The 45,220-nt window shown below is 45.3% G+C and carries 44 protein-coding genes (1 of these 44 cut by a window edge); 24 read left to right on the top strand and 20 right to left on the bottom strand.

The annotated features are described in order from the left end of the window. Window positions 1-58 precede the first annotated feature (58 nt). The 3 genes from QUB33_RS00990 to QUB33_RS00980 are packed head-to-tail and all read right to left on the bottom strand — an operon-like array spanning window position 59 to window position 1,574. Window positions 59-526, bottom strand: a complete 468-nt coding sequence (locus tag QUB33_RS00990; protein WP_333346259.1) for a transaldolase family protein — start codon at window positions 524-526, stop codon at window positions 59-61. A 10-nt stretch (window positions 527-536) separates the two neighbouring features. Further along, on the bottom strand, window positions 537-725 hold the full coding sequence (locus QUB33_RS00985; RefSeq protein ID WP_333346082.1) for a hypothetical protein: 189 nt from the start codon (window positions 723-725) through the stop codon (window positions 537-539). 6 nt (window positions 726-731) lie between these two features. Then, on the bottom strand, window positions 732-1,574 hold the full coding sequence (locus QUB33_RS00980; RefSeq protein WP_333346079.1) for a hypothetical protein: 843 nt from the start codon (window positions 1,572-1,574) through the stop codon (window positions 732-734). Window positions 1,575-1,957: 383 nt separating this feature from the next. Between QUB33_RS00980 and QUB33_RS00975 the strand changes: the two genes are divergently transcribed. The 3 genes from QUB33_RS00975 to QUB33_RS00965 are packed head-to-tail and all read left to right on the top strand — an operon-like array spanning window position 1,958 to window position 3,972. Beyond that, the gene (locus QUB33_RS00975; RefSeq protein WP_333346076.1) at window positions 1,958-2,638 is read left to right on the top strand and encodes an ADP-ribosylation factor-like protein; all 681 of its coding nucleotides are present in this window, start codon (window positions 1,958-1,960) and stop codon (window positions 2,636-2,638) included. Then, window positions 2,635-3,180, top strand: a complete 546-nt coding sequence (locus QUB33_RS00970) for a hypothetical protein (protein WP_333346073.1) — start codon at window positions 2,635-2,637, stop codon at window positions 3,178-3,180. Before QUB33_RS00975 ends, QUB33_RS00970 begins: the two co-directional genes overlap by 4 nt. A gap of 42 nt (window positions 3,181-3,222) precedes the next feature. Further along, a complete protein-coding gene (locus QUB33_RS00965; RefSeq protein ID WP_333346070.1) occupies window positions 3,223-3,972 on the top strand; it encodes a hypothetical protein in 750 nt (249 codons plus the stop codon). A gap of 323 nt (window positions 3,973-4,295) precedes the next feature. Here the strand turns inward: QUB33_RS00965 and QUB33_RS00960 are convergent, their stop codons facing one another. Both QUB33_RS00960 and QUB33_RS00955 read right to left on the bottom strand, forming a co-directional pair. Continuing rightward, window positions 4,296-4,895, bottom strand: a complete 600-nt coding sequence (locus tag QUB33_RS00960; protein ID WP_333346067.1) for a class I SAM-dependent methyltransferase — start codon at window positions 4,893-4,895, stop codon at window positions 4,296-4,298. Window positions 4,896-5,078: 183 nt separating this feature from the next. Further along, a complete protein-coding gene (locus QUB33_RS00955; protein WP_333346064.1) occupies window positions 5,079-5,756 on the bottom strand; it encodes a DUF2834 domain-containing protein in 678 nt (225 codons plus the stop codon). Window positions 5,757-6,008: 252 nt separating this feature from the next. Between QUB33_RS00955 and QUB33_RS00950 the strand changes: the two genes are divergently transcribed. From QUB33_RS00950 to QUB33_RS00940, 3 genes are all read left to right on the top strand, one after another. Then, the gene (locus tag QUB33_RS00950; protein WP_333346061.1) at window positions 6,009-7,172 is read left to right on the top strand and encodes a baeRF3 domain-containing protein; all 1,164 of its coding nucleotides are present in this window, start codon (window positions 6,009-6,011) and stop codon (window positions 7,170-7,172) included. Window positions 7,173-7,190: 18 nt separating this feature from the next. Next, window positions 7,191-7,883: an SRPBCC family protein gene (locus tag QUB33_RS00945; protein WP_333346058.1), complete on the top strand. Its 693-nt coding sequence runs from the start codon at window positions 7,191-7,193 to the stop codon at window positions 7,881-7,883. Between the two features lie 309 nt (window positions 7,884-8,192). Continuing rightward, window positions 8,193-8,567 carry a signal peptidase I gene (locus QUB33_RS00940; RefSeq protein ID WP_333346054.1) on the top strand — a complete coding sequence of 125 codons (375 nt, stop codon included), beginning with the start codon at window positions 8,193-8,195 and terminating at the stop codon, window positions 8,565-8,567. On the opposite strand, the gene galK is transcribed toward QUB33_RS00940, so the two are convergent. Further along, complete coding sequence (gene galK / locus QUB33_RS00935; protein ID WP_333346051.1) at window positions 8,557-9,636, bottom strand: galactokinase; 1,080 nt, start codon at window positions 9,634-9,636, stop codon at window positions 8,557-8,559. The two genes, QUB33_RS00940 and galK, sit on opposite strands and share 11 nt — an antisense overlap. A gap of 277 nt (window positions 9,637-9,913) precedes the next feature. On the opposite strand from galK, the gene rsmA reads away from it, so the two are divergent. Beyond that, a complete protein-coding gene (rsmA, locus tag QUB33_RS00930; RefSeq protein WP_333346048.1) occupies window positions 9,914-10,753 on the top strand; it encodes a 16S rRNA (adenine(1518)-N(6)/adenine(1519)-N(6))-dimethyltransferase RsmA in 840 nt (279 codons plus the stop codon). Between the two features lie 309 nt (window positions 10,754-11,062). Beyond that, window positions 11,063-12,581, top strand: a protein-coding gene (locus QUB33_RS00925) for an IS5 family transposase (protein WP_333346045.1) whose coding sequence is annotated in 2 segments (ribosomal slippage) — window positions 11,063-11,386 and window positions 11,388-12,581 — 1,518 coding nt in all. Because the reading frame shifts where the segments join, the coding sequence is not laid out codon by codon here. A 66-nt stretch (window positions 12,582-12,647) separates the two neighbouring features. Here QUB33_RS00925 and QUB33_RS00920 read toward each other — a convergent pair. After that, complete coding sequence (locus QUB33_RS00920) at window positions 12,648-14,201, bottom strand: ATP-binding protein (RefSeq protein WP_333346042.1); 1,554 nt, start codon at window positions 14,199-14,201, stop codon at window positions 12,648-12,650. A 90-nt stretch (window positions 14,202-14,291) separates the two neighbouring features. Here QUB33_RS00920 and ispE point away from each other — a divergent pair, with 90 nt between their 5' ends. From ispE to QUB33_RS00900, 4 genes are all read left to right on the top strand, one after another. After that, window positions 14,292-15,269, top strand: a complete 978-nt coding sequence (ispE, locus tag QUB33_RS00915) for a 4-(cytidine 5'-diphospho)-2-C-methyl-D-erythritol kinase (RefSeq protein WP_333346040.1) — start codon at window positions 14,292-14,294, stop codon at window positions 15,267-15,269. 183 nt (window positions 15,270-15,452) lie between these two features. Beyond that, complete coding sequence (locus QUB33_RS00910) at window positions 15,453-15,806, top strand: DUF3082 domain-containing protein (protein ID WP_333188503.1); 354 nt, start codon at window positions 15,453-15,455, stop codon at window positions 15,804-15,806. Window positions 15,807-15,881: 75 nt separating this feature from the next. Continuing rightward, window positions 15,882-16,499 carry a DUF488 domain-containing protein gene (locus QUB33_RS00905; RefSeq protein ID WP_333346037.1) on the top strand — a complete coding sequence of 206 codons (618 nt, stop codon included), beginning with the start codon at window positions 15,882-15,884 and terminating at the stop codon, window positions 16,497-16,499. A 293-nt stretch (window positions 16,500-16,792) separates the two neighbouring features. Continuing rightward, window positions 16,793-17,551, top strand: coding sequence for a hypothetical protein (locus QUB33_RS00900; RefSeq protein WP_333346034.1), 759 nt, complete (start codon window positions 16,793-16,795; stop codon window positions 17,549-17,551). Between the two features lie 110 nt (window positions 17,552-17,661). On the opposite strand, the gene QUB33_RS00895 is transcribed toward QUB33_RS00900, so the two are convergent. Beyond that, window positions 17,662-17,877, bottom strand: a complete 216-nt coding sequence (locus tag QUB33_RS00895; protein WP_333346031.1) for a hypothetical protein — start codon at window positions 17,875-17,877, stop codon at window positions 17,662-17,664. A 70-nt stretch (window positions 17,878-17,947) separates the two neighbouring features. Here QUB33_RS00895 and metH point away from each other — a divergent pair, with 70 nt between their 5' ends. Continuing rightward, entirely contained in the window at window positions 17,948-21,562 is a 3,615-nt protein-coding gene (metH, locus tag QUB33_RS00890) for a methionine synthase (RefSeq protein ID WP_333346028.1), read from the top strand. Between the two features lie 199 nt (window positions 21,563-21,761). On the opposite strand, the gene pstB is transcribed toward metH, so the two are convergent. From pstB to QUB33_RS00850, 8 genes are all read right to left on the bottom strand, one after another. Continuing rightward, window positions 21,762-22,568, bottom strand: a complete 807-nt coding sequence (pstB, locus tag QUB33_RS00885) for a phosphate ABC transporter ATP-binding protein PstB (RefSeq protein WP_333346025.1) — start codon at window positions 22,566-22,568, stop codon at window positions 21,762-21,764. A 37-nt stretch (window positions 22,569-22,605) separates the two neighbouring features. After that, window positions 22,606-23,502 (bottom strand): phosphate ABC transporter permease PstA, encoded by an 897-nt coding sequence (gene pstA / locus QUB33_RS00880; RefSeq protein ID WP_333346022.1) that lies wholly within the window; start codon window positions 23,500-23,502, stop codon window positions 22,606-22,608. Between the two features lie 5 nt (window positions 23,503-23,507). Beyond that, window positions 23,508-24,452 (bottom strand): phosphate ABC transporter permease subunit PstC, encoded by a 945-nt coding sequence (pstC, locus tag QUB33_RS00875; protein WP_333346020.1) that lies wholly within the window; start codon window positions 24,450-24,452, stop codon window positions 23,508-23,510. A gap of 18 nt (window positions 24,453-24,470) precedes the next feature. Further along, window positions 24,471-25,460, bottom strand: a complete 990-nt coding sequence (locus QUB33_RS00870; RefSeq protein ID WP_333346017.1) for a PstS family phosphate ABC transporter substrate-binding protein — start codon at window positions 25,458-25,460, stop codon at window positions 24,471-24,473. 87 nt (window positions 25,461-25,547) lie between these two features. After that, entirely contained in the window at window positions 25,548-26,831 is a 1,284-nt protein-coding gene (iscB, locus tag QUB33_RS00865) for an RNA-guided endonuclease IscB (RefSeq protein ID WP_333346014.1), read from the bottom strand. A 289-nt stretch (window positions 26,832-27,120) separates the two neighbouring features. Then, window positions 27,121-28,278 carry a sulfate ABC transporter substrate-binding protein gene (locus QUB33_RS00860; protein ID WP_333346012.1) on the bottom strand — a complete coding sequence of 386 codons (1,158 nt, stop codon included), beginning with the start codon at window positions 28,276-28,278 and terminating at the stop codon, window positions 27,121-27,123. A 352-nt stretch (window positions 28,279-28,630) separates the two neighbouring features. Beyond that, entirely contained in the window at window positions 28,631-28,837 is a 207-nt protein-coding gene (locus tag QUB33_RS00855; protein ID WP_333346009.1) for a transposase, read from the bottom strand. A 211-nt stretch (window positions 28,838-29,048) separates the two neighbouring features. Further along, entirely contained in the window at window positions 29,049-29,672 is a 624-nt protein-coding gene (locus QUB33_RS00850) for a hypothetical protein (protein ID WP_333283122.1), read from the bottom strand. Between the two features lie 62 nt (window positions 29,673-29,734). Here QUB33_RS00850 and QUB33_RS00845 point away from each other — a divergent pair, with 62 nt between their 5' ends. Next, window positions 29,735-29,866 carry a hypothetical protein gene (locus QUB33_RS00845; RefSeq protein WP_333346006.1) on the top strand — a complete coding sequence of 44 codons (132 nt, stop codon included), beginning with the start codon at window positions 29,735-29,737 and terminating at the stop codon, window positions 29,864-29,866. Window positions 29,867-29,941: 75 nt separating this feature from the next. On the opposite strand, the gene QUB33_RS00840 is transcribed toward QUB33_RS00845, so the two are convergent. Continuing rightward, window positions 29,942-30,268, bottom strand: a complete 327-nt coding sequence (locus tag QUB33_RS00840; RefSeq protein WP_333346002.1) for a YbjQ family protein — start codon at window positions 30,266-30,268, stop codon at window positions 29,942-29,944. A 150-nt stretch (window positions 30,269-30,418) separates the two neighbouring features. Between QUB33_RS00840 and QUB33_RS00835 the strand changes: the two genes are divergently transcribed. Then, window positions 30,419-31,519 carry a tetratricopeptide repeat protein gene (locus QUB33_RS00835; RefSeq protein WP_333345999.1) on the top strand — a complete coding sequence of 367 codons (1,101 nt, stop codon included), beginning with the start codon at window positions 30,419-30,421 and terminating at the stop codon, window positions 31,517-31,519. Window positions 31,520-31,596: 77 nt separating this feature from the next. Here QUB33_RS00835 and QUB33_RS00830 read toward each other — a convergent pair whose 3' ends face one another. Next, window positions 31,597-31,929 (bottom strand): hypothetical protein, encoded by a 333-nt coding sequence (locus tag QUB33_RS00830; protein WP_333345996.1) that lies wholly within the window; start codon window positions 31,927-31,929, stop codon window positions 31,597-31,599. 26 nt (window positions 31,930-31,955) lie between these two features. On the opposite strand from QUB33_RS00830, the gene crtO reads away from it, so the two are divergent. Continuing rightward, on the top strand, window positions 31,956-33,653 hold the full coding sequence (gene crtO / locus QUB33_RS00825) for a beta-carotene ketolase CrtO (protein WP_333345993.1): 1,698 nt from the start codon (window positions 31,956-31,958) through the stop codon (window positions 33,651-33,653). A gap of 140 nt (window positions 33,654-33,793) precedes the next feature. On the opposite strand, the gene QUB33_RS00820 is transcribed toward crtO, so the two are convergent. Beyond that, window positions 33,794-33,922 carry a hypothetical protein gene (locus QUB33_RS00820; protein WP_333345990.1) on the bottom strand — a complete coding sequence of 43 codons (129 nt, stop codon included), beginning with the start codon at window positions 33,920-33,922 and terminating at the stop codon, window positions 33,794-33,796. Window positions 33,923-34,211: 289 nt separating this feature from the next. On the opposite strand from QUB33_RS00820, the gene QUB33_RS00815 reads away from it, so the two are divergent. The 4 genes from QUB33_RS00815 (at window position 34,212) to QUB33_RS00800 (ending at window position 38,753) form a co-directional block, all read left to right on the top strand. Beyond that, complete coding sequence (locus tag QUB33_RS00815) at window positions 34,212-35,312, top strand: saccharopine dehydrogenase NADP-binding domain-containing protein (protein ID WP_333345987.1); 1,101 nt, start codon at window positions 34,212-34,214, stop codon at window positions 35,310-35,312. Between the two features lie 387 nt (window positions 35,313-35,699). After that, window positions 35,700-36,053 carry a hypothetical protein gene (locus QUB33_RS00810; RefSeq protein WP_333345984.1) on the top strand — a complete coding sequence of 118 codons (354 nt, stop codon included), beginning with the start codon at window positions 35,700-35,702 and terminating at the stop codon, window positions 36,051-36,053. Window positions 36,054-36,347: 294 nt separating this feature from the next. Beyond that, window positions 36,348-36,869, top strand: a complete 522-nt coding sequence (locus QUB33_RS00805) for a hypothetical protein (RefSeq protein ID WP_333345981.1) — start codon at window positions 36,348-36,350, stop codon at window positions 36,867-36,869. A 558-nt stretch (window positions 36,870-37,427) separates the two neighbouring features. Further along, complete coding sequence (locus QUB33_RS00800; RefSeq protein ID WP_333346255.1) at window positions 37,428-38,753, top strand: hypothetical protein; 1,326 nt, start codon at window positions 37,428-37,430, stop codon at window positions 38,751-38,753. A gap of 358 nt (window positions 38,754-39,111) precedes the next feature. Here QUB33_RS00800 and QUB33_RS00795 read toward each other — a convergent pair whose 3' ends face one another. After that, window positions 39,112-39,432, bottom strand: coding sequence for a hypothetical protein (locus QUB33_RS00795; RefSeq protein ID WP_333039230.1), 321 nt, complete (start codon window positions 39,430-39,432; stop codon window positions 39,112-39,114). Window positions 39,433-39,544: 112 nt separating this feature from the next. Here QUB33_RS00795 and QUB33_RS00790 point away from each other — a divergent pair, with 112 nt between their 5' ends. The 4 genes from QUB33_RS00790 to QUB33_RS00775 form a co-directional block, all read left to right on the top strand. Beyond that, window positions 39,545-40,438, top strand: coding sequence for an ion channel (locus QUB33_RS00790; protein WP_333345978.1), 894 nt, complete (start codon window positions 39,545-39,547; stop codon window positions 40,436-40,438). Between the two features lie 59 nt (window positions 40,439-40,497). After that, the gene (locus QUB33_RS00785; protein WP_333345975.1) at window positions 40,498-40,845 is read left to right on the top strand and encodes a DUF433 domain-containing protein; all 348 of its coding nucleotides are present in this window, start codon (window positions 40,498-40,500) and stop codon (window positions 40,843-40,845) included. Window positions 40,846-41,038: 193 nt separating this feature from the next. Next, entirely contained in the window at window positions 41,039-42,214 is a 1,176-nt protein-coding gene (locus QUB33_RS00780; RefSeq protein ID WP_333283093.1) for an exonuclease SbcCD subunit D, read from the top strand. Window positions 42,215-42,466: 252 nt separating this feature from the next. After that, window positions 42,467-45,220: the 5' portion of an SMC family ATPase gene (locus QUB33_RS00775; protein ID WP_333345971.1), read on the top strand. The gene runs 288 nt beyond the window's last position; the window shows 2,754 of its 3,042 coding nt (coding positions 1-2,754); the start codon lies at window positions 42,467-42,469; its stop codon lies off the right edge, out of view.

Raw genomic sequence — 45,220 nt, 5'->3', positions numbered from 1 at the left:
AAGTGGATGAATAACTGCATCTAAACGACCAATGGAGAAGCTGGTAAAACAAGCAATCTCACTCACAGATTCTTCTTATTTTCTCTAGAAGTGGATGAATAACTGCATCTAAACGACCAATGGAGAAGCTGGTAAAACAAGCAATCTCACTCACAGATTCTTCTTGCTGAATGAGGCTTTCTAGTCCTCGGAGATAAGCATCCCCTACTTGCTCGTAGGTTGTCTGAGAAAACACGAACGCTGCATTGACGTTAATACGATCGCAAATTAGTTCTGCAATCACCGGCAGCAGGATTTGAGCGGCTGGGATTCTGAGCATTAAATTACACCAGCCGACCGAATGCCAAAGGATTGGAGCTTCAGCGATCGCACTTTGGGCCTGCAATAGCGAGTGAGGAGGGAGATCGACTTGAACATAACCATATCGACCGCGAGTCTGAGAATAGGTTTGTTTCAGCAAGTCGGCTGCTAATTGTAGGTCTTGTCTGATTAAATAATCGTATTTATGCCCAGCGGATCGCTCGATATTTGGTTGGCTAGTGTACTGAAGTCGATCGCGTATTTCTTCGCTTCAATTGCAGCTTGCAAGCTTTGAAAGTTTGACAGCACCCCTCGTAGTCCATCGTCATCAATCTACGGCTGCAACTTAGTGTTGGTAATCCAACTTCGCTCAAAATCATCCAGCCTAACCGATTGTCCCCGTCGCCGCAGCGCCACAAATTCATATGATTTTAGGGAATGGGATATAGCCATTTGCGAAAGATTTGTGTTAAGCGCGGCATGATCAAATAGGTGAGCAATATAACAGTGAGGCCTGTGATCATCAGAGATGTGAGCAAGGCAGGAAGCCCTGATAGTAGCGGTACCAGCAAACGATTGAGAATAGAAATCGTACAAAACACTCCCAACCATGTAACTAACGCCATTTTGTAGCGAGGGGGTGGAGCCTTCATCGATTTATTGGGCAGCGTAAACCAGGTTTCCAATCCGGTCAGGGTTTGAATATCTTCTGGCCTTTCAATCAAGGGCTGCAATCGCTCAATCCACTCTCGCCGAACATCAGATTCTAGCCAGGCCTTGAGATTGTCGTAGCAATCGAACTTGAGAATGACCACATACTCAGGATGAGCGTGATGCTGGGGTCGAATAGTGCTGACACCCAGATGTCCCTTGAATTTTCGTGCATCTGCGGCGATGCCATGAAACCATGCTTCGTAACCTTCGTCGCGCCCCGGTTTCACTACATGAGAGATCACAGCGGTGACTAGATAGTTGTCTTCACTGGTATTGGTCGCCAACGGTTCTTCCAACATAGAATTTAGAGAATTAAGTGAGAGAAAAGTTTTATTCAGAACAACTATCCTAGAGACACCAAATTGCTCGGCAATTTTCGCCAGCAATTCTTGAAACAGAAGGGAGATTAACGAATGGGATAGCCAAGGTTGGGCATGAGAGGAAATGACTAAGAAGTCAATATCTTTGACTCGTAGTCGCAATCCTTTTGTTAATCGCATTCCCCTACCATAGAGTAAGCTGGTTACTAAGTCCTCGACCCCTTCAATATTACTTAACATTATTTTAACTTCTTGATCGGTTAAAACAACAGGTAAACGTCTCGTCCTTCTTGCTCGTTCGATATTGTCAATATTAGGGAGTAAGAAGGGGTTGACCTTTATCCGTAGTTTGCGGTATTATCATCTTATAAACGACTAAACGACATTGTACGGCAACTGCGATACTACAAGTTAGCGGGCTCTATTTAAAGTCCTTGCGATCGTCCTTCACAGTAGCCTGTTAGCCCGAAAGCTCCCAAGAGATTGTCTGTTAAGGCAGTAGCGAAGGGTGATCGCCCTAGGAACAATGCCCAAGAGGTTAAGATTGTTGGGATTTTAAGGTTACTTTGAGGGTTCGATTGCTGAGGGTATACTGAGAAAAAATTTATTTGAGGCTAACGTCTATGCCTTTGCCTTTTATCCCGATAGTTATAGCTCTTGCAGTAGGCGGGGTCGCTGGTGGAGCTGTTGTCGCCAACTTGGAAAACATCACATATGCACTCAAAGGTAAAAAGATTGCCGTTCTGGGTGCAAGGGCAGTTGGTAAAACTACTCTCCTAACATATATGGAAAAAGGTATTTTGATTGAGAGGTATAAGCAAACTCTCGATAAGCAAGAAATAGAGAGAACACGCATCAAACTTGGTGATTTAGATATTCTACTTAAAAAAACCGATGACGTTTCAGGTGATAAGGCTGCATATGGCGTATGGAAAAAGCTCTTTGACGAAGCTGACTTGGTTTTGTATGTTGTTAGAACGGATCTGCTACTAAAGCATGATTCAAGGGCAGAGGAACGTGCCGAAGATGATATGAGGCAGGTTCAGGGTTGGATCAACGAATGTAACTCAAAAAAACAATTTTTTATTGTTGGAAATCATTGGAACTCTGATCCTGACTTCAAAAATCTTACCCCCGATCAGATAGGTAATTATGTGGATCGCTTCAGGGCACTTCCAGTTGTGAAAAAAATGACTCAGCTTGCTGGAGGAGCGGCTACAGTAAAAGTTGCACTGGGGAGTTTAGCAACTGAAAAAGATTCAGACACTCTAATTGGACTTATTTTTCGGCAGGTTGAGAAATGACAGATTTATACTTCTGGGCGCAGAGCCTTGACAATCAAGCTCCTGATTTAATTTTCAAGAATGAAGAAGAGTTATCTGATGATGAGTCACGGCAAAAGCTTGTCTCAGAAATTTATGAAATTCCTAAAAGTAATATTGAGGTTTTGCCTGCTGATGCACCCGTTACTATTCGTTATAGCTATCCAAAGTTCGTAATAGAAGCTATTCCCACTGAAAAAGATACAATTAAGCGCCGTGCTCCTATCGTTATTTATGGAGAGTTACCGGATGATTTTTCAGAATATGGGGTTAAGGATGTGTATAATCGCATCGCGAGTGTTGTCTCAGACAAATTGAATAGAACTTTAGATGACAGCGCATTAGAAGCTATTCAAAATGGGTTATCTGAAATCTTAAAGAATAAAAACAGAAGATTCGCGATTCAACCTTTTCAGTCTAATCAAAAAGTTTCGTCGGTTAATAAACGGGCTCAAGATTTTGTACTAACTTTTAATATATGGAGACAACTATTGGGACAATTTTTTAATAAGATTAGAGGCTAAATTCCTTTTCAAAAACTATATTACAGAAATCGAGAAACAAATATGGCACTTGATGAAGTTCCACCTAAAAAGCGCAAAGCTATTCTAGTCATCTCACCCCATGAATTAGCCCGACTGGAATACACACCGGGAGGAAGCAACCTTCTTCTGAGTGAGCAAGTCTATCTTTTGGTTGCTTCAGATGTGACTACTGACGATATAGAAAAGAAATTAGATAGTAGTGGGATTCGAGAGCCAGGAACTTTACTAATTCAAAATCCTTATGACACATCTGATTACGTCATTTTTAATCAAGCCTCTTCAACTTTTGCACTAACTAAATATCTTCATTTCACTACTTTGTGTGGATTACTTGGTGCGCGAGAGGTCACGGTAGAACAAATCGAAGTCCAGACTTCAGCGGGTAAGCAAATATTTAAGGGTTCCATAGACAGTCCATATGCTGAGGGAAGCATTGATGCCGTGAACAAAACCTTTGAGGAAATACGTAATAAGATTAAGTTGCAAAGTAAATTTGGCGGTGGCGAACCAAATTTAGAAGAAGCCGAAGCTCATCTACGCCAGTATCACCTACTAAATGATATGTCTATGAAGTCCTTAATAGACCAACGTAGAGGCAAAAATCCAATCCAGAGCCGAGAACTTACTTTGAGCCTTAGTGAAGAGTCTAAAAGAAACCTTCAAGTGGTGGCTGACATAAAAATTCCCGTGTACGCTAATCTGCAAGCACAGGTTGAAAATATCACAAGGGAGATGTATGAGTTCACTTTGATGATCAGAGTAGAGTTTTAGTAGATCTAAACTCACGCGGTAGCTCCACCAGCTAAGAAGTCGCTGCACCGGAACGTATAAAGTTATCTGTGAACTTTTAAGCTTATCTGCGTCCGGTGAGCTTGATCGTTCTCTCGTAAACGCTGCCTGACCTTGGAGATGATTGGGAATCTCGATCAAGAGTGTCAAATCAAAGCCCCTAATGCTCTCAGAGCCGATTTCTGAGCATTCCTCAATCCCGTTGCGCCTTGAATATTCATGCCTTCATACACCGGATCGCCCATCAACATCTTAATACAGCGCCCAGTTGCGACATCCCACAGCTTAATCGTACGAATGATAAATTAGGTCTTTTGGGCAATCATACAAACATGATTTTCAGGATACTGGTCATATTCGAGATGGCGGCAGGTGCAATGATGCTCAACCAGAATTTGCAGGAAAGTATCTACACCCAAAGTGCTGTAATCAAAGTCTTGACCTTGAAATGCTCCCGAAACCTCGCTGCTTGTATGTCCGCCGCCACAAGTGACCAGGAGCACTCCATTGGGTTCAAGCGCATCGCATAGCTTTTGTATCACAGGCGATTGCTTGTTGATTGGCAGATGAAATGTGCTATCCCACGCTGCAATCAGGCTGTAAAGTTTCGGCGGCAGCCAATCACAAATGTCTTCCCGGTAAAACGTGATTTCTGGATGTAGCCGCTGGGCTAAATCGATCATTTCGCTAGAAATATCAAGTCCTTCAGGCTCAAATCCATGCTGGGATAAACTGTTAATAAAAAGTCCGCTGCTTCCACACCCGACATCAAGTGCTGCGTGCTGCTTAGAAGTAAATTTGATCGCCCGTTCTAATTGGGCAATCCCGTAGGTTGAATCTTGATGCTCAGTTTGCCACCATTGGGCAATTCGGTCGTAGCGGGCCGATGTATCATTTGGCTCCATAGAGTGACCTCATAAGTGTCGAGCGAGATTTTCAGGACAATTAAAATCTTTCTCCACGCTACGCACAGACTACACCAAGGCCCTTAACGCTTTCGTTGGAGAGGCAGGCATGAGCAGACGAGAAGGAAATAAACTTTACTCCTATATCATTAAATCTTGAACACTACCAAATTTTTCAATGTTTCAATTTCGGGCTGTTAGTGGGAAAGTAGGGATTTCGGTTGCAGATTCTGGCAGAGGGGGGCGCAGACAAAGATAAACTAGCGGCCCTAACAGCGGAACTAGAGACACTGCCCAAAAAATGCGATCGTCCGAGAGTCCGCGGCGTGCCATGTCGTCTCCCAGAAGTGAGGGAAATATTACAGCCATCAAGCAACAATCCCAAGTTATTAAATGCACAAAAGGAATTGATTGCCACTGCCTGACATAATCTCCCCAATCTCCATTTAACCAAGCCCAAGCTAACAGCCAGATAGTAGTTAGTAAAAGTACAATCCCTGTCCAGCGGGAGTCTGATATTTTGATCAACATATCTTTGCGGCCGGAAAATTGTGGCTGGGGCTGGCGGAGGAGTAAGTAGGGAATTAAGCCGATGATGCCGGCGCCGTTAGAAGCGAGGAAAGCAGGCCAAGCGGATATATTTTGGGTTTTCTCATCAATAAATAGGAGGCAAGCGTAGACCATCGGCCAGACTCCCATAAGAGCGAATATGGTGACAAGGTAGGGGTTAATTCCTTCTAGCTGCAACTTGAGCATTTTTTCCATAACTGTTAACGTTCCGGGCCGATCGAGAGGAGCTAGCAGCAAGGTGTAGGCAATAAATGTTGCCCACAGCAACCCCAGAAACATTTTTGTTTTCATCAGATATAACGAGTAGTGGAACCCGACTAAACTAAATTATGGTAAAGTAGCGGCCGAGTTAGCGCCGTCTATCTTAGGTGATAAGCAGTTCGATTGGAACAGCCGCTGCAAACCCCGTTTTAGTTCGGGGATGAAATGCTCTACAGCAGCCGATCCTTACTTTAGGCAGACGCAGGGGCCACGTCAGGAGAGATACATTTTAAAGAATCGGTTGTTTTCATTACATAACCCCTTAGCAAAGGAGTTTCAGCGGTGAACTTAATATCTGTAGAGGAACTCAAAGCGCTGGTACAACAATCTCCTGGATTGTGCGTCTCTATTTATATGCCAGTCGCTCAAGGAACAGAAATTCAACAAAATCCGATTCTGTTCAAAAATTTAATCAGAGAGGCTGAAGACAAAATTGTAGAGTACGGATTTGACAAAAAAGAAGCTGCTCAATTGCTAGAGCCAGTCCGAGCAGAAATTGACCAGGAAAACTTTTGGGAAAATCAAAGCAACCTGCTGGCGATTTTTGTCGGTTCGGGATTTTTCCGCTACTATACCTGTCCGGTGGATTTTGAGGAATTAGTGGTTGTGAGCGACAACTTTCACGTCAAACCGCTGATGCCTATGCTGACGGGAAATAATTTATTTTATGTTTTAGCCCTCAGTAAAAAGGAAGTGAGGCTGATTGAGTGTACGGCTTACAGTGCTCGGGAGGTTGAAGTTGAAAACTTGCCGAAAAGCCTTGAGGAGGCTCTGCAATATGACCCGACTGCTAAAGATGGTCAGTTTCGGATTGCTACTTCAAAAGGAGGCACTAATAATTCTTTTCAGCAGCCGGGAAGTTTTCACGGTCAAGGAAGTCCGGACCGAGATGAGCCCCAGCAGGAAATTTTGCAGTATTTCCACATAATTGATGGGGCGCTGCACAAATATTTGCACAATAAAAAAGCTCCTTTAGTGTTAGCTGGAGTTGAGTATTTGCTCCCGCTTTACCGAGAAGCCAATACCTACCCGCATTTAGTTGAAGAAGGAATTACAGGCAATCAGAAACTTCTGAAGCCGGAAGAGTTGCGGGCTGAAGCTTTGCCGCTAGTGGAACCCTTGTTTTTGCAGGCTCAGTCAGAGGCGATCGCACAATACCACGATCTGACAGGAAGCGATAAAATTTCTGCTGATTTGAAAGAATCTGTTTCGGCTGCTTATTTTGGACGTGTCGATCGACTTTTTGTTGCTCTTGGCGTTCAGCAGTGGGGTAGTTTTAATCCCGAGACGAACTCGGTGCAAATCCACCCAGATGCAGAATTGGGCGACGAAGATTTGTTGAATGCGGCAGCAATTCAAACTATTCTAAACGGCGGAACTGTTTACGCGATGCCGCCGGAACAAGTCCCGGCCGAGGCGCCTTTAGCTGCTATTTTCCGCTATTAATTTACCAGGTTTAAACCAATGGAATCTACTTCAATGACAAATTCCGACAAACAAAACCAAAGTAGCAGCGGCGATACCGAACGCTGGGCATCTTTAATTGGTGGCGGGGCGCTGGTGCTTTTTGGCTTGTCGCAGCGTTCTTTGAGAGGTGCTTTGCTGGCCGTTGCGGGCGGCGGTTTAGCGGCCCGTGGCCTGGGGGTTGTGGAGGGCTTGCAGTCGGCTGCAGATCCGAATCAAAGCATTAAAGTTGAAAAGACGGTGACGATCGACAAACCGGCTGATGAATTGTACCGTGTATGGCGCAATTTTGAAAATTTGCCTCGGTTTATGAAGCATCTCAAACACGTTACGGTCATCGATGAAAAACGTTCTCACTGGATTGCCAGCGCGCCGATGGGCAACAGTGTGGAATGGGATGCAGAGATTGTCCGCGAAGAAGAAAATCGCTTAATTGCTTGGGCGTCTGTTGAAGGAGCTGATGTTGACAATTCTGGCTTTGTGCGTTTTCACCCGGCATCAGCGGGACGCGGTACGGAGGTAAAAGTTGTCATCGAATACAACCCTCCGGGCGGTGCAATTGGTGCTGGTGCTGCTAAACTATTTGGCGAAGCTCCCGAACAGCAAATTGCCAATGATTTACGTCGCTTTAAGCAGTTGATGGAAGCTGGGGAAATAGCGACTACGGAAGGTCAACCTTCGGGCCGCAAGTAATAAGTTACATGGTGTCTCCGGATCTAGCTAACATCTTGCATTATTCTCAGAACAGGCAAGATGCCTGTTCCACAAAGAATTAATTTATTGTGGGGTGGGCATCCTGCCCGCCCCTCAACAGCTTATTGAAAATGGTGCAAGATGTCAGATATAACTAACATCTTGCACCATTCTCAGAACAGGCAAGATGCCTGTTCCACAAAGAGTCAATTTCTTGTGGGGTGGGCATCCTGCCCGCCCATAAAAAGCTTATGGAAAACGGTGCAAGATGTCAGATTTAACCATCTTTGTTGTTTACCTGATTAGCTGATGTCATCTCAAGTGGTTTTCGGAAATGCGGGCGCTGAAGGTGCAAGTCGGGGCGGTTGGTTTGCGGGTCACTTTATGACGCCTGAAGATGACCCGCGATCGACTTCTGTTTTAGAGGTAAAATGGGGCACTCACCCCGCCGGAGATTGTAGGACTCAGTGGGCGGTAAATGCGGAAGCCACGACGCTTTCTATCCTGGTAAAAGGGCGGTTTCGCCTGCAATTTCCAGAGCAAGAAATCTTGCTGTCTCGCGAAGGAGATTATGCTCTCTGGCTGCCGGGAGTGCCTCATTATTGGTCTGCCGAGGAGGATTCGGTGATCGTGACTGTGCGGTGGCCTTCCCTGTCGGGAGATAGTTCTGGAGTTAAGAAGTAACTTTAACTTCAGGAACCAAAACGCGGCCGCTATAACCTGCGCGCTGGTAGCGATCGATCGCCTCGGATGCGATCGCACCCGCTTTCCCACTCTCCACCAAGGCTACGCAAGCACCGCCAAAACCTCCGCCCGTCAGCCTTGCGCCGAAGACTCCGGGGATTGACTGCAAGATTGCCGCCAGCGTGTCTACTGCCGGCACCGAAACTTCGTAGTCGTCGCGCTGACTGGCATGGGAAGCATTCATTAACTCGCCAAAACGTTTTGCTGGCAAAGATTTTACCGCTTCTAGCACGCGGTTGTTTTCGGTAACGACGTGCCGCGCTCGCCTTCTGAGGGGTTCCGGTAATACTTCGACAGCTTGGGGGTCGGCGATATCCCTGAGAGCTTTAACTCCCAATATCCGCGCGGATTCCTCGCACTCGGCGCGTCGCTGATTGTAGCCGCTTCCTGCGGCCAGCTCGTGGCTTTCGCCACTGTCAATTATTAAAATTTCTGTGTTTGTGGGAAAAGGTATCGGCCGGCATTCGAGGCTCCGGGTGTCGATCAATAGCATGGTGTTGGTGTCTGCTAAACTCGACGCCATTTGATCCATGATGCCGCAGTTCAAGCCGGCATACCGGATTTCGACTTGCTGTCCGATTTGAGCTAGGCGCACATCGTCTAGGGGGAGGTTCAGCAGCGCGCGCAGTCCTCTGAGGGTGGCTATTTCTAAAGCGGCGCTGCTGGACAAACCGGCTCCGATGGGCACAGTCGAGGTAATGTAGAGATTTATTGGCGGTATTTTGTATCCTTCTTTTTCTACAAGTCTCAGGCAGCCACAGATATAACTGACGAATTTTTGCGGTATGGTATCTTCGTCTGAATAATTTATGAGTTCGTCATATTCTGCTGAATAAAAATGGTGTCGATCGTCACTGCTGAAGCCGATTTGTACTGTTGTGCGCTGGGGAATCGCAGTTGGAAGTACAAATCCATCGTTGTAGTCTGTGTGTTCGCCCAGCAGGTTTACTCGGCCGGGGGCGCTGGCTGTGGTTTTGGGTAATGTACCAAATACTCGTTGGAATTTCATTTTTGGGGAAGTGGTAATTGGTTCTTGGTTATTTGTTATTGGTTATTTCTTATTGGTTATTTGGAAAAACAGCTATCCGTGTCTCCGTGACTTAGGTGTTGTGCTGTTGGTAATTGGGAAGAAATAAATTTATTTTTTATCCTTTGTCCTTATTATAGTGCCCAATTTTTTTGGTTAATTCAACCCCTGTTAACAAAAATAAACATCAGCGTAGGTTGGGAAAAGATATTGAGCTGTGATAGAATGACAGGCTAAGATTTCTCCAAAAATTCAAAAAATGCGATCGACCAGACCCCGAAAACAGTTTGCTCAACATTGGCTCAAAAGCGAGAAAGCCTTAGATAAGATTGTGAAAGCGGCTTCTTTGGATCGCGATCGCGTCCTGGAAATTGGGCCGGGCACGGGGATTTTGACTCGACGCTTGCTGCCTGCGGCTGAGTCTGTTGTTGCTGTGGAGATTGATCGAGATTTGTGTCTCAAGCTAGCCAAACAACTCGGCAAAACCGACAATTTTTTACTGCTGCAAGGCGACATCCTGGAAATGGACTTAGAGGCGGAACTAACGGCTTTTCCCAAATTCCAAAATCCCAATAAAGTTGTTGCCAATATTCCTTATAATATCACCGGCCCGATTCTGCAAAAACTGCTGGGAACGATATCTGTTCCTGCTGCTAAACCCTTCGATTCGATCGTGCTGTTAGTGCAGAAAGAAGTGGCCCAAAGGCTTTACGCTAAACCGGGCTCGACAGCTTTTGGCGCGCTGTCGGTGCGGGTGCAATATTTAGCAGAATGCGAGTTAATTTGCGATGTGCCGTCTAAAGACTTTTTTCCGCCGCCAAAAGTCGATTCTGCTGTGGTGCGGCTGCTTCCCAGACAGATAGAAACTGCGGCGGTTAATCCGCGCTATTTGGAGAATTTAGTTAAGTTGGGATTTGGTAGCAAGCGCAAGATGCTGCGAAATAATTTGAAAGGGGCTGTGGACTTAGATAAACTGGTTCAACTGTTAGAAGAGTTACAGGTAAATCCTCAATCTCGCGCAGAAGATTTAAGCGTGGCTCAATGGGTAAGTTTGAGTAATAATATTATCTCCAGTCAGACAAATCTTAATAATTTTTAGTTAGGTATTCAGTCCTCTAGCTATTGAATAAAGACTCTAAGGCCTGAATATAAACAGCTTTTTTACCGATCATCCACAGGACTGGATATAGTTTTTTATCTCAAAGTAGGTCGGTGCAATACGAAGTTTGATACAGCCATAAACTTACATTAAGTAATGTTGAGGTGGGAAGAGTTATCCGATATTTAGGGCTTGCTGAATAATCTATCGCACTTTACGTGGTCTGGGTTAAGAGAGCGTGCGATCGAGAGTAAAGTGCAAGATAAATAGGTAGAATAGGTCAAAAGCCTTGCATCACCACCTGCGATCGTGTACAAAAAAACTGAGCTTGCCCCAAGTCCCCCATCCGAGTTTGAACTGCCTTTCGGAGGAAGGTTGTCAGCAGATAACCGTTGGGTAAGAATAGCCCAAATAATCCCGTGGGATGAATTTGAATCAGAATATGCGGCCAACTTCCCCACAGAAAAGGGGGCACCAGCTAAATCCTTTCGGATGGCATTGGGGGCATTAATTATTAAAGAAAAATTAGGACTTAGCGATCGCGAAACAGTAGAACAGATCCGCGAAAACCCCTATCTGCAATACTTCATCGGTCAATCAAGCTACAGCAATGAACTACCATTTGACCCATCACCCCGCCGTACATTTTCGGCAACGAATCAGTCCCAACCTAATTAATAAAGTGAACGAACGCATGGTTGAAAAAATGCGAGACATCACGCCTGTCAAACCAGAAAAAAAAAAGGATTCGGACGCCAAAAATGAGTCACCCAATCGCGGTAAGTTGATCGTAGATGCAACCTGCGCCCCAGCCGACATTAGTTATCCGACCGACTTAGGACTATTAAACAGAGCCAGAGTTCATACAGAAAAAATTATAGACATTCTGTATAAACAAATCAAAGAAAAAACCCCTAAAAAACCAAGAACCTACCGTAATATAGCCAAAAAAGACTACTTAGCAGTAGCGAAACAAAGACGACCCACACGCAACAAAAGAAGACAGGCAATTAAAAAACAACTTCAATATATCAAAAGAAACTTAGCTCATATTGAACAGCTAATCGATTCAGGTGCGACCCTAGAAAATTTGAACAAACAGCAATATAAAACCTTGCTAGTCCTCACAGAAGTCACTCGCCAACAACAGTGGTTATTTGATAACAATAAACAGAGCATTGAGGATAGAATAGTAAGTTTAAGCCAACCCCACATTCGTCCTATTGTCAGAGGAAAAGCAGGAAAAAGGGTAGAGTTTGGAGCTAAACTATCGGCCAGTTGTTTTGAAGGATATGTATTTTTAGACCGGATGAGCTGGGATAGTTTTAACGAATCAGGGGACTTAAAAGCCCAAGTAGAAGCTTATTATAGATTCACGGGATACTATCCAGAGTCAGTTCATGCAGATCGCATTTACCGAAATCGGGAAAACCGAGCATGGTGTAAAGAAAAAGGAATTAGAATCAGTGGACCTCCTTTAGGAAGACCTCCAGCAAATGTGAGTAAAGCAAAAAAGAAGCAAGCTTTAGAAGATGAAAGAATTAGAAATGCAATCGAGGGCAAATTTGGGCAAGGAAAACGAAGATTCGGTCTCAATCGAGTGATGGCAAAACTTGATAATACATCTGCTACAGTTATTGCAATTACTTTTTTGGTCATCAACCTTACTACCTGGTGGCGCCGGGTTTTTTGTGTGTTTTTATATTTATTTGGAAAAAGAACACCTGTTTTTGGGTGGAAGATAATCTACCATTATATTTGGTGGAATCGATACAGAAAAAACTTATATTTAACCCAGCTTTCAGATATCGTGAGCTCCTGTTCTTAGTTTGCGATCAATTATTCAGCAAGCCCTATTTAGTGCCACGGCATCGGGAATTTTGGGCAGTTAAATTTAGGTCTTTTGTGCATTTTTTAAGGTGTATTCTAGGGTCATAGGAATTTTAATAATAAATTCCGTTCCTTTCCCTGGTGCAGAAATACACTGCAATTCGCCTAGATGTCTTACGGTGATAATTTGATAGCCGATGGATAAACCCAATCCCATGCCTTTCCCTACTGGTTTAGTGGTAAAAAAGGGATTAAATAAGTGCTTTATCACCGATTCAGTTATTTCGGGGCCGTTGTTGCTAATTCTGATTTCTACCATTTCACTGTCTAAAAGTTTTGTAGAAATTTTGATGAGGCGGGGATTAGCTTCATTGGCGGCAATCGACTCGCTATGACTGTCTTCTTCTAAAGCATCAATAGCATTAGCCAGGATATTCATAAACGCTTGATTTAGCTGTCCGGGATAGCACTCTATTTTCGGTAAAGTGCCATATTCTTTGATAACTTGAATGCTCGACAAACCTGGCTGAGCATTCAATCGACTTTGCAAAATCATCAGTGTACTGTCAATTCCTTCATGAATATTGGCTAATTTCCTTTCTGCTTCGTCATGGCGAGCAAAAATTCGCAGCGACTTGACAATACCGAGAATGCGCTCGGCGCCGTTTTTCAGAGAAAGTAATATTTCTGGCAGGTCAGATATGAGAAAATCTAAATCTACAGACTTGAGTTTTTCTTTAACTTGGGGTAAGGGATTTGGATACTGCTCTTGATAAATATTGAGCAGGTCTAACAAAGTCTCGGTATACTCGCGAACGTAAGTAACATTGCCGTAAATAAAGTTAATGGGATTGTTGATTTCATGAGCAACCCCAGCGACCAATTGCCCCAAAGATGACATTTTTTCGCTATGAATTAGCTGGGATTGAGCCTGCTTCAATTCAGACAAGGCTTGTTCGAGCTGTTGAGTTTGAGATTTTAACTCTGCGGTGCGTTCTTCAACTCGATTTTCTAATTCTTCTTTAGCTTTTTGTAGTGCAGCTTCGGCTAATTGGCGATCGACAATTTCCGATGCTAGGAGTCGGTTGGCGAATTCTAAATGTTGAGTTTGAGACTTTAACTCTGCGGTGCGTTCCTCAACTCTAATTTCTAATTCTTCTTTAGCTTTTTGTAGTGCCACTTCTGCTAATTGGCGATCGACAATTTCCGCTTCTAGGAGTCGGTTGGCGAATTCTAACTGTGCAGGACTGGCAAGTGCTAGGGCTTGAGGGATTAAGTCTACCAAAAGTATGGCTGTAGCAAAGGAAATAACGGCAGTAATTGCTTTCATTGTTCCTGAAAGCCAATAGGTAGGATGCCAAAGCGTCCAGACTTCAAATATGTGAGTGATCCCGCAGGCGACGATAAAGCCTCCAAACATGGCAAAGATCCAGTCAAAGGGCAAATCTTCGCGTTTGGAAATAAAATAAATCAGTGTAATCGGGATAGAGAAATACGCTAGTGCAATGATCGAATCTGAGGCAACGTGAAGCCAGACTAACGGGGTCTGCCAGAGATAGCAGTGACCGTGAGGAATAAATGACCCGGAACTAAAAAAAGTTTTCCACATTTCCTGCATAATTTTTCCTTTGAGTTGTGAGAAAATGGACGGGGACTGGTGTCAATTAATTTCAACCAGGGGTTTCTTTCACCTGCGGCTTAATCACCTATGCGTTCATATTCTCTGCTAGCTTCAGCAAAAATCAATCTGTATCTGGAAATCATAGGCGATCGCCCCGACGGATATCACGAACTGGCGATGGTACTTCAAAGCATAGATTTAGCCGATCGAATTGACTTGCGCGCGATCGGTACGGACACGATTCGCGTGCGCTGCGATCACCCCCAAGTCCCTCCCGATAAGAATAACCTGGCCTACCGGGCGGCGGATTTGTTGGCGAAGCAATTCCCCGATGCTTTGGCGAAATACGGCGGAGTCGAAATTGCCATTCACAAGCAGATTCCAGTGGCGGCGGGGCTTGCCGGCGGTTCGGCCAATGCGGCTGCGGTTTTAGTCGGGATGGATTTGCTGTGGCAATTGGGACTTACTCAGTCGGAGTTGCAAGAGTTGGGGGGAACTTTGGGTTCGGATGTGCCTTTTTGCATTGCTGGAGGTACGGCTTTGGCAACTGGTCGCGGAGATAAACTGTCGCCGCTACCTGATTTGGGCGGCTTTTTTGTGGTGTTGGCAAAGTACCGCAACCTCAGTATTTCTAGCGCATGGGCGTATCAAACTTATCGCCAGCAATTCAGTAGTTCCTATTGTGCAGCTGCAGATTTGGACTGCCGCCGGGAACGGCTGCATTCGGGCCCGATGGTGGGGGCGATCGCCCAAAAAGATCGATCGAAAATTGGTCAATTGCTACACAACGATTTAGAAAAAGTTGCTTTGCCCGTGTACCCGCAGGTGTTGCAGTTGCGGCAGGCTTTTGAGTCGGCGGGGGCTTTGGGAACGATGATGTCGGGTTCCGGGCCGACGGTGTTTGCGCTGGCCGAGTCTTCAGAGCAGGCTCAGCAAGTTATGGAACGGGTTAAAACTGCGATCGCTTCTCCAGATTTGGATTTTTGGGTAGCACAGTTTAGCAATACTGGAATTCAGATTTTTTCGGAGGGAAACGAGACGAAACCGCCGATTTCGAGGGTGTAACTCGAAGAGATTGCGATCGCCATCGCCCGTTAAAGGTGTCTAACAGGCGAGGGTCAAGATTAATCTAACTTTTCGCAGAGTCTATTGAGATCGAAGAACTGATAAAATGTCATGCAACACCGATTTTAGTTTTGGTAAATTAACCAAAAATCTAAAATCTAAAATCTAAAATCTAAAATCGCCATGACTGATTTAACTAATCCAAATTCTACTTCTAAACCTCTGAGTTCGGCTGGAGATGCAACCTCTGCATCTTCCACGCCGCCGACGATTTTGCGGTGCGTGATGGGTTCGCTGATCGCGGGTGGCTTTGCGGCGGCTTTGTACGCGCTAACTTTGTCGATCGTCCAAACTTTTGCAAATTCCCCCATTCATTCTGACAATGTGACGGCGATTAATATTGGCGCGGCTGTGCGAACTTTAGTTATGGGAATTGTGGCTTTAGGCGCGGGTGTTTTTGCTTTTGCATCTTTGGGTTTGATGCTGCTGGCTGTGCAACTTTTAATTCAAAAGTTGCTAAAGAAACCTACAGCTTGAAGTCTACCAATTGCAAAAACTGGGCTACACAAACTTTCATCCGCAAGCCAAAGACTGCATAGTAAGATCGAAGCAATGGAATTATTTACGATCGGACACTCCAATCTAAGTATTGAAGCGTTTGTTTTGCTGCTGCAACAACACGGAATTACGGCGGTTGCGGACGTGCGATCGCATCCTTTTAGCCGCTATTTACCTCATTTTAATAAATCAGAAATTAAAGCTTCTCTCTCAAGTGTCGGCATTCAATATGTTTTTTTAGGCAAAGAGTTGGGCGCGAAACCAGAGGATTTAAGCTGTTACGATAGTAGCGGTAAAGCTTTATACGATCGCATAGCAGCAACTCCTCTATTTTCGCAAGGAATGCAGCGCTTACTCAAAGGCGCAGCCAATTATAAAATAAGTTTAATGTGTGCGGAAAAAGACCCAATTACTTGTCATAGGACTATTTTAGTTTGCCACAAACTTAAAGTATTTAATTTACAAATTCATCACATTCTGTCAGATGGCAATTTAGAATCGCACCAGCATTTAGAAGAAAGACTTTTGAGCAAGTTTAACAAAGGTTCCAAAAAATCTGAGCCGATTCAGCTAAGCTTGTTTGAATTAGAACCTGATCTTAAAACTGAAAGGGTTGATTTAGAAACAGCTTATTATCGTCACGGATGGGAAATCGCTTATGTCAGCAAATAAAGCAATTAATTAATTTATCAAATATGTCGCAATTGGCAAATTTTGCTAAGCCACAATATTTAAATTCCTGCCCGCAAAACCTAATTTTTTAGGAGCGCAGTGCGCCCATTACTGCTAGAAGTAGCGCGTCAAACCATTTTTCGCATAAGTCCTGAACAACTCTTGACATCGCCTACATTTATAAATTAGGGTACAGCCCTCCGCGCCCACCCTATTTTTATAAATTTTGTTCGAGTTTTAACGTTGTTCATGCTATAATTCTGCGGGACTGTAGCAGAAAGGGGTGCTTTTTGATGAAAGCAGAATTTTATTTTGACTGTCACAAATATATTTGCAGTTTAGTTCAAGTAGATTTTGTCAAAGAATTAAAAATAAAAAATCATCAAGGTTTTGTTTTGGCTGTTAAGCAAGGAGAAAAGATTGGACTTTTGGGGAAAAGTCGCCATAATGCTAAACAAGTTGATGTATCTAAACCGCATTTTTATAATGTAATTAAAGCGGCTATGAGCGCTTTGGAATTAGAAACTAAAAATGAAGTGATATTAGAGAGAAATCGAACTCTTGCTGAGGCCGAAGAAATGATTCAGCAGCAAAACCGAGAAATTCGCATTCTCAACGAACAGATTAGAATGCTTGCGACTAAGGTTGATGAATTGTCAAGGGAAAACCAGCAGTTATCAATGCAGCTAGTAGAAAAGCCAATTAGAGAAACTGAAATTAGTCAAGAACTTAATGATTTTCCGGCTTTCGAGGGAGATTTAGTGGCGGCGGAAATAGATCAGGGAATGGGAGAAGTTGAAATTAATGAAAAAAATGAAGAATTGTCGGTTCAAGCTTCTGGGTTAGCCGTGCACTTAATCGCAAATCCACCGAATTCGGAGGAGATTGAGGAAGAAGAAGAAATCAGCGGGGGCAAGGTTGAAATTGTGGATTTAGAAATTATAGAAGAACTAGAAGAAAACATCAAAGAAGTAGAATTTCCAGGAGGGAAAAGTGAAATTAAACGACTGCCTAAAAGGCCTTCAAACAGAAAAATGAGAAAGAAATCTTAATGCTTTAGTTAGATAGCAATTCTCGCATCATTTGTGAATTTATTACGGACGGCCAGCGGGTTTGGGGAGGGTTGGGGTGGGGTAAAAGTTTACGACTCCTGCAAGGATTGCTATATAACTCGTTTAATTGTGGCGATCGCATTTTGGCAAAATTCGTCAGCAGTTAAGCGAAAAAATCCCTTGCAACTCGCCGGTTTTCCCCCCGCAGCCTCACCCACAACAGAATTTTGACACTTATCCAGGGCGATCGGTAAAATTACAGGTACGATCGAACTATTGTCAGCAGCATTAAATCCTTCAGTAATTAGTCGTTTGCCAACAGTCACATAATTGTTGACAATATTGCACAATAGATAAAATTGTAAATATATAGCACCTGCGTTTTTTTTACCGCTTATGAATAGCAGATTCCTCGATCGCCTCCACCACCCCTCACGCCCCGTCATCGTCTTCGACGGCGCAATGGGAACCAACCTGCAAGTCCAAAACCTCACCGCAGAAGACTTTGGCGGCAAAGAATACGAAGGCTGCAACGAATATCTCGTCCACACCAAGCCGGAAGCCGTCGCCAACGTGCACCGGGGATTCCTCGAAGCAGGGGCCGATGTCATCGAAACAGACACCTTTGGCGCTGCTTCCATCGTACTCGCCGAATACGATTTGGCAGACAAAGCATATTATCTCAACAAAACAGCCGCCGAACTTGCCAAGGGTATCGCCGCCGAATTTTCCACACCCGAAAAACCTCGATTTGTCGCAGGATCGATCGGGCCAGGCACCAAATTGCCGACATTAGGACACATCGATTTCGACACTCTCACCGCCGCTTTTGCCGAACAAGCAGAAGGACTTTATGACGGCGGCGTTGACTTATTTATTGTCGAAACTTGTCAAGATGTGCTGCAAATTAAATCAGCATTAAATGCCATTGAAGAAGTATTTAAGAAAAAAGGTGCGCGAATTCCGTTAATGGTATCAGTCACAATGGAAGCCACCGGCACAATGTTAGTCGGTTCCGACATCAGCGCCGCCCTAGCCATTTTGCAGCCGTACCCGATCGACATTTTAGGCCTCAACTGCGCCACCGGGCCCGATCGCATGGCCGAACACGTCAAATACCTTTCCGAACATTCGCCCTTCGTCGTTTCCTGCGTTCCCAACGCCGGTTTACCCGAAAACATCGGCGGCCACGCGCACTACAAACTCACGCCAATAGAATTAAAAATGGCCTTGATGCGCTTTGTCGAAGACTTAGGCGTGCAAGTCATCGGCGGCTGCTGCGGCACCCGCTACGATCACATCCGCGAACTATCAGAAATTGGCAAAACTCTTAAACCCAAAATCCGCGAATTTACTTGGGAACCTTCCGCCGCTTCAATTTACACCGCCCAACCCTACGAACAAGAGAATTCCTTCTTAATTGTCGGCGAAAGACTCAACGCCAGCGGTTCCAAAAAATGCCGCGATTTGCTAAACGCCGAAGACTGGGACGGTTTAGTAGCAATGGCCAGGGAACAAGTGCGAGAAGGCGCGCACATTCTCGATGTCAACGTTGATTATGTCGGCCGCGACGGCGTGCGAGACATGAAAGAATTAGTTTCCCGCGTTGTGACTAATGCAACTCTCCCTTTAATGCTGGATTCCACAGAATGGGAAAAGATGGAAGCTGGCTTAAAAGTTGCGGGCGGCAAATGCTTGCTAAATTCCACTAACTACGAAGACGGAGAACCGCGTTTTTATCAAGTTTTAGAGTTGGCGAAAAAATACGGCGCGGGCATAGTTATCGGGACGATTGACGAAGACGGGATGGCGAGAACAGCCGACCAAAAATTTGCGATCGCCCAGCGCGCATATAACGCCGCCGTCGCCTACGGAATTCCCGCCCAGGAAATCTTTTTTGACACCCTAGCTTTGCCAATTTCTACCGGGATAGAAGAAGACAGAAAAAACGGCAAAGCTACCATCGAATCCATCCGCCGCATCCGCCAAGAATTGCCAGGATGTCACGTAATTTTAGGAGTTTCTAACATTTCTTTCGGGTTGAATCCGGCGGCGCGGCAAGTTTTGAATTCCATGTTTTTGCACGAAGCAATGCAAGCGGGGATGGACTCGGCAATTGTCAGCCCTAATAAGATTTTGCCCCTCGCCAAAATCGACCCCCAACACCAAGAAATCTGCCGTAAACTCATTTACGACGAACGGGAGTTTGACGGCGATATTTGCATTTACGACCCCTTGGGCGACCTGACAACGGTGTTTGCGGGCAAAACTACCAAGCGCGATCGTACAGAAGACGCAAACCTCCCGGTCGAAGAACGCCTCAAGCAGCACATCATCGACGGCGAACGCATTGGACTCGACATCCAACTCGCCAAAGCATTAGAAACCTATCCGCCCCTCCACATTATCAATACTTTCTTGCTAGACGGCATGAAAGTAGTCGGAGAATTATTCGGTTCGGGACAAATGCAACTGCCATTTGTATTGCAGTCAGCAGAAACAATGAAAGCGGCAGTTGCCTATTTAGAACCGTACATGGAAAAGTCCGAATCCGGGGACAACGCCAAAGGAACATTCATCATCGCTACTGTCAAAGGCGACGTTCACGACATCGGCAAAAACTTGGTTGATATTATCCTATCAAACAACGGCTACCGAGTGATTAACTTGGGTATTAAACAGCCAGTTGACAATATCATCGAAGCCTACGAAAAGCACAAAGCTGACTGTATAGCCATGAGTGGCTTGCTGGTAAAATCTACCGCATTCATGAAAGAAAATCTTGAAGTATTCAACCAGAAAGGAATCACCGTCCCCGTAATTTTGGGCGGCGCTGCTTTGACTCCCAAGTTTGTACATGAAGACTGCCAAAATACCTACAAAGGTAAAGTCGTTTACGGCAAAGATGCGTTTTCCGACTTGCATTTTATGGACAAACTCATGCCAGCAAAATCTGCTGGTAAATGGGAAGATTTGCAAGGGTTTTTAGATGAAATAGGGCATGATAATGGGGGGGTTAAAGAAGCTAAAGCTTCGCCAGAAACTTCTGTAGAAGATGCCAAGAAAGCAGACACTCCTGTGGTGATAGATACCAGGCGATCCGAAGCAGTGGCAGCAGATATCGATCGCCCGAATCCTCCTTTCTGGGGAACGAAACTGTTGCAGCCGGAAGACATCCCCTTTGAGGAAATTTTCTGGCACTTAGATTTGCAAGCCTTAGTTGCCGGTCAGTGGCAGTTCCGCAAGCCAAAAGACCAATCCCGGGAAGAATACGATGCTTTCTTAGCGGAAAAAGTTTATCCCATCTTGGAAGAATTGAAACACAAAGTCATCGCCGAAAAGTTACTGCATCCGCAAGCAATTTACGGGTATTTTCCCTGTCAAGCTGAAGGCAATTCTTTGTATTTGTACGACCCAGAAATCATGGCTGGCGGGCAAACAATAATCAATGGCGGGCAAGATGCCCGCCCCACAAAAGAAAGTGGCACAGGCATCTTGCCTGTGACTGCAACACCCGCTGCCACATTCACATTTCCCCGGCAAAAATCGGCGCGCAGGCTGTGCATTGCCGACTTCTTCGCGCCCAAAGAATCGGGTAAAATCGATGTATTTCCAATGCAAGTAGCGACAGTGGGAGAAATTGCTACAGAGTACGCGCAAAAGCTATTTGCTAACAATCAATATAGCGACTATCTCTACTTTCACGGATTAGCGGTACAGACAGCGGAAGCGGTAGCAGAATGGACCCACGCGCGAATTCGGCGCGAATTGGGATTTGCTAGCGAAGAACCGGACAACATTCGCGATATGTTAGCGCAAAGATATCGCGGTTCGCGGTACAGTTTCGGCTATCCCGCTTGTCCGGATATGGCGGATCAGTACAAGCAACTGGAATTGTTAAAGTGCGATCGCATCAACCTCTACATGGATGAAAGCGAACAACTTTATCCCGAACAATCAACAACCGCAATTATCACCTATCACCCAACAGCTAAATACTTCACCGCTTAATTTCTAGGGTGCGCCGCGCGCACATTCCTCGGTGAATTATACTCGTTACCAGGCTCTTCCTGGTAACGCAGCTCCGGAGTCTCTGGTTCCACTTACAGCAATAAAGCTTGTAGTATCGTTCCAAAAACTGTCCGGAGTATTGGCCCAGAAGGTAATGTCATTGCTGACAATGCGTAACGCCTAAATCTGACACTTGCGTTTAACCAAAGCGTCCACTAATGTACTCTTCGGCTTCTTTGGTTTGGGGAGAACCGAAAATTTGTTCAGTGGAACCAAACTCCACCAATTTGCCGCGTCGTTTGCCTTCATCGTCTGTTTCTGTATTGAAAAAAGCCGTCGCATCTGCGATTCTTGAGGCTTGTTGCATATTGTGAGTCACTGTAATAATTGTGTATCGTTCCTTCAGTTCTAAGCACAGTTCTTCAACTTGTCGAGTAGAAATGGGGTCGAGAGCAGAGCAAGGTTCATCCATCAATAAAACATCGGGTTTCATGGCGATCGCGCGGGCAATACAAAGCCGTTGTTGTTGTCCCCCAGATAATGCTGTTCCTTTATCTTTCAGCTTGTCCTTGACCTCCTTCCAGAGAGCTGCTTGTCTGAGGGAAGATTCCACTAATTCATCCAGATTTCCTTGATAACCGTTGGTTCTGGGGGCATAGGCAATATTTTCATAAATGCTCTTGGGAAACGGATTCGGTCTTTGAAACACCATTCCCACCTGTCGCCGCAATTTGACGGGATTCACTTGCGGATCGTAAATATTACGGCTGCGGTAAATGAGTTTCCCTTCCACCTTGGCAGCAGGGATTAAATCATTCATGCGATTGAAGCAACGCAATAAGGTACTTTTGCCACAGCCTGAAGGGCCGATAAAAGCCACAATTTTTTGACGGGGAATTTTGATATAGACATCGACCAGGGCTAAAAAGCCACTGTAATAAACCTTTATGCCTTCTGCATCAAACACGCTATCATCCGTGTTGAGGTGGGCCTTACTGTCAGTCATCTGAAATGGTCTCCTTAATCTTGACAACTCAAGTTAATTAATGGGTGGAATAGCGTTGGCGCAGATAAATAGCGACGCCATTAAGCGCCATAATCAAGATAATCAGCACAATAATAGTCGCTGCGGCTGCACTGGCAAACCCCGGTTCAGGACGAGTGATATAGCTGAAAATTTGAATGGGTAACGCCATAAATCGTTGGAATAAACCCGGATTAAACGTGAGGAAACTGACAGCACCCACGACCACCAAAGAAGCAGCATCCCCCATGGCGCGGGAGACAGAAATAATCACCCCCGTAAGAATTCCCGGAATGGCATAGGGTAAGACATGGTGTTGAATGGTTTGCCATTTGGTAGTTCCCAGTCCATAGGAAGCATTTCTCAGGGAATCGGGAACGGCGCGGATGGCCTCCCTCGCCGTGACGATAATGACAGGTAAAGACAATAGGGCAAGGGTTAATGCCCCCGAAATCAAGGTAGGCCCAAACCCTAGTAAATAGTTAAAGACCCCTAAACCCAGTAAGCCATAGACAATAGAAGGAATCCCCGCTAAATTCCCGATATTTATCTCAATCACGGCAGTCCACCACTTTTTAGGGGCGTATTCCTCTAGGTACAAAGCAGCCCCTACCCCAATAGGAACCGCCACCACAAGGACGATCAGTCCCAGAAAGAAACTGCCAATAATGGCTGGACGGATACCTCCTCGTTCGGCAAAACGGGAAGGCGTTTCCGTGAGAAACCCCGGTGTTAGCAATCTGCCAAGTCCATCATGAAGGATACTAAGAACCAGTAAGGCGAGGACAAATAAACCGATGAGCAACCCAATTAAGAATAGATACTCAAAGACTTTACCGATCGCTTCTCGGCGTTCTAGGTTATCGGTAAATTCAGCAGTGTTGACGGAATTGTTTGTTGGAGTTGATTTAAGCATAGCAATCAGTCGTATTTTTCCTTAAAGCGACTAGAAATCCAGAAGCTGGCCATATTGAGAGCCAATGTAATCACGAACAGAACTGCTCCCACCGCATACAAAGTCTTAAAACTGAGGCTACCCCTGGGACTATCTCCCCCCGAAATCTCCGCCATAAAAGCGGTCAGGGTGGCGACAGATTCCATGAAATTCCAAGTGAGGCGAGGCTGCGATCCAGCCGCAATCAGAACGGTCATGGTTTCTCCCACTGCGCGGGAAACGCCTAAAATAATCGAAGCCATAATCCCAGACAAGGCTGACGGAAGCACCACTTTAAAAATGGTTTCTAGTTTGGTAATGCCCAAGGCATAGGAACCATCCCGCAGAGAACGGGGAACGGATTGAATGGCATCTAAGCTGATGGAACCGACGGTGGGGGTGATCATAATGCCCATCATTAACCCAGCGCTGAGGGCATTAAAAATCTCTAAGGGGAAAAGATGCCGCAGAACCGGAGTGACAAAGAGCAAAGCAAAGTAGCCATAAACTACTGTGGGAATTCCCCCCAATAACTCCACAGCAGGGCGTAACACTGCTGCCACTCTCGGTTGGGCATATTCACTCAGGTAAATGGCTGAAGACAAACCCAAAGGAACCGCCACAGCCATAGCGATCGCAGAGGTTAAAAACGTTCCGTTCAGCAGCGGCCAGATGCCAAAATGGGCTTCGGCAAACAGGGGAGTCCATCGGGTATCCAGAAAAAACTGGGCTAAGGACACTTCTTGGAAAAAACCCACAGTTTCTTGGAAAATAATCCAGACAATACCAATGGTTGTGGCAACGGACACGAAGGCACAGGCAAATAAAACCGCAGCAATAATCTTTTCTGGGACATCTTCAGAAGCCTTCTTAAGCAATAAGTCATCCGCAGCCAAAAGGGAGTCATCAAAGGAACTAGGACTTAGGGTCATGGGCTTGAGATTTCCTCCTTAAATAAAGTTAGTAATGGGTTCACCGGGTTTGGCTTTTTGGAATTTCGTTCCGGTTTCACGCCGCTCAAATTTTTGCTTAGTTTTCACATAAGCTTCATCGGGTAACGCCACATAGCCGACACCATCTACCCATTTCCAAGAATTTTCTAAATAGAATTTCACGAATCTGTCAAGGGAAGGATTGGTTTCAAGGGCTTTTTTATTGACGTAGATAAATAGGGGGCGAGAGAGGGGGCTATAGATATTTCTCAGAACGTTATCAAGGGGAACTGGTTTAACACATTCTCCATTCGCATTTTCAATCGCCACCCCGTTCAATTTGTCTTGGTTTTGGAGCAAGAAGGCAATTCCCAGATAGGCCAGTCCCGATTTATTGCCAATCACCCCTTGCACGAGGGTATTTTGGTTGCGACTGGGGGTAAAGTCGGTACGACTATTTTTCCTTTTACCCGTTACGGCTTGGGTGAAATAATCAAAGGTTCCTGTATCGGAAGGAGGGGCAAACAGCAACAGTTTTTCGTCGGGAAAGTCGGGATTGATTTGCTGCCAACTGGTAATCTTGCCTTCGGATTTGGCATTCCACATTGTGTCTAATTCTTTAATCGTTAGACATTTGGCAAAGTTATTTTCCTTATTAACAACTACCGCAAGACCATCAAGAGCCGTAGGCAGTTCAATAAATTCGATTCCTTTGTCGGCACATTTTTTGATTTCTTCCTCTCTAATGGTGCGAGAAGCCCCCGCAATATCAAGGTTTCCGGCGCAAAACTTGCTAAACCCCCCGCCTGTGCCACTGGCAGCGACGCTTACTTGGGCATTGGGATAAAGTTTTTGGTATTCTTCGGCGACGGCGAGGGAAACGCCAAAGCCCACAGCACCACCATCGATGCTGATTTGCTGTTCCTTCTCTCCTGAGTTGCCACAACTCGTCATCAGGTTGCCCATGATGATGATAGGAATTAGGTAAAACCAACGAGAAAATTTCATAAAAACCTCGCGGTAGCTTGGAAACCCAGTGGCTTTAGCCCTGGGAGGAAAAGGGACACGGGATACTTTAGTATCCCGTCAACAGTCTTAAAATCCATAATTGTACCCATCCTTTTGATGAATAGAAAAACAATATTTGTGATTAATGCCTTGGACTAATCCTTGGGCTGTTGACACATTAAAACTGCCAGATGAGCGGACAGCCACTCTACCCGTATAAGTACCCATCTTTTTGCCCGAAGTAACAACGGCTTTTACAATATCCCCTGTCTGGAAACCCTTCACAAACTTAAATCTCGGAACATACCTAGAAGGGAATCCAAATTTATCCGTGCGACACATTTGCCTTGAACCATGCCCCGTCGCTTTGATATTTAAAGGCTGATTCGCTGACACGAAAAATTCAGGTGTATTGCCTACGCAAGCGGCATCAAAGAAGTGGGTTTTTGTCAGTTTCAGCCGTATGCGATTGAATTTAGTCAACCCGCCAGAACTTGTAATGATCTCTTTACCTGTCGCTTTTAAGCGATTAAATAAAGCCCATCGAGTCGAGTTGACAGCAGTGGCATCCTTCAACGGACGCTTAGCTTGTGCCACGATTTTTTTCAAAACATCGGGTTTTTTTGCCAAGAATATCTTGATGTCTTTAATTCCTTTTTTTGTGTTGCAAAGTTCGCAAGCTAAGCACAGGTTAGATATTCTATTACTTCCGCCCGACGCTCTAGGATGTATGTGTTCAACTTGTAGCGGTACATTTTCTATGCCACAGTAAGCGCACCGCCTATCCCATTTAGCAAGAAGGTACTCGCGGACTTCGTAGCCTTGCAACTCTCCTTGTTGATACTCAATCCCTGAAATCTCTGGGTTTTCCATTTTTTGTAAATCAAACCTAACCAATTCCTGAAAGATTGTCTTAACGGGTGCAAGCTTTGATAGTTTGTTGACCCAAGTTAAAGTCGTATCTACTCGATGTTGGAGACTGGGAGCTAACCAGCCTTTGGATCTAGTTCGGTTCAAAAATCTCGCTTGGCGATACCTTGTCTGCCGACTTCTGCGGTTGCGCCGCAGAGAACGACGCGATTCTAGCAATGCCTTGATCGTTTGCCCGCGATAGGTTAGTTCGGCTACCCAAATCAGATTGGAATTCAGAAGTAGAGCAAACCCCGTAACTTTTGAACCGGGGTCAATCTTTAAAGTGACAGGCTGCGGGTCTTGAGCTACATTTTTTTTCAAGATTATAGTGAAAGGATAAAGTCTGAAAACTTTACATTTGCCAACCTTTAACAGTTTGCGTGCCAAAGATGGTTTGCAGGGTGTTAGTGGTTTGCGGTTAGCATCTAAAACAAAAACGTAATTTGGTTGGATAGACATTGTTGTGTCCCTTCGATTTCTCGTAAAGTTCGCTTTGCCAATGTTATGAGGGCTTTTTACGCTTGCAACACTATTCCAGTGACCTTAGAATTGTTTAATTGCAAACAACAGAGCGGAAAACTAGCGTCGCATTTTCCGGTGTTTTGACCCCCGTAACGTAGCCATTTAAGGCTTAGGCGGGTAAGCACGGCTTCAGTTTGTTTGCTGAAGCCCCGTGTCTTTAGACCGGGGTTGCTTACAGCATTTGAGTGTAAGTTTGGAAAAATGAAAGTGAATTAGGCGTTTAGATTCAGAACTTTCCCTTAATTTGGTCAAAGATGGCACCGTTTGCAAAAAACTTCTCTTTTATCGAATGCCACCCTCCTAAATCTTGAGCATTGAACAAAGTTTTAATGGGGGGAAATTGCACCTCTGCGCCTTGAGCGATAAAGGGATTGACCGAACGGTAGCCTAATTTGGTGAATTCTTGCTGAGCTTCGTCTGAATAGAGAAAATCGACAAAGGCTGCTGCTACTTCTCTCGTTCCATGCTTATCCACGTTTTTATCAACTATCGCTACGGGATTATCGATAGAGATATTGAGGGGAGGAACAAAGTAACTGGTTTTGGGTTGGTTCGTTGCAGTTCCAGCTAAAATCACTTCATTTTCATAGGTGATTAAGGCATCTCCCTGACCTTGTTGGAAAAATAAGTCGCTGGCTTCGCGGGCATCTTTGGTTAGGGTGGGAATCTTTTTATAGATTTTGCCCACGAAATCAAGGGCTTGTTGAGGTTCGCCTCCTGCTTGGGTTACTGACCCCCACAGACCTAAAAATTCCCAAACGCCAATACCCGATGTTTGAGGATTTGCTGCAATCACGTTTACATCTTCTCTGGCTAAATCTGCCCAAGTTTGAATATCTTTGGGGTTGCCTTCTCGGGTGACAATTGCCGCCACAGAATGACTAACTACTGCCCGTCTAGGAACTCTGTCCTCCCAGCCAAAATTAATCAAACCAGCTTCTTCGATGCGAAGCACATCTAATGGGAGGGAAAGATGCACCACATCGGCTTCTTGTTTGCCGGCAATGATATCCTCGGTTTGCGCTAAAGACCCGCCATAACTGCGTTCAAAAATGACGTTTTGGTTGTGCTCTTTCTTCCACTTTTCAATAAATTTAGGGACGATTTGGTCATGGGCCGCTTTCGTCACTGAGAAGGAAACTAGGTTGAGCTTGACCTCGCTTTGATTGGCCCCACTCGCTGCAGAGCAAGCAGCAATTGACGTAGTTAGAATTACACCTAGTAAAAACAAGACGATGTACGCTTGGACTGAGCGTCCTAGATGCTGGGCTTGTTTGAGAAATTGCCCAGAAAATCGCACCAATTGGGAACTGGCTGCGATCGCAAATTTTAGAGACTGAACGATCGAAGTCACTGAATTTTGCCAAACTTGTTGTTGATTCACCGATACTTTTTCTTTAACTACGGTATTTTTATCAAGTTTGCGTAGTTACTTTGAGGAGTATAGAGTCATCAAATTAGAGTTTTCAGTTTTCTTAATATTTTCTTAATAAATTGTCTTAACCTGCCGCTACCATAACAAAGAGTCCAAACTCACACCCGCCCGCCGTGGTCGCTAAACAGTTAGAACTGACTAACTTACAGCAAGTTGCAATCAGATGTACCACAAAATAAATTATCTAATTGGTTCTCAAAATAGACCATAATGATTAAACCAGTTGAGAGCATTTTCATCTGTAATCCCATTGATGGCTTTGGTGAGCGCGGCATCAAGAGTCTCTGAACTTCGGGCAGATTCAGAAGGCATAATCCCTTTGATTTTTGACTCCTGACAATTCAATTGGTGATAAATCCGGGGAGTAAGGTGGTAAAAATTTCACGTTTACCCCAACAGATTTAATCAAAGTTTCGACAGTCTTAGCATGATGAACAGGTAAGTTATCCATCACTATAATTGCTGCTTTCCATAACTGGAGCAGTAAGATTTGTTCGAGATAAACCATTGATTGCAATTTGCTGTAAAAACCTGGAGGTAGAACCTCAAGAAATGAGTTCCCCGGTAGAACCTGGGAACTAGAAACCAAATTAAACCAACAAAAAAGCACCTTGAAAAAAGTGCTTTCATGAATATGAACTTTCCGTATTAAACCAACAAAAAAGCACCTTGAAAAAAGTGCTTTCATGAATATGAATTTTCCGTGTCTGACGAAACTTTTACGAGTAATTCCGGGGAGTGCGCGCACCAGCAGATGCTCCTACCATCGAAGCAACTAAACCCAATAGCGAGCCGAACAAGAACGACCAACCAGCTTTTGCAGCATTACCAGCAAGATTGCGAGCATCCTGAGCAGATACGTTAGGTGCTCGGTTCGGCAAATCGACCCCGCCCTGCTGCGCTTGATTAATGGCTTCTCCCGCATTCGCAGCTATTACGCCAAAAGTACCGGCCACGCCATTTGCTAACAGCCAAGAGCCAATTGTTAAGGTCGTTGCCCACAAAATTGCTCCGTTCAAAAGCGCTGTGTTGCGGTTCATCGGGCCGCAAGCGCGAGCAGTTACCCAACCGCCAACGGCCAAGCTAATTAACAAACTGATAATTGACCAAATTCCGACGCCGGTACCCACGTCTCCTGAAATACTGCGCGGAGCTCCTGAACTAGCAATGTTGCTCAACCCGATCGCAGCGCCCAATGCACTTAACACCAGTTGTGTGCCGATCGCAATTACCAAACCTGAAAAAATCGGACCCCAACGTACTCGATCGTGGTATTCCATCATTGAATTCACAACTACGGGTTCGGTACCAACGTTATCTACAGGTCTATTTACGTATGACATAGGTTTTTCTTTCCTCTGAGAGTTGCTTTAATTTTTAACCATCTTTCAACTAAGTATTAATTATGGCTGAGATTGATAGAAAGTATATCTGCCTGGGGAAAGAACCAGTCTCTATGTCTGAAGAAATAAACGAAAAAGTCATCACCCACCAGCCCGCCGCTATTAGCGAATCATTGATGATTGATGACTTATGAGTGATGAATTTTTTATCCCGTTAGAAAAGTTTCCCGACGTATACAGGAAATGCGGACGTATACAGGAAAGACAGCTTAACGCAATTTTACAGCCGTTCCAACGGCAGTAATCAGCAGCAAAGCCCCTTTCGAGTCTACATTAATCGTGCCTGTGTCCACTTCCACGCCGATTACGGCATTGGCGCCCAGGCGCTGGGCCCGTTTTTCCAGTTCCGCGAGGGCATCTCGCTGTCCTTTGAGAAAAACTTCCTCGTAACTGCCGGTGCGCCCGCCGATGATGTCGCGAATGCCCGCGAAGAAATCTCGCAGGGCGTTGGTGCCGTAAACCACCTCAGCAGTTACAATTCCCAGGTAAGATTGAATTTCTGCTCCTTGGATGATATCAGTTGTTGTTACAATCATCAGTTGGCCTCAGTCGCGAAAATTTTGAGTGGGTCTTGTTCTGTAGATTTACTACATCTCGCCGCTCAAACATTCCTGGTAAACCATAAGTTGTCAGCTTGCTAAGCTGACAGCAACTCGCTCTTTCATTCCACACACTCTTTGAAACAAATGGCCGTGCACAAACAAAGTCTCTTGGTATTCAGTACGCTGTTAGTAGCAGGATTCGCTGTCGCTGCGCCGCAGATAGCGCTCTCAGCAGAAACGTCAGTTGAAGTCAACCCTCAAAATAATTCAAATTTAGATGCTCTGCTGCGACAAGGGCGCGAGTTGGTAGATTTAGGAGACTACAGTAAGGCGATCGCCATTTATCAGGAAGCCGCACGTTTAGATACGGAAAACCCCCGCATTTTTTCTGGTATTGGCTATTTAGAAGCGCGTCAAGGCAACTATCAAGCCTCAGTAGAATTTTACCAACAAGCGATCGGTCTGGAACCGAACAATGCTGACTTCCAATACGCCTTAGGATATGCTATGGCGAATTTACAAAACTATCCCGCAGCAGCCACAGCTTACCGCCGCGCCGCTCAGCTCGATCGCAAAAATGTCAATGCCCGGATCGGTCTCGGAGTGGTACTCTTTCAGCAAAAAGATTACAGCGGTTCTTTTAAAGCATACCAAGAGGCGATCGCCCTCGATCCGAAAAATTGGCAAGCTTATTCTTCAATGGGTTTAGTATTGATCCAGCAAGGAAATTTTGCCAGTGCTGTCACCGTGCTCCAACAAGCAGCCGAACTCGCTCCCAAACAAGCCGGTGTCCAGTTAAAATTAGGCACTGCTTTGCTGCGTGCCGGCTATACTTCCGAAGGGCTAGCAGCTTTTGAAGAAGCTGCCAAATTGGAGCCCCGCAATCCAGAAGTGCAGCTAGAAATTGGCGAACTTCTCCAGACACAAAAGGATTTCGACGGAGCGCTGGTAGCTTATCAGCGGGCTATTGCGGTGCGACCAAATTTAGTGGAAGCACACGCAGGAATCGGGGAAATTCAACTGGAAAAACAAGATTTTTTAGGAGCGATTGCCACTTTTAAGCGGGTGATAAGGCTCGCTCCAGACCGGGCAGAAGCTTATTACAATATGGGTACGGCACTCAAAGCGCGCGATCGCAAATCCGAAGCAATTGAAGCTTTTCAACAAGCCCTCGACACTTACCGCCAGCAAGGCAACAATGATGGTGTACAAAAAGCTGAAGCGGCGCTCCAGCAACTAAAGTAATATGTCTCAATGTACTAATAGGTAATTGGCTAGCAGTTTTGAGTGTGGAGTAAGTAATTTTCCTAGTAGGGCTTAACTCATTCCACTCGCCGTGTTGCAAGGAAAAAAGCAATCTCAAAACTGTTTCTATTCCCTATTCCCTCGGCCCCCTTTCCTCTTTTTTCTTCCTTCTTACTTCGTTTGCTTAACTTTTTAATTGAATGCGGATAAATGTGGCTAAATAGAGTACAATATTGGCGCGATTGGAGAAGGGGGATCGCGCGGGTAAATTCAAGAGGAAATAAAACCGATCGCATAGTAGCATTTGGTAAAAACTCCATCTTTTGTAAGATGTTAAAACGGGTTCCTGAAAATGAATCTATTTCTATTGGTAGAGACAGCAAAGTTGTTAACATTTGTAAAATAAGCAAAATCTCCCATCCCCAGAGCTTTATCTATGCAAACGTATGATGTGATTATCATCGGCGCAGGTCACAACGGACTGGTATGTGCGTCTTATCTCCTCAAAGCTGGATATACCGTCCTTTTGTTAGAAAAACGTTCGGTTCCCGGCGGCGCGGCCACTACCGAAGCTGCGATTCCCGAATTGCCGGATTTTAAATTCAATATGTGCGCGATCGACCACGAATTTATCCATTTAGGGCCAGTTGTAGAAGAATTAGAACTGGAAAAACACGGTTTAGAATATCTTTTCTGCGATCCAGTTGCCTTTTGTCCGCATCCCGACGGCAAATATTTCTTAGCGCACAAATCTGTAGAAAAAACTTGTGCTGAAATTGCGCGCTACAACGAGCGCGATGCTAAAAAATATGCCGAATATACAGACTTTTGGCAGCGGGCTTTAGGTGCAATGGTTCCGATGTTTAATGCGCCACCAAAATCCATCATAGATATTCTGGGCAACTACGATATTTCAAAGATCAAAGATTTATTGTCAGTCATCGGTTCCCCCGACAAAACGCTGGACTTTATTCGCACGATGCTCACCAGCGCTGAAGACCTTCTCAACGAGTGGTTTGACGAGGAATTTATCAAAGCGCCCCTAGCAAGATTCGCCGCAGAACTCGGCGCGCCTCCTTCGCAAAAAACCCTGGCTGTAGGCGCAATTATGCTGGCAATGAGACACAATCCCGGCATGGCAAGACCGCGCGGAGGGACGGGTGCATTAGTGCAAGCGCTGCTTAATGTAGTGAAAAAATACTCGGGTGTGGTACTTACCGACCAGCACGTCGAGAAAATATTAATTGATGACGGTCGCGCTGTGGGAGTTCGAGTTGCCAACGGCACGGAATACCGGGCTACAAAAGGTGTCATTTCTAATATTGATGCTAAGCGCTTGTTTCTGCACTTAATGGACTCCAGCGATGTTGACAGTGCCGACCCGGATTTGCGGGAAAGATTGGAGCGCAAAATTGTTAACAACAACGAGACTATTCTCAAAATAGACTTAGCTCTAAATGAAATGCCCAAGTTTGAGCGCTGGAATCATCGGGACGAATATTTAATCGGGTCGGTTTTAATTGCAGACTCGGTGAGACACGTTGAAATTTCTCACAGCGACCCTTCAATCGGCAGAATCCCCGACTCTGACCCCTCAATGTATGTAGTGTTTCCGACGGTACTAGACCCGTCAATGGCTCCTCCCGGACATCATACGGCTTGGATTGAATTTTTTGCTCCTTACATGATCGAAAATGCTGAAGGAACCGGCCAGCACGGTACGGGTTGGACGGATGAGCTGAAAAACAAAGTTGCCGATCGCTGCATTGATAAATTAGCAGAATACGCGCCAAATATCAAAAATGCAATTATCGGCCGCCACGTGGAAAGTCCGGCGGAATTGGGAGAGCGTTTGGGAGCTTTGAAGGGAAATTATTATCACGTTGATATGACGCTAGATCAGATGATATTTTTCCGTCCTTTGCCGGAGTTGGCGAATTACAAAACGCCGATCGACGGTTTGTTTCTGACCGGGGCGGGAACGCATCCGGGTGGCTCGATTTCGGGGATGCCGGGACGCAATACTGCTCGCGTTTTCATGCACTCGCAGCAGCCTTTCGCCCAGACTTTAGCAGATGCAGCTAATACTCTGAAAGCGAAGGGTAAGTCGGTATTTCGCAGTAATGAGAAGTAAGATTTTTAGCAACCGCAGATGAACGCAGATAAACGCAGATGAATCACATCTGCGTTTGTTTGTATTGATTTATCAGTGTGCGAGTGCGAGAATTTTTTCTGGTTGATTCCCTGTGAAGGGAAAACGATTGGCGATCGCCCTCAATGCGTGAGTGCGATACTTTTTTCCGGTTGATTCCCTGTGAAGAAAAAACGGCGGGCGATCGCCCTCAATACCTTTTCTAAATCTTGTGCATCTTTCGCGATCGGTGGCGGTGGTTCGCGTTCCATCAAATCTGTGAAAATATTTTTTCAGAAGAGAGCATATTCCATCGATAAAATTCTCAATATTAGAAGAACAAGTTAACGCTGAAGGCATTTTTAAACTTAGCGCTACAGCCAAACCTCTAATTTACCAGAACAGGCAAGTCCCTGGTAGAAGTCGCTCCCCATCTCCGGATCGGGGCGATGGCCGCAGATCCCCCAGCATTTCGCATTCTCCTCAATTCATACTTTATGCGGATGAAAACGCCGGCCCCAAGTTGAGAAACTGAGAAATGGCGTTACCCTTTTTTTAGCGATGGCAAACCGAGTTTTGATTGTCGGCGGGCGGGGACGAATTGGCAGCAGCGTTGCCCAAGACCTTGTTACCTACACCGACGCGGAAATTACTGTTACCGGACGCAACTCTGAAGCCTCTATTGGGCCGGGATTGCCGGCCGATAGGGTGCAGTACCAAACTTTTGATTTAGCGGACAGTGCAGCCCTGCAAAAAGCAGTTTCAGAGTCTAATCTTGTCGTTCACTGTGCGGGGCCTTTTCACTACCGAGACGCCGGCGTGCTGAAAACTTGCATCGAAGCAGGTGTTAATTATACTGATGTCAGTGACAGCCGCAGTTTTACTCGCAAGGCTTTAGAATTGCGCGAAACCGCTAAAAATGCTGGGATTACTGCTATTATTAATACGGGCATTTTCCCCGGTGTGTCTAATAGCATGGTGCGCCGAGATGTCGAACAATTAGATGAAGCAGAACACATCCATTTGAGTTATGTAGTCGGAGGTTCTGGCGGCGCTGGCGTTACCGTCATGAGAACCACTTTTTTAGGTTTGCAAACTCCTTTTGAGGTTTGGGAAGATCGCAAGTGGCACCAAGTAAAACCCTACAGCAATCGCGAAACAATTGAATTTCCCGCGCCCTACGGCAAAACAGGGGTTTACTGGTTTGATATGCCGGAAGCAATCACTTTGCCCGAAACATTCGCCGTCAAATCAGTTGTGACTAAATTCGGTACGTCTCCCGACCTTTACAATCACCTTACCTGGTTTGTCGCCAAGTATTGGCCTGCTAGCTGGCTCAAAAATAACTCCGTGATTGAATTTCTCTCCTACGTCAGTTATGGGATGACCAGTGTTAGTAATAGTTTTAGTGGGGTTGGTGTGGCCGTGCGATCGCAAGTAACCGGTCTCAAAAACGGTCAACCGGCTAAAGTTTGCTCGACAGCGGTACACCCCAATGCTGCCGTCGCTACTGGCATTGGTACTGGCAGCATCGCTCAATTAATGTTAGAAGGTAAACTGGAAAAACCTGGAGTTTGGTCGGTAGAACAAGCTCTTTCTACTGAGCTATTTGAAGCAGCTATGCAGAACAGAAACCTAGACATAGAGCAGGTTATTTTGTAGTTGCTTAGCTTATTTATAGCAATTTAAAATGTTGGTAAATGGGATTTTTTCCCGAACTGCGAAGACGCGAAAGACGCGCCGAAAGAGAAGACTCAGGGGCTTCGTAATTGATGGGAAAACCCCGAGATAGGGTTCCTCGCAGGAATTGCGATCGCCCCTCATAGGAGATGAGTTCCGCTTGTCTAACTAATCTATCTTTTGGTAGAAGGAATTGTAACAAGCAGGCGCTTAAGATATTGGACATCATCGGAAACATCCCTTTTCGCTCGCTCTAGATGCGGTAGCTGCGACAAAGATTGCGCTTGAACCAAGGTTGTCAATGTGCGATCGCAGTGAAGGGGCGACAAACACCATAATTTTTGCGGAAAAATACCAGGAGAAGTTGATATGAAGCGGGTTTTAAAATCTCTCGGACAAACATTGATTCAAAGCATTTTGCTGGTCTGTACGCTGGCTTTGATTAGTCTGGTAGGTCTAGCGGTAGTACCCACTCAGGGTGCTAACGCAGGTCAAGACAAGAGTCACGCGCCGCAAGAAGCTACAATTACTGAACCCGCAACAAGTTTCGAGGATCTAAATCCCCAAGCAGGATCTTACGATGAAATAGTCAAAACTGCTCAAAATCCTGCAAACGTCGAGAAAGTTTACGACGAAAGCTTAAAAGAGTACAAGGGAGAACACCCGCAAGAAGGCATAGTTCAAAAAGCTGAAGAGTTGATCGAAAAGGTCACGGGCAACTAATAAATCAACAGATTTCTATCTAACTCAAGTTGCTGGTAAATACAGAGCTTACGTGAGTTGACAATTGAGCCGAGCTCATGACTCACTTGAAAATAATTCTCTAGGGTGCGCTGGGCAGCGCACCTTATTGCTTTAGAGTAGCGGGTTAAACCACTTGTTGCATCCAGAAAGAAAGATTTTCTCATTACTCTTTATATTTAAGCTAGCAGATTCATCCTTAGGGAAGATGAAGAGAGAGGAATTAAAAAAGTAAATTAAATAATAGTTACAGTCAGATAAAAGGAAAAAAATATCATGAGCGATGACAAAAAAACGGTACATGAACCTGATGCTAACCTAGACCCGATTTCCGGGGAAAAAGGGGCTCATCCAGTCGCAACGGGTATTGGTGCGGCGGGTGCGGGTGCTGCAGGTGCTGCGATCGGCGGTGCCATCGGCGGGCCTGTAGGAGCAGTTGTGGGCGCTGTGGTGGGTTCGTTTAGCGGCGGTTTGGTGGGCAAAGGTGTGGGCGAGGCGATCGACCCCACGGTAGAAGATGCTTACTGGCAAAGCAATTACAGTTCCCGGCCTTACGTGGACACTAGCGCAACTTACGAAGACTATCAGCCTGCGTACCGCACCGGCTATGAGGGATACACCCGCTATGGCAATACTGGTAAGCAATTCCACGAGATCGAACCGGATTTGCAGCGCGACTACGAAACAAATCGCGGTAAATCTAATGTGACTTGGGACAAAGCGAAGCACGCCACGCGCGACGCTTGGGATCGGGTGGAACGCGCTGTTCCTGGCGACATTGACAAAGACGGCCGCTAAGGCGATCGCAAGTATTTCTCTGTCTTGGACGCACACAAACTCAAGCCTTCCGGTTATTTTTAGCCGGGTACCGGAATGGAGGGAAGTGTTTGATAAAAAAAACCCGGCTGCTGCGTCTTGGACTGTTGTTGATAGGTGGCACAGTTTTTAAAGCGAGTTTAGCAAAGTTTTTGGGGATTTTCAGCCCCTCTCTACATCGGAGAGGGTATTTTTATGCTCCCTTGAAATCGCCTTTTTCAGCACGATTTTTATTTCACAGGACTGTTCGCTGTGAGAACTCGCTAGAGACGTATAGGCTTTGCTGTGCGGGACGATCGCACTCCTCATAAACGCTTTGTTACAAAATCGGGATGCTTCGGTTGGAGATGGGCATTTTTTTTTGACTATTAGCCTTAAAATTAAACTTATTCAGGACTGAGGCATCGATCGCATATTTTTGCCATTGTTCGCGATGCGCTGTCTGCAATCGCAGCCGAATCCTAAAGCGTCGGTGGCTTCAAACCCGATAATTGTTAATCTAAATCCTCTCATTCAAAATCGGTATAAATTGTGGATGAAATGTTGGAAAGAGCTTGGACACTCAAGCAAAATTTAATTGACTTTGTGCTGGATGCTGAGGGAGAGTTGGCGGTAGCTTTGGAAGCTTATGCTGCTGCTCGATCGACCGGCGAGCGCTACGACATTGCTCAGCAAAATCAAGTGATTGACAGTTTTACAGTCGAAGGTAAAGTCGGAGACAAAACGCCGATCGACCTATTTGTCGAAAGTCAGCCGGATTTAACCGAGGGCGATCGCAGTTTGCTAGAAAGTTGGCGGCACAGAAGCTTCACGGGCTTATTTGAAATCACTCAACTTTCCCCCGACAAGTTTGAACTGATGAACTGGCTGACGGCTAAGCACTACGTTGTCAAGCCCAACAGTCCTAATTTTATGCAAGAAATGTCTCGCTTTAAGTTAGGAGAAATCTTGCTGGCTCGCATCGCTCCTCTCACTGATGACTGGTGGATACTTTCGAGTTCTCCCATTCTCATGGGGAGATTGGGTAAGCCGAAGTTGGCGGTGGCGATCGGCAATTTCAAGCAAAATAACAAAAAGAACCTGTACAGCGATGCGCCGGAATTGTTAGAGCAAGCTTGGCAGTCAGTAGAAAAGTACCATGAAGATTTTACCGAATTTTTTGGCAGTGATGAATTGATGCTATCGGGATATCACCTGAATAAACAGTTGACTGAATTTCAGGAATTCATCACTAAAAAACGCCTAGCTGATATCGGCATTGATGAAAGTAAATCTCTGGCGGATATCGTTGAAGATGCTGGAGTCGATGCAGAAGAAATTAAAGCAGCAGCTATAGCAGCAGCCGGTGCAGATCCTTCTTCAGTTGAGGTAGCGATCGATAGCAATCCTCACTCAAAAATGGTAATGCCGAAAGTCGAATTGCCCGATCGCTTCAAGAAAGCCGAACAGGTGACAGCACTTTCTCATCCTCGCTGGGGACAAACTTTTTTGTCTACCTACGCTCAATTTACTGCACTGCTAGCAGCCGAAGACTTTTCAACCGTTCCCGGTTACGAGAAGCTGGTGCGTAACTATCTAGAAGATCCTGCAATTAATGTCTGGATTTGGCAGCGGTTAGCTAAAGTTAATTCAGCGAAATTAGAACAAATTTTGCAAACTGTATTGCAGCGGACTAATTTTCAGATCGATCGCGATTTAGATGCCCTCTTGCAAGAGTTTAAAAAACCCTTAGAACCCGAACTCCCGGAAATTGCCAGCGTTCCCGTGCACCTGCACAACTTATTTCAGGAAGCTTTAGGCGAAGTTAATAAGTCAAAGTCTAAACCACAGGAGAAAAAGAAAACCTCTAAAGGCTTTAAATCCTAAGCAACTAAGTTCGTGGCCTACTCCTACACGCTATGCTATCGCATAAAGTGTAGGCGGATAAACAACTCCACCTCTTGCTATGCGCTAACGCGCCGGGTTCGCCAAGGGATACTCGATGAGATTGCCGCAGCCAAGGGAAAGCAGGAAGAGAAGGGTAATTTCAAGTGCGAGGGCGATCGACCCTAGCCATTTTGGGCGCGTTAGTCTGCATTCCTCAGATAATAAACCATTAAACAAGCTCACAGTTAGCTGTGAGCTTATTGCCCGGTAATATAACTCAAATAGCTTTGCAGTCAGGACTTTAGTTTTTCTTCACCGCGATCGAAAGAACTGAAGTCCTCACTACAAACACCTTTTGTTAATCTTCAACTCGTCGGACAGCCATGCGTTGCAGCGGCAGGCTGAGTATGCTAGAAGCAGTCAACAAGTAAGAAAGAACCGTAGTCAGCTTCAAACTGAGCAATAACCAGCTATCCTCTGGTAGGTGAAGTTTCAGCCCGAAAAAAGAGATGCAGTACACTATCCAGTAAGTAAAGCTCATCTTGATTAGGATTTCTTCGCTCAAAGTGCGATCGTCTGTTGGCTGCGAGTTGCGATTATCACCCAGCAGGACTAGACCCGCAATAGAAGCCACAAAAGAAACCATAACGAGATAGTCATGCCAGTTAAGCTCAACCATTTCTAAACTCCGTTTTTATCCGAATTTTTGGAATCAGACATCAGTCTAAAGGATAAGTTTTCACGTTCAAAGCAATAGTTACAAATTGAAACAGCCCCAGTTACAAATCGCAATGAAAATCAACCGCAACCACCAGCCACAGGCTCGTTTAGTCAGTCGCCAAGGACAATTCCCCTTAAATATTGTCAAGTTGGGAGTACCTCGCCTGCATTTTGCCGACCTCTACCACAGGCTGCTAACTCTTTCTTGGCCGCGATTTTTCATCCTGATTTGTCTCTCCTATACAGTCACAAATTCTTTATTTGCCTTAGCTTACTTGGCGGGAGGAGATTGCATTGCTAACGCGCGGCCGGGTTCTTTCCCAGATGCCTTTTATTTCAGCGTGCAAACAATGGCGACGATCGGCTACGGCTCTATGTATCCGCGCACCGATTACGCTAATACTATAGTCGCGATCCAAGCGCTTTTTGCTTTGTGGGGAGTGGCGATGGTGACGGGACTGGCTTTTTCGAGATTTTCCAGACCAACAGCTAGAGTTATCTTCAGCCGCGTAGCGGTGATCGCTCCTTTCAACGGCGTTCCGACTCTGATGTACCGCACGGCAAATCAGCGTTTCAACCAAATTTTAGAAGCGCAGCAGCGAGCTACTTTGATCCGTGACGAGGTAACAGCGGAAGGAGAATTTATGCGGCGTTTTTACGATTTGCAATTGGTGCGAAGTAACTCTCCGGTTTTTGCATTAACTTGGACGGTTATGCACGCAATTGACGAGAGTAGTCCTTTGTATCAACTTACTGCCCAAGACTTGATGGATCAGCAAGCGGAAATTGTAATTACGTTAACAGGAATTGACGAAACAGTTTCGCAAACTATTCATGCGCGACATTCTTTTGTGGCGTCTGAAATTATGTGGAATATGCGGTTTGTAGATATTCTTTTGAAATCGGCAACGGGAGGGCGGGTGGTTGATTATACTCGGTTTCACGATGTGAAGCCTGTTGAATGAAAGTTTTGATTTAGCCACCAGTGCTAGAATACCTGTAGGGCAAAAAAAAGTTAATATTTATGAACTCAATAACGGCAAATACGACACTGAAAGAATTGCAACCGCAACTCTTAGCTTTAAGTCCCGAAGAAAAGGCTCAAGCTATAGAATTACTAGCCCAAAGTTTAAGAAAATTTTGGTCGGGAATTCAAAAGACTCCCGGCGTGTGCGGCGGCGATGCTTGCATCAGACAAACGCGAATTCCTGTTTGGGTACTGGTGAATTCTCGCCGTTTAGGTATTTCTGAGGCTGAACTCTTAGAAGATTATCCGACTCTGGGTGCCGCTGACTTGGCGAATGCTTGGGCTTATGCTGAGGCATATCCTGATGAGATTGAAACAGCAATTCGAGAACAGGAAGAGGCATAAACTGTGGCAGATATTTATACCGCGATCGCACAAAGTATTAAAACTGAGATATTTTACCATTTTAAATCAGCCTTTTATGAACGGGCAAGATGCCCGTTCCACAAGAAATTCATTCTTTGTGGAACGGGCATCTTGCCCGTTCTTGAAAATGGTACAACATCTCAGTTAACATAAACAAAATACTCCTCGTACTATGCGAATAATTCATACTGCTGACTGGCATTTAGGGCGACGTTTTCGAGGGATCGATCGCACTTTTGAAATTGCGATCGCCCTCGAACAGATTTTGAAGCAAGCAAAAGCATTGGATGTCGATGCTGTGCTCGTTGCGGGCGACATTTTCGACGTGCCCAACCCTCCCGCTTACGCCGAACGCATTGCTTATAACTTTTTCTGCGAACTCCAAGCGGCAGGAATTCCCGCAATTGCGATCGCCGGTAATCACGATTCGGCATCCCGCATCGACAGCATCGCGCAGTTGCTTTCCCTCGCCGGTGTTCGCGCTTTAGGCAAACCCAGGCTTTCTGCAGACGGCGGCACAATTACTCTCAATACAAAAAGCGGTAAACTTTGCGTGGGAGCGATGCCTTTTGCTTCCGAACAAAGACTGTTAGATGCTAATTCTCTATGGCAGTCGGGCGATGCCGATCGCCGAAAAGATTACCGCGAAATAGTAGCATATTTACTCGAAGATTTAACCAGAGATTTTAGAGACAATACTGTCAATTTTCTCATGGGACACATGAGCATTGACGGCGCTCGATTGGCAAAATCCGAAGTCGCTTATTACACGCGAGAAAAATACCTACTTTCATCGCAAACTCTGCCGCCGGAAGCTCAGTATGTCGCCCTCGGACACATCCACATTCACCAGCGGATTTCTGAGACTTCTCCCGCTTATTATTCCGGTTCTTTGATTCAGTTAGATTTTGGAGAAGCGGAACAGGAAAAAGGATTTTGCTTGATAGAAGTTGAGCCGGGAAGTCAGGCAAAGGTAGAATTTAAGCCTGTGGCTTGCCACAAGCCGTTAAAAGTGCTTAAATGTCATAACGACAATCTCGATGAAACTTTAGAAGCTCATCAGTATCACCCGGGTTTCTTGAAAGTAATTGTCGAACTGGACAGTCCGCAAATCGGACTTGCCGATCGAGTGCGCCAAATTTGTTCTCAAGCGCTGTTAATTGAACCGCGCTATCCAGATGCAGCGCTAGAAGCAACCGAAATAACTAATATCGATCCCAATAATTTCGATCCGGCAGCCGAGTTTTGCAACTATTATCAAAACCGCTTGGGAACGACACCGAAACCGACAGTATTGGAGGAATTTCAAAATTTGTACAAGAAGTTTAAGGAAACAGTTAACAATTAAATGGGTAAAAAGATACAATCCCAAATCAACAATCTAAAATTTCAAATAGTTTTAAGACTGAAACCCACGCTCAATGTCGCTTGTAGTTGAGTCTACATCCCCCTAAATCCCCCTGGTTGTTGGGGGACTTTGATAATACTCTTGTCCCCCCCTTCTTAAGGGGGGTTAGGGGGGATCGGGAAGACTGTAGAAGGAATACAGTAGACCTGAATATAACAATCTAAAACCCCAAATCCTAAAACTAAAATCAGTATGCGTCCACTCGAACTTATTCTCGAAGGATTTACCAGCTTCCACCGCGAACAGCGTTTAGATTTTTCTCAACTCGATTTGTTTGCAATTACTGGTGCTACAGGTGCGGGCAAATCTTCACTGTTAGATGCCATGACTTATGCTCTTTTTGGCACGACAACTCGCAGCGGCAAACAAGTAAGTGATTTGGCAAGTCAAGGCAGCGAAAATTTAAAAGTGCAGTTGCGTTTTGCTGTGGGTTCGGCACAGTATCGGGTGACGCGAAGGTGGCGTTTTCGTCCGAAATCTCCTGAAAATAAGGTGATTTTGGACAACTGGCAAAATGGTCAATGGGAAACTTTGGGGACGAGTATCGTTGCTGTTCAAAATACCATTGAACAGATTTTAGGAATGGATTTTGATACTTTTACGCGAGCAATTGTTCTGCCTCAAGGCAAGTTTGACGAGTTTATTAAAGGGGATACATCAAAACGCCGGGAAATTTTGCGACAGCTAGCGGGATTTGAGATTTTTGAGCAGATGCGGAAGGAAACAAATGAACTCGCAAAGTTGCTGAAACAGGAACGGGAAATGGTGGAAAGGCAGCTAGCGGATTTGAGTGCGCCGACGGCTGATGAGGTGGCTCAAAGACGATCGCAACTTTTGATTTTAGAGCAGCAGTTGCCCCTGTTCGAGCGCGCTGTGATGAAAGCTCAGAAGGATCTAGATGAAGAGGAACAGCTATTTTCGCAAATCGCTCGCTGGCAAGAGTTACAACAAGAACTGACCCAATTAAATGCTAATTCTGCTGAGGTTGCAATTTTAGCACAGCGTTTAGAAAGAGCGCAAGCTGCCAATCATTTACAGGGAGATTGGGCTTTAGTGCGATCGGCTCGCAGTCAGTATGAAACTGCCGCAAGTGCCTCGGTGGCAGCGCGAAAGCAGTTAATTAAAGCTCGCTCTGAGCTAGCAGTAGAGCAGCAGCAACTTGACGCGGCAAAAGCCAAAGAAGAGGTGCTAGCGCCACAAATTAAGGCTCGCGAAGATGCTCTAGCTGCTGCTAAAGTATATGAAGAACAGCGCGCTCAATTAGAAAAAGAAGTTGCGCTTGCCCAAAAAATTCAACAGGAAAAACTCCGCTTTTTTATGGCAGCAGATAAAGACTTGCAAGCTGCTAACACTAAAATTCAAGGTGCGGGTTTTCGAGTTACTCAAGCAGCGGCACAGCTCGCACAGTATGCGCCGGGAGGAAAGCGTTTAGAGCAATTGCAGCAAGTTTCACCCTTATTGATGGAAGTTCAGCTAATTAGCAAGCAACAAAAGACTCAGCAAGAACAGTTCGATAAATCTCTGGCCCAGAAGGAAAGGGCTCAACAGAATTATGTGGAGGTTACCGCTAATTTAGAAGCAGCCGAAATCAGGCTAAAAGAGTGCGCCCGCGAGTTAGAAGCGGCGGAAACCGCTAATGCGGAAGCGGCACGTTTAGAGAGTGTTGCTGCTATCAGAATGTCGCTGAATTCGGGCGATACTTGCCCGGTGTGCGGGGGGGTGCATCCTGAGAGCGAGAGCCTCCCTCCTTTGCCGAATTCTAATATTGTCGATGTCGCTGGTTTGCGGCAGAAATTGGCGACAGCAAATAAGGTTTTTCAAGATGCTCAAAAGTTTGCGGCTGAGGGAAAAAGTGCAGTTTCAGCCTGCCTGCAAAAAGAGTCGGAAATTGCTCAAATGTTGGAATTAACCGCGAATAAAGTGGCCGAATTGCAGCAGGAAATCACTCAAGTTCTGGAGACTCATCATTGGGAAAGCTTGGGGTTGCAGCAGGAGTTGGCAATCCTTAAAGAGAGCGATCGCCAATACCGCCAAACCGAACAGCAGTTCCAACTGGCATCATTGGAATATGATAATTTTCAGGAAAGATTTAATTTTGCGGTAGCGACTCAAGCAGCTAAACAGCAGGAATATCAAGATGCGATCGCCGAATCCGACCGCCGCCAGCAGCAGTTGCAAAGTTGTGTAAATGCGCTTTATCAAATTACCGAATATCAGCCTTATGCTAATTTAGCAAAAGTCTTAGAACAAGACAAGCAAGACTTGGCAAATCTGCTGAAAGTTGCAGAAAAATCCTATCAAACTGCTCAAAATAAGGTTATTCAAGCAGCAGAGAGAGAGCAACAAGCGGGAGAAGCTTTTGGACAAGCCCAAGCCCAGAAACAGCAGTTAAACCTGGATTGGTCCGCAAAATTAACAGCGGTTGATTTCACAGAAGAGACATTTTTAGCAGCGGTTGCGACAGTTAAGGAACAATCTGAATGGGAAAATGCTATTCGCTCTCACCGCGAATCAAAAATTCAGTTAGAGACGCGGGCAAAAGATTTGAGCGAGGCGATCGCAGGCAGAACTACCGATGAGAATACATTAGCACAAGTGCGATCGGCAAAACATACCGCCCAAGAAAACCTCAAACAAGCCAACAACAACCGCGCCGAACTTTTAGCTTGGATTCAAGTAGCAGCCCAAAATCTCGAACAAGCCGAAAGACTGTCACAGCAAATCACAAATTTCACAGAACAAGAGCAAACTTATCACACCTTAGCGCAGAACCTCAAATCCAACGAATTTCAATCATACATTTTAGAACATTTAGAAGCAGAATTAGTCGGCAGCGCCACCTTAATTTTGCAAGAATTAACCGAAAATCGCTACAAACTAATAAACCAAGACGGCGAATACTGGGTAGCAGATAATTGGAACGGCGGCGAAGCTAGACGAGTCCGT

Source organism: Microcoleus sp. B3-A4 (assembly GCF_036705385.1).
Classification (GTDB): Bacteria; Cyanobacteriota; Cyanobacteriia; order Cyanobacteriales; family Microcoleaceae; genus Microcoleus.
Note: the sequence above shows the minus strand (reverse complement) of the source record. Positions and strands in the feature narration are given on the sequence as shown.

Bases quoted from the DNA above. Each gene is read 5' to 3' on its own strand.
- QUB33_RS00985 (WP_333346082.1), bottom strand. From the start codon at position 725: ATGAATTTGTGGCGCTGCGGCGACGGGGACAATCGGTTAGGCTGGATG.
- QUB33_RS00980 (WP_333346079.1), bottom strand. From the start codon at position 1,574: ATGTTAAGTAATATTGAAGGGGTCGAGGACTTAGTAACCAGCTTACTC.
- QUB33_RS00975 (WP_333346076.1), top strand. From the start codon at position 1,958: ATGCCTTTGCCTTTTATCCCGATAGTTATAGCTCTTGCAGTAGGCGGG.
- QUB33_RS00970 (WP_333346073.1), top strand. From the start codon at position 2,635: ATGACAGATTTATACTTCTGGGCGCAGAGCCTTGACAATCAAGCTCCT.
- QUB33_RS00965 (WP_333346070.1), top strand. From the start codon at position 3,223: ATGGCACTTGATGAAGTTCCACCTAAAAAGCGCAAAGCTATTCTAGTC.
- QUB33_RS00960 (WP_333346067.1), bottom strand. From the start codon at position 4,895: ATGGAGCCAAATGATACATCGGCCCGCTACGACCGAATTGCCCAATGG.
- QUB33_RS00955 (WP_333346064.1), bottom strand. From the start codon at position 5,756: ATGAAAACAAAAATGTTTCTGGGGTTGCTGTGGGCAACATTTATTGCC.
- QUB33_RS00945 (WP_333346058.1), top strand. From the start codon at position 7,191: ATGGAATCTACTTCAATGACAAATTCCGACAAACAAAACCAAAGTAGC.
- QUB33_RS00940 (WP_333346054.1), top strand. From the start codon at position 8,193: ATGTCATCTCAAGTGGTTTTCGGAAATGCGGGCGCTGAAGGTGCAAGT.
- galK (WP_333346051.1), bottom strand. From the start codon at position 9,636: ATGAAATTCCAACGAGTATTTGGTACATTACCCAAAACCACAGCCAGC.
- rsmA (WP_333346048.1), top strand. From the start codon at position 9,914: ATGCGATCGACCAGACCCCGAAAACAGTTTGCTCAACATTGGCTCAAA.
- QUB33_RS00920 (WP_333346042.1), bottom strand. From the start codon at position 14,201: ATGCAGGAAATGTGGAAAACTTTTTTTAGTTCCGGGTCATTTATTCCT.
- ispE (WP_333346040.1), top strand. From the start codon at position 14,292: ATGCGTTCATATTCTCTGCTAGCTTCAGCAAAAATCAATCTGTATCTG.
- QUB33_RS00910 (WP_333188503.1), top strand. From the start codon at position 15,453: ATGACTGATTTAACTAATCCAAATTCTACTTCTAAACCTCTGAGTTCG.
- QUB33_RS00905 (WP_333346037.1), top strand. From the start codon at position 15,882: ATGGAATTATTTACGATCGGACACTCCAATCTAAGTATTGAAGCGTTT.
- QUB33_RS00900 (WP_333346034.1), top strand. From the start codon at position 16,793: ATGAAAGCAGAATTTTATTTTGACTGTCACAAATATATTTGCAGTTTA.
- metH (WP_333346028.1), top strand. From the start codon at position 17,948: ATGAATAGCAGATTCCTCGATCGCCTCCACCACCCCTCACGCCCCGTC.
- pstB (WP_333346025.1), bottom strand. From the start codon at position 22,568: ATGACTGACAGTAAGGCCCACCTCAACACGGATGATAGCGTGTTTGAT.
- pstA (WP_333346022.1), bottom strand. From the start codon at position 23,502: ATGCTTAAATCAACTCCAACAAACAATTCCGTCAACACTGCTGAATTT.
- pstC (WP_333346020.1), bottom strand. From the start codon at position 24,452: ATGACCCTAAGTCCTAGTTCCTTTGATGACTCCCTTTTGGCTGCGGAT.
- QUB33_RS00870 (WP_333346017.1), bottom strand. From the start codon at position 25,460: ATGAAATTTTCTCGTTGGTTTTACCTAATTCCTATCATCATCATGGGC.
- iscB (WP_333346014.1), bottom strand. From the start codon at position 26,831: ATGTCTATCCAACCAAATTACGTTTTTGTTTTAGATGCTAACCGCAAA.
- QUB33_RS00855 (WP_333346009.1), bottom strand. From the start codon at position 28,837: ATGGTTTATCTCGAACAAATCTTACTGCTCCAGTTATGGAAAGCAGCA.
- QUB33_RS00850 (WP_333283122.1), bottom strand. From the start codon at position 29,672: ATGTCATACGTAAATAGACCTGTAGATAACGTTGGTACCGAACCCGTA.
- QUB33_RS00845 (WP_333346006.1), top strand. From the start codon at position 29,735: ATGGCTGAGATTGATAGAAAGTATATCTGCCTGGGGAAAGAACCAGTC.
- QUB33_RS00840 (WP_333346002.1), bottom strand. From the start codon at position 30,268: ATGATTGTAACAACAACTGATATCATCCAAGGAGCAGAAATTCAATCT.
- QUB33_RS00835 (WP_333345999.1), top strand. From the start codon at position 30,419: ATGGCCGTGCACAAACAAAGTCTCTTGGTATTCAGTACGCTGTTAGTA.
- crtO (WP_333345993.1), top strand. From the start codon at position 31,956: ATGCAAACGTATGATGTGATTATCATCGGCGCAGGTCACAACGGACTG.
- QUB33_RS00820 (WP_333345990.1), bottom strand. From the start codon at position 33,922: ATGGAACGCGAACCACCGCCACCGATCGCGAAAGATGCACAAGATTTA.
- QUB33_RS00815 (WP_333345987.1), top strand. From the start codon at position 34,212: ATGGCAAACCGAGTTTTGATTGTCGGCGGGCGGGGACGAATTGGCAGC.
- QUB33_RS00810 (WP_333345984.1), top strand. From the start codon at position 35,700: ATGAAGCGGGTTTTAAAATCTCTCGGACAAACATTGATTCAAAGCATT.
- QUB33_RS00805 (WP_333345981.1), top strand. From the start codon at position 36,348: ATGAGCGATGACAAAAAAACGGTACATGAACCTGATGCTAACCTAGAC.
- QUB33_RS00800 (WP_333346255.1), top strand. From the start codon at position 37,428: ATGTTGGAAAGAGCTTGGACACTCAAGCAAAATTTAATTGACTTTGTG.
- QUB33_RS00795 (WP_333039230.1), bottom strand. From the start codon at position 39,432: ATGGTTGAGCTTAACTGGCATGACTATCTCGTTATGGTTTCTTTTGTG.
- QUB33_RS00790 (WP_333345978.1), top strand. From the start codon at position 39,545: ATGAAAATCAACCGCAACCACCAGCCACAGGCTCGTTTAGTCAGTCGC.
- QUB33_RS00785 (WP_333345975.1), top strand. From the start codon at position 40,498: ATGAACTCAATAACGGCAAATACGACACTGAAAGAATTGCAACCGCAA.
- QUB33_RS00780 (WP_333283093.1), top strand. From the start codon at position 41,039: ATGCGAATAATTCATACTGCTGACTGGCATTTAGGGCGACGTTTTCGA.